The 55,947-nt window shown below is 44.5% G+C and carries 53 protein-coding genes and 1 pseudogene; 33 read left to right on the top strand and 21 right to left on the bottom strand.

Features of this window, described 5'->3' with window-relative positions; genetic code table 11:
* Nucleotides 1-295: 295 nt before the first annotated feature.
* Nucleotides 296-739 (bottom strand): YaiI/YqxD family protein, encoded by a 444-nt coding sequence (locus AB6D80_RS09700; RefSeq protein WP_009847429.1) that lies wholly within the window; start codon nucleotides 737-739, stop codon nucleotides 296-298.
* A 38-nt stretch (nucleotides 740-777) separates the two neighbouring features.
* Complete coding sequence (locus AB6D80_RS09695) at nucleotides 778-1,065, bottom strand: hypothetical protein (protein ID WP_009847428.1); 288 nt, start codon at nucleotides 1,063-1,065, stop codon at nucleotides 778-780.
* Nucleotides 1,066-1,833: 768 nt separating this feature from the next.
* On the opposite strand from AB6D80_RS09695, the gene AB6D80_RS09690 reads away from it, so the two are divergent.
* A complete protein-coding gene (locus AB6D80_RS09690; protein ID WP_017096806.1) occupies nucleotides 1,834-2,352 on the top strand; it encodes a GNAT family N-acetyltransferase in 519 nt (172 codons plus the stop codon).
* On the opposite strand, the gene AB6D80_RS09685 is transcribed toward AB6D80_RS09690, so the two are convergent.
* A complete protein-coding gene (locus AB6D80_RS09685) occupies nucleotides 2,318-2,626 on the bottom strand; it encodes a DUF3301 domain-containing protein (RefSeq protein ID WP_009847426.1) in 309 nt (102 codons plus the stop codon). The genes AB6D80_RS09690 and AB6D80_RS09685 overlap by 35 nt on opposite strands.
* Before the next feature lie 84 nt (nucleotides 2,627-2,710).
* Nucleotides 2,711-3,751, bottom strand: coding sequence for a DUF3549 family protein (locus tag AB6D80_RS09680; protein WP_371726994.1), 1,041 nt, complete (start codon nucleotides 3,749-3,751; stop codon nucleotides 2,711-2,713).
* 87 nt (nucleotides 3,752-3,838) lie between these two features.
* Between AB6D80_RS09680 and AB6D80_RS09675 the strand changes: the two genes are divergently transcribed.
* Both AB6D80_RS09675 and truC read left to right on the top strand, forming a co-directional pair.
* Complete coding sequence (locus tag AB6D80_RS09675; RefSeq protein ID WP_009847424.1) at nucleotides 3,839-4,153, top strand: YqcC family protein; 315 nt, start codon at nucleotides 3,839-3,841, stop codon at nucleotides 4,151-4,153.
* Complete coding sequence (truC, locus tag AB6D80_RS09670) at nucleotides 4,153-4,902, top strand: tRNA pseudouridine(65) synthase TruC (RefSeq protein ID WP_029223042.1); 750 nt, start codon at nucleotides 4,153-4,155, stop codon at nucleotides 4,900-4,902. Before AB6D80_RS09675 ends, truC begins: the two co-directional genes overlap by 1 nt.
* 154 nt (nucleotides 4,903-5,056) lie before the next feature.
* Here truC and AB6D80_RS09665 read toward each other — a convergent pair whose 3' ends face one another.
* The 3 genes from AB6D80_RS09665 to map all read right to left on the bottom strand — a co-directional run bounded on the left by AB6D80_RS09665 (nucleotide 5,057) and on the right by map (nucleotide 9,298).
* Nucleotides 5,057-5,440 carry a DUF3461 family protein gene (locus AB6D80_RS09665; protein WP_004734354.1) on the bottom strand — a complete coding sequence of 128 codons (384 nt, stop codon included), beginning with the start codon at nucleotides 5,438-5,440 and terminating at the stop codon, nucleotides 5,057-5,059.
* A gap of 218 nt (nucleotides 5,441-5,658) precedes the next feature.
* Nucleotides 5,659-8,280 (bottom strand): bifunctional uridylyltransferase/uridylyl-removing protein GlnD, encoded by a 2,622-nt coding sequence (gene glnD, locus AB6D80_RS09660; protein ID WP_017103663.1) that lies wholly within the window; start codon nucleotides 8,278-8,280, stop codon nucleotides 5,659-5,661.
* A 139-nt stretch (nucleotides 8,281-8,419) separates the two neighbouring features.
* Nucleotides 8,420-9,298: a type I methionyl aminopeptidase gene (gene map / locus AB6D80_RS09655; protein WP_012604605.1), complete on the bottom strand. Its 879-nt coding sequence runs from the start codon at nucleotides 9,296-9,298 to the stop codon at nucleotides 8,420-8,422.
* Between the two features lie 457 nt (nucleotides 9,299-9,755).
* Here map and rpsB point away from each other — a divergent pair, with 457 nt between their 5' ends.
* The 21 genes from rpsB to AB6D80_RS09550 all read left to right on the top strand — a co-directional run bounded on the left by rpsB (nucleotide 9,756) and on the right by AB6D80_RS09550 (nucleotide 32,537).
* Nucleotides 9,756-10,487: a 30S ribosomal protein S2 gene (rpsB, locus tag AB6D80_RS09650; RefSeq protein ID WP_009847420.1), complete on the top strand. Its 732-nt coding sequence runs from the start codon at nucleotides 9,756-9,758 to the stop codon at nucleotides 10,485-10,487.
* A gap of 137 nt (nucleotides 10,488-10,624) precedes the next feature.
* Nucleotides 10,625-11,470 carry a translation elongation factor Ts gene (gene tsf / locus AB6D80_RS09645; protein WP_009847419.1) on the top strand — a complete coding sequence of 282 codons (846 nt, stop codon included), beginning with the start codon at nucleotides 10,625-10,627 and terminating at the stop codon, nucleotides 11,468-11,470.
* Nucleotides 11,471-11,626: 156 nt separating this feature from the next.
* Nucleotides 11,627-12,358, top strand: coding sequence for a UMP kinase (pyrH, locus tag AB6D80_RS09640; protein WP_009847418.1), 732 nt, complete (start codon nucleotides 11,627-11,629; stop codon nucleotides 12,356-12,358).
* Between the two features lie 98 nt (nucleotides 12,359-12,456).
* A complete protein-coding gene (gene frr / locus AB6D80_RS09635) occupies nucleotides 12,457-13,014 on the top strand; it encodes a ribosome recycling factor (protein ID WP_009847417.1) in 558 nt (185 codons plus the stop codon).
* Between the two features lie 98 nt (nucleotides 13,015-13,112).
* A complete protein-coding gene (locus tag AB6D80_RS09630; RefSeq protein ID WP_371708267.1) occupies nucleotides 13,113-13,865 on the top strand; it encodes an isoprenyl transferase in 753 nt (250 codons plus the stop codon).
* A 16-nt stretch (nucleotides 13,866-13,881) separates the two neighbouring features.
* Entirely contained in the window at nucleotides 13,882-14,724 is an 843-nt protein-coding gene (locus AB6D80_RS09625) for a phosphatidate cytidylyltransferase (RefSeq protein WP_012604601.1), read from the top strand.
* 51 nt (nucleotides 14,725-14,775) lie between these two features.
* Nucleotides 14,776-15,984, top strand: coding sequence for a 1-deoxy-D-xylulose-5-phosphate reductoisomerase (gene ispC, locus AB6D80_RS09620; RefSeq protein WP_371996796.1), 1,209 nt, complete (start codon nucleotides 14,776-14,778; stop codon nucleotides 15,982-15,984).
* Complete coding sequence (gene rseP, locus AB6D80_RS09615) at nucleotides 15,981-17,339, top strand: sigma E protease regulator RseP (protein WP_017100791.1); 1,359 nt, start codon at nucleotides 15,981-15,983, stop codon at nucleotides 17,337-17,339. Before ispC ends, rseP begins: the two co-directional genes overlap by 4 nt.
* Before the next feature lie 48 nt (nucleotides 17,340-17,387).
* Complete coding sequence (gene bamA, locus AB6D80_RS09610) at nucleotides 17,388-19,793, top strand: outer membrane protein assembly factor BamA (protein WP_012604598.1); 2,406 nt, start codon at nucleotides 17,388-17,390, stop codon at nucleotides 19,791-19,793.
* 27 nt (nucleotides 19,794-19,820) lie between these two features.
* Complete coding sequence (locus tag AB6D80_RS09605; protein WP_009847410.1) at nucleotides 19,821-20,321, top strand: OmpH family outer membrane protein; 501 nt, start codon at nucleotides 19,821-19,823, stop codon at nucleotides 20,319-20,321.
* 5 nt (nucleotides 20,322-20,326) lie between these two features.
* Nucleotides 20,327-21,358: a UDP-3-O-(3-hydroxymyristoyl)glucosamine N-acyltransferase gene (gene lpxD, locus AB6D80_RS09600; RefSeq protein WP_371708266.1), complete on the top strand. Its 1,032-nt coding sequence runs from the start codon at nucleotides 20,327-20,329 to the stop codon at nucleotides 21,356-21,358.
* A 93-nt stretch (nucleotides 21,359-21,451) separates the two neighbouring features.
* Entirely contained in the window at nucleotides 21,452-21,904 is a 453-nt protein-coding gene (gene fabZ / locus AB6D80_RS09595) for a 3-hydroxyacyl-ACP dehydratase FabZ (RefSeq protein ID WP_009847408.1), read from the top strand.
* 1 nt (nucleotide 21,905) lies between these two features.
* A complete protein-coding gene (gene lpxA, locus AB6D80_RS09590) occupies nucleotides 21,906-22,694 on the top strand; it encodes an acyl-ACP--UDP-N-acetylglucosamine O-acyltransferase (protein ID WP_009847407.1) in 789 nt (262 codons plus the stop codon).
* 129 nt (nucleotides 22,695-22,823) lie between these two features.
* Nucleotides 22,824-24,020, top strand: coding sequence for a lipid-A-disaccharide synthase (gene lpxB / locus AB6D80_RS09585; RefSeq protein ID WP_372188392.1), 1,197 nt, complete (start codon nucleotides 22,824-22,826; stop codon nucleotides 24,018-24,020).
* Nucleotides 24,021-24,068: 48 nt separating this feature from the next.
* Nucleotides 24,069-24,689: a ribonuclease HII gene (gene rnhB / locus AB6D80_RS09580; protein WP_012604594.1), complete on the top strand. Its 621-nt coding sequence runs from the start codon at nucleotides 24,069-24,071 to the stop codon at nucleotides 24,687-24,689.
* Between the two features lie 143 nt (nucleotides 24,690-24,832).
* Entirely contained in the window at nucleotides 24,833-28,312 is a 3,480-nt protein-coding gene (dnaE, locus tag AB6D80_RS09575; protein WP_372188391.1) for a DNA polymerase III subunit alpha, read from the top strand.
* A 45-nt stretch (nucleotides 28,313-28,357) separates the two neighbouring features.
* Complete coding sequence (gene accA / locus AB6D80_RS09570; RefSeq protein ID WP_009847403.1) at nucleotides 28,358-29,317, top strand: acetyl-CoA carboxylase carboxyl transferase subunit alpha; 960 nt, start codon at nucleotides 28,358-28,360, stop codon at nucleotides 29,315-29,317.
* 130 nt (nucleotides 29,318-29,447) lie between these two features.
* Complete coding sequence (tilS, locus tag AB6D80_RS09565) at nucleotides 29,448-30,794, top strand: tRNA lysidine(34) synthetase TilS (protein WP_017103658.1); 1,347 nt, start codon at nucleotides 29,448-29,450, stop codon at nucleotides 30,792-30,794.
* A gap of 46 nt (nucleotides 30,795-30,840) precedes the next feature.
* Nucleotides 30,841-31,164, top strand: a complete 324-nt coding sequence (locus tag AB6D80_RS09560; protein WP_012604592.1) for a cytochrome c — start codon at nucleotides 30,841-30,843, stop codon at nucleotides 31,162-31,164.
* 130 nt (nucleotides 31,165-31,294) lie between these two features.
* Nucleotides 31,295-31,633: a nitrogen regulatory protein P-II gene (glnB, locus tag AB6D80_RS09555; protein WP_017063373.1), complete on the top strand. Its 339-nt coding sequence runs from the start codon at nucleotides 31,295-31,297 to the stop codon at nucleotides 31,631-31,633.
* A 61-nt stretch (nucleotides 31,634-31,694) separates the two neighbouring features.
* Nucleotides 31,695-32,537 (top strand): endonuclease/exonuclease/phosphatase family protein, encoded by an 843-nt coding sequence (locus AB6D80_RS09550; RefSeq protein WP_029223041.1) that lies wholly within the window; start codon nucleotides 31,695-31,697, stop codon nucleotides 32,535-32,537.
* 130 nt (nucleotides 32,538-32,667) lie between these two features.
* Here the strand turns inward: AB6D80_RS09550 and AB6D80_RS09545 are convergent, their stop codons facing one another.
* From AB6D80_RS09545 to gloB, 3 genes are all read right to left on the bottom strand, one after another.
* Entirely contained in the window at nucleotides 32,668-33,354 is a 687-nt protein-coding gene (locus AB6D80_RS09545; protein ID WP_009847398.1) for a YIP1 family protein, read from the bottom strand.
* Complete coding sequence (locus tag AB6D80_RS09540; RefSeq protein ID WP_017103656.1) at nucleotides 33,351-34,922, bottom strand: LysM peptidoglycan-binding domain-containing protein; 1,572 nt, start codon at nucleotides 34,920-34,922, stop codon at nucleotides 33,351-33,353. The genes AB6D80_RS09545 and AB6D80_RS09540 overlap by 4 nt, the downstream gene beginning before the upstream one ends.
* Before the next feature lie 70 nt (nucleotides 34,923-34,992).
* Nucleotides 34,993-35,751, bottom strand: a complete 759-nt coding sequence (gloB, locus tag AB6D80_RS09535; protein WP_012604588.1) for a hydroxyacylglutathione hydrolase — start codon at nucleotides 35,749-35,751, stop codon at nucleotides 34,993-34,995.
* Nucleotides 35,752-35,804: 53 nt separating this feature from the next.
* Between gloB and AB6D80_RS09530 the strand changes: the two genes are divergently transcribed.
* Nucleotides 35,805-36,590, top strand: a complete 786-nt coding sequence (locus tag AB6D80_RS09530) for a class I SAM-dependent methyltransferase (RefSeq protein WP_029223040.1) — start codon at nucleotides 35,805-35,807, stop codon at nucleotides 36,588-36,590.
* Nucleotides 36,591-36,666: 76 nt separating this feature from the next.
* On the opposite strand, the gene rnhA is transcribed toward AB6D80_RS09530, so the two are convergent.
* A complete protein-coding gene (gene rnhA / locus AB6D80_RS09525; RefSeq protein ID WP_009847394.1) occupies nucleotides 36,667-37,131 on the bottom strand; it encodes a ribonuclease HI in 465 nt (154 codons plus the stop codon).
* A 56-nt stretch (nucleotides 37,132-37,187) separates the two neighbouring features.
* Here rnhA and dnaQ point away from each other — a divergent pair, with 56 nt between their 5' ends.
* Nucleotides 37,188-37,955, top strand: coding sequence for a DNA polymerase III subunit epsilon (gene dnaQ / locus AB6D80_RS09520; protein WP_009847393.1), 768 nt, complete (start codon nucleotides 37,188-37,190; stop codon nucleotides 37,953-37,955).
* 9 nt (nucleotides 37,956-37,964) lie between these two features.
* Nucleotides 37,965-39,212: a TIGR03503 family protein gene (locus AB6D80_RS09515; protein WP_372188390.1), complete on the top strand. Its 1,248-nt coding sequence runs from the start codon at nucleotides 37,965-37,967 to the stop codon at nucleotides 39,210-39,212.
* Nucleotides 39,213-39,401: 189 nt separating this feature from the next.
* Here the strand turns inward: AB6D80_RS09515 and fadE are convergent, their stop codons facing one another.
* On the bottom strand, nucleotides 39,402-41,867 hold the full coding sequence (gene fadE / locus AB6D80_RS09510) for an acyl-CoA dehydrogenase FadE (protein WP_017100800.1): 2,466 nt from the start codon (nucleotides 41,865-41,867) through the stop codon (nucleotides 39,402-39,404).
* Between the two features lie 328 nt (nucleotides 41,868-42,195).
* Here fadE and lpcA point away from each other — a divergent pair, with 328 nt between their 5' ends.
* Both lpcA and AB6D80_RS09500 read left to right on the top strand, forming a co-directional pair.
* Nucleotides 42,196-42,771 (top strand): D-sedoheptulose 7-phosphate isomerase, encoded by a 576-nt coding sequence (lpcA, locus tag AB6D80_RS09505; protein ID WP_009847390.1) that lies wholly within the window; start codon nucleotides 42,196-42,198, stop codon nucleotides 42,769-42,771.
* Nucleotides 42,772-42,838: 67 nt separating this feature from the next.
* Entirely contained in the window at nucleotides 42,839-43,684 is an 846-nt protein-coding gene (locus tag AB6D80_RS09500) for a class II glutamine amidotransferase (protein ID WP_009847389.1), read from the top strand.
* Nucleotides 43,685-43,819: 135 nt separating this feature from the next.
* Here AB6D80_RS09500 and purN read toward each other — a convergent pair whose 3' ends face one another.
* Together purN and purM are read right to left on the bottom strand one after the other, a co-directional pair.
* Complete coding sequence (gene purN, locus AB6D80_RS09495) at nucleotides 43,820-44,494, bottom strand: phosphoribosylglycinamide formyltransferase (RefSeq protein ID WP_017100801.1); 675 nt, start codon at nucleotides 44,492-44,494, stop codon at nucleotides 43,820-43,822.
* Nucleotides 44,495-44,626: 132 nt separating this feature from the next.
* Nucleotides 44,627-45,667 carry a phosphoribosylformylglycinamidine cyclo-ligase gene (gene purM / locus AB6D80_RS09490; protein WP_008222945.1) on the bottom strand — a complete coding sequence of 347 codons (1,041 nt, stop codon included), beginning with the start codon at nucleotides 45,665-45,667 and terminating at the stop codon, nucleotides 44,627-44,629.
* Between the two features lie 169 nt (nucleotides 45,668-45,836).
* Between purM and upp the strand changes: the two genes are divergently transcribed.
* A complete protein-coding gene (gene upp / locus AB6D80_RS09485; RefSeq protein ID WP_009847387.1) occupies nucleotides 45,837-46,463 on the top strand; it encodes a uracil phosphoribosyltransferase in 627 nt (208 codons plus the stop codon).
* A 160-nt stretch (nucleotides 46,464-46,623) separates the two neighbouring features.
* On the opposite strand, the gene AB6D80_RS09480 is transcribed toward upp, so the two are convergent.
* Nucleotides 46,624-47,862, bottom strand: coding sequence for a uracil-xanthine permease family protein (locus tag AB6D80_RS09480; protein ID WP_017100802.1), 1,239 nt, complete (start codon nucleotides 47,860-47,862; stop codon nucleotides 46,624-46,626).
* A 277-nt stretch (nucleotides 47,863-48,139) separates the two neighbouring features.
* Here AB6D80_RS09480 and AB6D80_RS09475 point away from each other — a divergent pair, with 277 nt between their 5' ends.
* Nucleotides 48,140-49,399 (top strand): DUF2066 domain-containing protein, encoded by a 1,260-nt coding sequence (locus AB6D80_RS09475; RefSeq protein WP_029225466.1) that lies wholly within the window; start codon nucleotides 48,140-48,142, stop codon nucleotides 49,397-49,399.
* A 115-nt stretch (nucleotides 49,400-49,514) separates the two neighbouring features.
* On the opposite strand, the gene AB6D80_RS09470 is transcribed toward AB6D80_RS09475, so the two are convergent.
* From AB6D80_RS09470 to AB6D80_RS09455, 4 genes are all read right to left on the bottom strand, one after another.
* On the bottom strand, nucleotides 49,515-49,952 hold the full coding sequence (locus tag AB6D80_RS09470; RefSeq protein ID WP_372188387.1) for a DUF2069 domain-containing protein: 438 nt from the start codon (nucleotides 49,950-49,952) through the stop codon (nucleotides 49,515-49,517).
* Nucleotides 49,949-50,542, bottom strand: coding sequence for an NAD(P)H:quinone oxidoreductase (gene wrbA, locus AB6D80_RS09465; protein WP_372188386.1), 594 nt, complete (start codon nucleotides 50,540-50,542; stop codon nucleotides 49,949-49,951). Before wrbA ends, AB6D80_RS09470 begins: the two co-directional genes overlap by 4 nt.
* 6 nt (nucleotides 50,543-50,548) lie before the next feature.
* Nucleotides 50,549-50,899 carry an arsenate reductase (glutaredoxin) gene (arsC, locus tag AB6D80_RS09460; RefSeq protein ID WP_017096833.1) on the bottom strand — a complete coding sequence of 117 codons (351 nt, stop codon included), beginning with the start codon at nucleotides 50,897-50,899 and terminating at the stop codon, nucleotides 50,549-50,551.
* Nucleotides 50,900-51,022: 123 nt separating this feature from the next.
* On the bottom strand, nucleotides 51,023-52,477 hold the full coding sequence (locus tag AB6D80_RS09455; RefSeq protein ID WP_009847382.1) for a M48 family metallopeptidase: 1,455 nt from the start codon (nucleotides 52,475-52,477) through the stop codon (nucleotides 51,023-51,025).
* Between the two features lie 178 nt (nucleotides 52,478-52,655).
* Here AB6D80_RS09455 and AB6D80_RS09450 point away from each other — a divergent pair, with 178 nt between their 5' ends.
* Entirely contained in the window at nucleotides 52,656-52,895 is a 240-nt protein-coding gene (locus AB6D80_RS09450) for a sulfurtransferase TusA family protein (RefSeq protein WP_012604576.1), read from the top strand.
* Nucleotides 52,888-53,961, top strand: a complete 1,074-nt coding sequence (locus AB6D80_RS09445; RefSeq protein WP_102490543.1) for an AI-2E family transporter — start codon at nucleotides 52,888-52,890, stop codon at nucleotides 53,959-53,961. The genes AB6D80_RS09450 and AB6D80_RS09445 overlap by 8 nt, the downstream gene beginning before the upstream one ends.
* A gap of 393 nt (nucleotides 53,962-54,354) precedes the next feature.
* Here AB6D80_RS09445 and AB6D80_RS09440 read toward each other — a convergent pair whose 3' ends face one another.
* Both AB6D80_RS09440 and AB6D80_RS09435 read right to left on the bottom strand, forming a co-directional pair.
* A complete protein-coding gene (locus AB6D80_RS09440) occupies nucleotides 54,355-54,501 on the bottom strand; it encodes a hypothetical protein (RefSeq protein WP_372188384.1) in 147 nt (48 codons plus the stop codon).
* Between the two features lie 333 nt (nucleotides 54,502-54,834).
* Nucleotides 54,835-55,743, bottom strand: a pseudogene (locus AB6D80_RS09435) (IS5 family transposase).
* Between the last annotated feature and the right edge of the window lie 204 nt (nucleotides 55,744-55,947).

Here is a 55,947-nt window from a genome sequence, read left to right as displayed (position 1 = left end):
CCACAACGGTATGCTAAGAACAAAAATGCCGTTCACTCTTAAGTGAACGGCATTACTGCCTTGTGCAGGTTTTTTTTGATCGAAATTATGGTGTACCAATCACGGAAAGTGATCTGAAAGAGTGTAGAAAATTGGGATGATTTAAAAAGAAGAGATGGTGGCAAGATGGATCATCAATACTCCGTTAAAGTAACACTTAGTATCAAGTGTTAAGTAACAAGAACGGAGTATGTCGACAAACATATCTACAGGTTCACGGTTATGGCTATGAACGAATATCAATGTTTCTTAATGATTAGCGCTTTGCTAGCAGGCGATCAAGGTGATTCGCGAACTCACGACGATCGGTCTGTGAGAGGGCGCTTGGTCCACCCGTTTGGATGCCGCTTGAACGCATGGTATCCATAAAGTCACGAATGTTCAGGCGCGCTTTGATGGTTTCTTTGGTGTAGAGCTCGCCACGAGAGCTAAGTGCTTGACCACCTTTGGTGATCACTTCATCGGCGAGAGGGATATCGGATGTAATCACGAGATCACCGGGTTCAGTGCGTTTTACGATTTCATCATCTGCAATATCAAATCCGCTTGGGACTTGAATTGAGTGAATGTTATTACGCTTGGGAACGGGAACCAAATGGTTCGCGACAAAGGTACATTCGACCCCTGTGCGCTCAGCTGCGCGTACGATTGTTTCTCGGATAACCTTGGGACAAGCGTCCGCATCAACCCATATTTTCATAGTGTTCTATTTCTCTGTTAGCTTATTGCTCAGTTAACTTATTGTTCCGTTAACTTGGCTTCTAGCGTGGCAACGCGGGTGGTAAGTTCAAGGATTTGCTTTTCCAGTTGGCTAACACGATCAAGTGCAGGCTCTTCTTGTGTCGCGACTTCAACTTTAGGAACGCGATTCGCGCTTTTCCAGCTCTTGATGGTTGTGATTAAAGCGGGCATCGGAACCGATGTACTCATACGAGCTTTAACTAAAGCAACTGTAGGCTCTTTCCCTTGTGCTTGCAGTCCTTCAAGCACTGATTTCAACTCTTCAGACACATCTTTTGTCAGCATGTTGACCTCCATTTTTAGTCTTCAGCCATTTTACTCGCTCTGGTGAGTGATAGCGAATCATAAAACCGCCCATAGCTTGTGAGAGATCTCTTACAAAGGTTGTGAGATAACACGAATACATCGCTAGAGAGATTGAGGTGCATATGATTAAGTGGTTGATTTTTTGTTGTTTTATATAATTAACAACTTTTATGAATTCAAAATGTGATGCAAATCTATTGTCCCAAATCGTAAATCGCGTAAATTAAACCTTGTCGGAAGGATTCTGACACGGAACAGGAAAGCACCAAGGATTTGGTTATCTTCAGGATGAAGATTTGGTTACTTAGGATTGAGTAGTCAAGCATGGAGCGTAAGGACATTGTAGGGATACAGTCAGTTAACAGGAAGTTAGCTGCAACGGAATGACAATGGACACCTTTAGGATTTAAAGGGTTGGATTAGCATCAGGACGATGTAAAGGACACCGCTCACGGAACAAGTGATGTGCGCTAACTAGGATTGTTAGCTTTCAGGATGATTGGACACCGCTAGGACGGCGAAGTAAAGGAAAGAGCTGAAGGATTACAGCCACTATTATGGATGATGCATGGAGCATTTATTAGTAGCCGGACTGCTGCGAGTAAGACCCTAGCCCTGACACTTCGGTGTCGGGGCTTTTCTTTATCTGAGACTTTTCTTCTCTCTAGGGGGCTCTTTAATTCAGGAGCTTTTATCTAAGATCGCGACATCTGCTTTTCTGCTAATGGTCAACACAAGGAGTGTTTTATGACGATAGCAACCTCAAGAACGCTGTTGGTACCTTATACCGAACAGCTACAACACGACTTTATCAAGTTGAATTGCTGCCCCGTTAATCGTTCTGAAATGAATGGGCCGCACTCTATTGCCTCTGCGAAGTTCTTATTTCAAGAGATACTGCAAGACAACGTCGGCTTCTGCCGCGCTATCATCCACAACCAAACCCGTGAATATCTTGGACATGTCTTTATTTCATCAGAAGAGGGTAGGCATGAGCTTGGCTTTATTTTGGATAAAGAGCATTGGAATCGCGGCTTTGCTAGTGAGGTGCTAAAACCATTTTTAAGTTTGGTGTGTTTTGAAGAGCGCCTAACGAATGTTGTTGCGACTGTGAATGTCGGCCACAACCCATCGATTAAGTTATTAGAAAAACTAGGGTTTGAATTTAAGGAAACCAAACAAGATTCGTTTGGCCCTTATCATGAATATAGCTATAACGCGCACTGCGACGTTACATTCTATGAGGCTGTAGCTCAAACCGCATAGAGCGGAAGCCGACCATGGTCAGTTTTCCTTGGTATAGGTCATCACCTAATGCCGAAAATTCAAAATGGTACACAGTATGCCAGCGCCAAATGGTCGTGAGCTCATGGCGCATCTTAAGTTTATGACCGTTGAAGGCAACGCTTAATAGCTGCAAGTCGAGCTCTTTACACTTTCTCGCAATGGCAGCTTTCGCAAGCTCGGATTGCCTGCGCTGCTGCCAAAACAGAAAGCAAAAGAAGCACAGCATCAAAATAGCCACTAAGTTATCTATCATTTAGTCCATACTTCCTTTTATCTTTCTATTCCAATTGTGTTTTGAGCTCGTTGTTACGAGCTACTGAGCTGTTCTGTCTAGTTTTTATTGCGACTTAGCCGCTTGTTGTAACTCAATCAATGCGTTTGCGAGTTCTGGTGATGGGTTCGAATTCAACAACGGCAAAAATACCATTCTTAGTGTCGGAATCATCACTAAATCTGCAAATAACTGATTGAACAGGTTTTGGTTGCCTGTTTGTGCGAGGCGCAACAAGAATTGCTCGGCAATCGCTGGATCTTGTAGTGCGTGCCAGCTGCGACCCGCTAAACCAATTAACACCTCTTGGTGGCTAAAGCGTGGACTCGCGAGAACTTGGTTAATGATGTTATTCGCGATCCTTTGTTCTGCACCGGAAAGGGCACGAACCAAAGCTGACAGTAAGAACAGATCCGGCTCTTGACTGTTAATCTCATTGTCTGCCATTTCTTGTAAGCGTTGAGCGAGCTTATCATTGATTTGCGTGTGCTCAAGCGCCCCTAGTGTTGCGTATAGCGGCTCTGATGGCAGTTTATTCAATGCCTTGCGAATAGCGACACCGTTTTGCTGACTGCCTAAGCGAGCACACATATCGGTGATGCCTTGAAGACCAACGGTTTTCCAGTTGTCCCAACCTAGATCGCCAGTGAAGTAGTGTTGAGCGTGTTCGTAATATTGGCTCGTCGCTAGGTCTAACCCTGCTCTTACTTGGCTATGAAATACGGCCATTTTGTCTTCTGAAGGCTTGAAGGTGTATGGGTTGTTAGACAGCTTTTGTTGTTGCTCTTCGCTGATATCACCGTTCAAACGTGTGCCCATCGCTTCGATAACAAACTTAAGAAAATTACCCACATCCCCTTGATGCAGTAAGCCTCTTTCATCGAGTTTGAATTTTAGGAACCAGATCCAAGGTTGCTTGTGTTCGTTCCAGTAGCTAATCGCTAAGTGAGCTTGTTTCTGAAGTGGAAACGGGTATGGCTGTTTCCCCTGCTCAACATCAGAGAATAGGGTGTTGTCGATTTTCTGGATACGACGACCTAGGTCGTAGATGTCGTATTGGCAACCGCTATTCTTTAGTAACTGAGTGAGCGTGTGAATGGTTTCCATAGTAATAAAGCTCCTAACTTTCTTTCCTAAATAGATGGTACTCTATGCCCCAATTTCAAGGTCACTAGATAAATAACTTGGTGAAAAATGACAGCTGCCACAAAGTTACCTCCTTTACTTCAACAATTAGAACAACAAATGCGCCAATGTTCGCTATGGAGTGAACTTCCGCCTTCGAATGAAGCTTTGGCCAGCGTTGAGCCTTTTGCGATTGACTCGCTACAGCCAGAAGAGTGGTTGCAGTGGATCTTTATCGTAAAGATCAACGCAATGATGGATGCCCAAATGAGCCTACCGAAAGGCTTTGCGATTCATCCTTATTTTGGTGAAGTGTGGAAAAATGAGGCAGACAAAGCTGAACTGCTAGTGACGATTCAGAGCATTGATGAGGTATGCGCGTAATGTTAGAGATCATTTATCAAGATGAGTATTTTGTCGCGGTGAATAAGCCTGCGGGTATGCTAGTGCATCGCTCATGGTTGGATAAACACGAGACTCAGTTTGTGATGCAGACTCTGCGCGACCAAATTGGTCAGCATGTATTTCCTCTGCATCGTTTAGACCGACCGACATCTGGTGTGTTGGTGTTCGCACTGTCGAGTGAGGTTGCCTCAGAGGTGATGCCGATGTTCGCCAACCACGAGATGCAAAAAACCTATCATGCGATTGTGCGTGGGTGGATAGAAGAGGGCGATACGCTCGATTATGCGCTTAAGGTTGAGCTGGATAAGATCGCCGACAAGTTCGCGAAAGAAGATAAAGAACCACAAGAAGCCGTCACTGTTTACGAGCCGTTAGCGAAAGTCGAAGTGCCGTATTCAACAGGCCGTTTTCCTACCAGTCGTTATTGCTTAGTTGAGATGATGCCAAAGACAGGACGTAAACATCAGCTGCGTCGTCACATGGCTCATCTAAGACACCCAATCGTGGGCGATACTTCACATGGTGATGGTAAGCATAACCGACTGTTCCGTGATGATTTAGACTCACACCGTCTGTTGCTGCATGCTTCTGAATTGCGCTTCATTCATCCTTTCACTAAAGAAGAATTGGTGATGAAGGCGAACTTAGATGAAACGTGGTTAAGGTTGTTTGAAACTTTTGAGTGGGATGCCCACTTAATCGATGCTCAAACTTGCTTGTCGAAGTAAGTCACGCGTGTTTAAGCAATCACGAGTCTAATTGAATAGAGAAAATAGAATAAAAACAAAGGGCTGATAGTGATATCAGCCCTTTTTGATGTCTGTGCGACCTTAACGACATAACTAATGTAGGTTAGTTATTAGCTAACAGTTAATCGCGGGATCATTTAAGTTTTTCTAGATCGGCTTCGATCTCTGCGATCTTGCTTGATACCACTTTTTCTAGATGGCGCAAGTCAGTAAGGATCTTCTGCTTCACATCCACCTCAGCCGTTGGCGTCGGTTTGGTGATCTTGTTGAGTTCATCAATCACAAGAGTGAGGTTGCGGTTAATCTCGGTCACTTCTTTGTATTGATTATTGCCGCCGCTAACAAGCACACTTTTTACTTGTCGCGGGTACTTAAACTTAACGCTTTTCGCGAACAGTTCACCTTTCTGCTTACGAAAGTAAATCTTCAGGATATCTTTGTGCGCTTCTTGGCGAAGGGAGTAACGTTCAATCTGTTTAGGTTCGTGGATACCTAAGCCAGTGAGGTTTGGATACATAAGCGACCTCTAGGTTATGAATGTAATACTTTTATGTAATTGACTTGATCAATGTAGCAGCCTAACGACGAGCTAGATAGTTGATATCTGTGAATTGATTGTAAGTTGTGGACAAGATCGCTCTCTATCTTTGCCCACACTTATTTGGCTATTAAAGCAGCTCCAAGAGCTAAACTTGTTTCCTAGTCACAACTTACTTCTAGCTCTAAATTAGCTTTCTAAGGTGCGAGTTCTGAAACGTGTTCGGTTAATCTTTCTCTTAAGGCTTGTTCTTGTTCTTCAGACAACCTTCCTCCCGCGTCACTGGTCAGAATAAACAAATCTTCTGCACGTTCGCCGATGGTGGTAATTTTAGCGCCGTGCAAATTGATGTCTAACTCAGCAAAGGTTGCGCCGACTTGAGCCAACAACCCCGGTGTATCAAGAGCTCTCAACTCCATCAAAGTGCGCTTCTTGCTCTTAGTTGGTAGGAACTCAACCCGAGTTTTTACCTTGAAATGCTGCAAGTTTCGAGGCGTGCGACGTGTCTTAATCTTAGTTGGACGGCCATCAGCTAGAACATGAGTTAGATGTTTCGCAACGGCTTTGTGTCTTGCTTCATCAATCGCTTCACCATGCTGATCAAGTACGATAAAGGTATCCAAAACGTGACCATCTTTACTGACCATGACCTGTGCGTCGTGAACGTTAAAGTTACGTCTGTCGAGCTCGGCAACAACGGTTGCGAAAAGTGCCGCTTGGTCTTTACAGTATACGAATACCTCTGTACCACCTCGTGTTGCTTTTTTGCTGATAAGTACTAAAGGTTGGCTCGGATCTTCTAAGCGAAGTAGGTGCTCACAGTGCCAAGCAATTTGAGTGTGTGTATGACGCAAAAAATAGTCAGCTTTAAAACGCTGCCACAACACTTCAATTTCACGAGCGGAGAAACCTTCTTTACGCAGCAGTGCAGATGCCATTTGTTGATTGTGACGAATACGGTCTCTGACATCGACTGGGTTTTCCAAGCCGCGACGTAGTGCTCGCTGCGTAGAATGGAATAGCTCTGCGAGTAGGGTACGTTTCCAGCTGTTCCATAGCTCTGGGTTGGTTGCACAGATATCAGCGACGGTTAAGCACACCAGTAGCTCTAAAGATTCTTCATCGCGGACTTTTTTAGCAAACTCAGTGATGACATCAGGGTCGTAGATATCACGGCGTTGGGCGGTGACAGACATCAATAGGTGGTTCTGAACGAGCCAAGCGACTTGTTTTGCTTCTGGTTTTGACAATCCGTGTTCGATACAGAAGGAGTAAGCTTCAACAGCACCGATCTCGGAGTGGTCTCCACCACGGCCTTTTCCGATGTCGTGGAAGATTGCGGCGAGGATCAGGAGTTCTTTTTTCTGAACTCGAGGGTACACTTCACAACAAATTGGGTGTTTGTCGTGGTTCTCTACTTGGCTAAAGCGGTTGATGTGCTTGAGCAGGCGAATACTGTGTTCATCCACGGTGTAAACGTGGAACAGATCAAACTGCATTTGGCCGACAATTTGGCTCCATTGCGGTAAGTACGCCGATAGCACGCCCAGTTTATGCATCAAGCTAAAAGCTTTGTGCAGTGCGTTGGGGTGGCGAACTAAATCCATGAACTTGTCACGAGCTTCAGGAATGGTATGCAGGAAGCGGTTCAATCGGCGACGGGCCGTTCGCAGTTGTCTTAATGTTGGTGGGCTTACCCCTTCGATGGAAGAGTCATTGGCGATATGGATAAACATATCGAGAATTGTTTCTGGTCGTGCTTGGAATAGGGCTGGCTTACGCGCTTCGATTAATGAACCTCGACGTTGGAAGTCATTGTCGAGAATCTCGGCTTCTTTTGTTTGACCACCGTTAATGATTGCTTGGTCAAACAGCTTAAGCAGCATTTTGTTGAGCTCTGCGACACGACGAAGTGTTCGGTAGAACTCCTTCATCATCATTTCTACGCCGCGATTGCCCTCACCAGTGTAACCAAGGTGTTCGGCTACTTGAGCCTGATGCGCAAAGGTAAGACGATTGTCGTAGCGGCGTAGTTCGATATGCAATGCAAAGCGAACGCGCCATAAGAAGTCTTGGCACTCCACGAGTTCACGATATTCAGCATCGGTAAGAAAGCCATACTTGCTCATTTCTAACAAAGAAGTCGCACCGAAGTGGCGACGTGCTACCCAACTCAGAGTGTGGATGTCTCTGAGCCCGCCCGGAGTTGATTTGATATCCGGCTCTAGATTGTAAGTCGTGTCGTGATAACGAGCGTGACGCTCTCTCTGTTCTTGAATCTTCGCCTTGTAGAAGGTCTCACTTGGCCAAAATGAATCGGAATGAATCTTTAGCTTTAACTCTTGAAAGGTGTCTTCGCTTCCGCATAGTAAACGTGACTCTTGTAAGTTGGTCGCAACGGTTAAATCGTCACTACCAATCTCAATACATTCAGCAATGGTACGGACTGCGTGGCCGACTTCTAGCTTCAAATCCCACAATAGGGTGATGAATTGACTGACTTTCTCACCCAGTGCGGGTGGCAGAGTTTTTTGCGAGACGATGAGAATATCAATATCAGATAAAGGGTGTAGTTCACCACGGCCATAGCCGCCTACTGCGACCAACGCAATATGAGGCAGTTTGCTAAATCCGAAATGCTCCCATAAACGGTTGAGAAGCAAATCCATGTATTCGGATCGCAGCAGAACCAAATCGGTAACTGGATGATGATTTAGAAATTCACTCTTTTGATACTGCGTGAAGATTTCGAGCTGATTTTTTAATTCGCAGATTTCAAGTTGTTCGTCATTGAACGTAATAGGGCATTGATAAGGCATAGTCTGCTATCCGTGCAAGCAAATGAGAATAGTAAACAATTTAACAGAAGCTGATGCAAAATCGAAATTGAGCGGATAAAAAAATATCCTCGGCAATGCGAGGATATTTTCAAAAGTCTGAGGTGTTCAGTTTGTTGAACTAAGCGTTCTTCATAATACGTGGAATCGTATCATCGCTGCGTAGTGTTAGTACTTCACAACCTGTATCAGTAACAACTAATGTGTGTTCCCACTGAGCTGAGTTCTTGCTGTCAGCTGTGTATACTGTCCAGCTATCTTCGTCATCTAGACGGCAACCAAATTTACCAGCATTGATCATTGGCTCGATTGTGAAACACATGCCTGCTTTTAGCACTGTGCGATCGCTGTTTTTGTAGTGAACGACTTGTGGATCTTCGTGGAACTCAGAACCAATGCCGTGACCACAGTAATCTTTTACAATAGAGAACTTCGCGCGTGGGTTATTCTTGTTGTTTGTCTTGATGTACTTCTCGATAGCAGTACCAACTTGGCCAAGTTGAACGCCTGGTTTAACCTGACGCATGCCTTCATAAAGTGCTTCTTGAGCAACCATGCATAGACGTTTGTTTGCTGGTGAAACTTCACCCACAAGGAACATTTTAGATGTGTCACCATGGTAGCCCTGCGGACGAGTGCTTAGGTCTGCATTTTCGTCATCAGGAACAATCACAGTGATATCAACGTTTAGAATATCGCCATCTTTCAATACTGCAGGTTTGAATTGACCAGTGCTACCAGTCTCATCTTGTGATGCTGGAATACCATGACACACGATGTGGTTGATAGACGTACAGATAGACTTAGGGAAACCGTGGTAATCAAGTGGTGCTGAGTATGCGCCTCTCTCTAGAGCGTACTCGTGACAGATTTGGTTAAGCTCTTCTGTCGTTGTACCCACTTGGATGTGAGGTTCAATCATCTCTAAAATTTCAGAAGCCAGCTTGCCGGCGACGCGCATTTTTTCAATTTCTTCAGCAGTTTTAATTTTTACAGCCATTGCATATCTCTTAATTTGGTAGCACCTAAGTGTGCATATTGGGGCTATTCTATCAGTGCAGCATTTTAGCGCAACATTCCCATATCCATACAATGCTGGTGGATACTACTTAACTTAAGCCGATATTGCGCTGTAAGACGATGCTGAATCGATTTGATTAGGCCGCGATTTATCGGTGAAATCCGCTAATAGGCTAGAGTATAGCAGTCGCCATTTTTGGATTTTTTTCTAGCCATAGATAGACAAAATATGGTATAAAGCGCGCCGGACATCAGGACTGTTTTCTCCAATTGGCGAAACAAGCTTTGTGTCCACTAACTTATTTCTTTAAATCACACACATTCCGACACATGTTCCGGGGTGCCTCAACAACACAGATAACGGCTGAAAAGTGGTTAGTTGTTAGGGGTCGGATTCATGGGGGATGTGGAGGCCTAACCCCATAGAGGATTTTAAAATGGCAACTGTATCAATGCGCGATATGCTTAAAGCTGGTGTTCACTTCGGTCACCAAACTCGTTACTGGAACCCAAAAATGAAGCCATTCATCTTTGGTGCTCGTAACAAAGTACATATCATCAACCTAGAAAAAACTGTACCAATGTTCAACGACGCTCTAGCTGAAATCGCTAAAGTTGGCGAGAAGAAAGGTAAAGTTCTTTTTGTTGGTACTAAGCGCGCTGCATCTGAAGCTGTTAAAGAAGCTGCTATCAACAGCAACCAGTTCTACGTTAACAACCGCTGGTTAGGCGGTATGCTAACGAACTACAAAACTGTTCGTCAGTCTATCAAGCGTCTGAAAGAACTTGAAGCGCAAGCTCAAGACGGTACTTTCGACAAGCTTACTAAGAAAGAAGCTCTAATGCGCACTCGTGAAATGGAGAAGCTAGAGAAGTCTCTTGGTGGTATCAAGAACATGGGCGGCCTTCCAGACGCTCTATTCGTTATCGATGCTGATCACGAACACATCGCAGTTAAAGAAGCAAACAACCTAGGTATCCCAGTTTACGCTGTAGTTGATACTAACTCTAACCCAGACGGTGTTGACTTCGTTATCCCTGGTAACGATGATGCAATCCGTGCAGTACAGCTTTACCTAAACGCTGCTGCAGACGCGGTTAAAGAAGGTCGTAACAAAGATGTTGCTGCTGTAGCTGCTGAAAAAGACGGTTTTGTAGAAGCTGAATAATAGCGGCTCTGAGCCATATTTAGTTCATATTAAGCGGTCATAATCGATGGCTTAAGAACTGAATACAGTCAATATCAGGGGCCAATTAATTAGGCCCCTGTTTTTTATCTTTTTTAGAATTTACTGAGGAATAGAGAATGGCAACTGTAACTGCAGCTCTAGTTAAAGAACTTCGTGAACGCACAGCTGCGGGCATGATGGAATGTAAAAAAGCGCTTGTTGCTGCTGAAGGCGACATCGAGCTAGCAATTGAAAATATGCGTAAATCTGGCGCAGCGAAAGCAGCTAAAAAAGCTGGTAACGTTGCTGCTGAAGGCGCAATCATCATTAAAGAAGAAGCTGGCGTTGCTGCTCTTCTTGAAGTGAACTGCCAAACTGATTTCGTAGCTAAAGATGCAGGTTTCCTTGCATTCGCTAACGAAGTTGCTGAAGTTGCTCTAGCTGAACGTCTAGACATCGTTGCACTTCAAGCTAAGTTTGAAGACGCACGTATCGCTCTAGTAACTAAGATCGGTGAGAACATCAGCATCCGTCGTGTTGAGCTTGTTGAAGGTGTTGCACTAGCTTCTTACCGTCACGGCGAGAAAATCGGTGTTGTTGTTGCTGGTGAAGGCGAAGCTGAAACGCTTAAGCACATCGCTATGCACGTTGCTGCTTCTAAGCCTGAGTACGTTAACCCATCTGACGTACCTGCTGACGTAGTAGAAAAAGAAAAAGCTGTTCAAGTTGAAATCGCTATGAACGAAGGCAAACCACAAGAGATCGCTGAGAAAATGGTTATCGGCCGTATGAAGAAATTCACGGGCGAAGTATCTCTTACTGGTCAAGCTTTCATCATGGAACCTAAGAAAACTGTTGCTGACATTCTTAAAGAGAAAGGCGCATCAGTTACTACCTTCGTTCGTTTAGAAGTTGGTGAAGGTATCGAGAAAGCAGCTGAAATGAGCTTCGCAGACGAAGTTGCAGCGGTACAAAAAGGTTAATCCTTAGCGTATTGTTTGAAAAGAGACCGTGGCAAATGCTGCGGTCTTTTTATGAATAATGAATTATTTCCGGCTTTTAGCTGTTATGAATGCAAACTGAGCTCTTCAGTTTTTATCCATGACTGTTAATCATCAACTCTTTGGAAGGTAAGCTCCATGACTACGAACCCTAAACCAGCGTATCAACGTATTCTGTTAAAACTTAGCGGTGAAGCGCTACAAGGCGAAGAAGGTTTTGGTATTGACCCAACGATCCTTGATCGTATGGCTCAAGAAGTAAAAGAATTAGTTGAACTAGGCGTTCAAGTTGGTGTTGTTATCGGTGGTGGTAACCTTTTCCGTGGCGCAGGCCTAGCAGAAGCGGGTATGAACCGTGTTGTTGGTGACCATATGGGGATGCTTGCAACGGTAATGAACGGCCTTGCTATGCGTGACGCACTACACCGTGCTTACGTAAACGCACGTGTAATGTCAGCAATTCCTCTTAAAGGTGTATGTGACGACTACAACTGGGCAGATGCAATCAGCCAACTACGTCAAGGTCGTGTTGTGATCTTCTCTGCTGGTACTGGTAACCCATTCTTTACTACAGACTCTGCTGCATGTTTACGCGGTATCGAAATCGAAGCTGACGTAGTTCTAAAAGCAACAAAAGTAGATGGTGTATTTACTGCTGACCCAGTAGCAAACCCAGACGCAGAGTTGTATGATACGTTGTCTTACAACACAATTCTTGAGAAAGAATTGAAAGTAATGGACTTGGCCGCATTTACGCTAGCACGTGACCACAAAATGCCAATCCGTGTATTTAACATGAATAAGCCAGGCGCACTACGTCGCGTGGTTATGGGTGAAACTGAAGGTACATTAATCAGCGACGCTGACTAATTTTTCGGGCTTACTGAAGTATAATGCTTCGGTAAGCTTATCCTTATCACTCCAAATAAAAAGCTTTCTTGAAGAAAGAACATAATCAAGGTGAAATTGTGATTAACGAAATCAAAAAAGACGCTCAAGAGCGCATGGTAAAAAGTGTTGATGCACTAAAAAACAGCCTACAAAAAATCCGTACAGGCCGTGCTCACCCGAGCCTACTTTCTGGTCTTACTGTTGAGTACTACGGTGCACCAACACCTTTGACTCAAGTAGCTAACGTTATTGCTGAAGACGCACGTACACTAGCAATTACAGTGTTTGATAAAACACTGACTCCTCTTGTTGAAAAAGCAATCATGACTTCTGACCTAGGCTTAAACCCTATGTCTGCAGGTACGGTTATTCGCGTTCCACTTCCACCGCTTACGGAAGAGCGTCGTAAAGACCTAGTTAAAATCGTTCGTGGCGAAGCTGAAGGTGGCCGTGTTGCTATTCGTAACATCCGTCGTGACGCGAATGGCGATCTAAAAGCGCTTCTTAAAGACAAAGAAATTTCAGAAGACGAAGATCGTAAAGCACAAGACGAAATTCAAAAGCTAACTGACGCTGCGGTTAAGAACGTGGACGAAGTTCTAGCAGTTAAAGAAAAAGAGTTGATGGAAGTTTAATTTTCCATATTCTTTTCTTTCAGGAAAAACGCTGTACTCACGGTGCAGCGTTTTTTTATGCTATTCTGTTCGACTATTAGAATTTGATTCACTCTTTTATGCATAATTCTCAAGCGTTCACAGACTCTCTTCCTAAACACATTGCTATCATTATGGATGGTAATGGTCGCTGGGCAAAAGCTCAGGGTAAGCCTCGTGTCTTTGGTCATAAAAATGGCGTTCAAGCCGTTCGAAAAACCATATCTTCAGCAGCCAGACTTGGCATTAAAGCCGTAACTCTTTTTGCTTTTAGTAGTGAAAATTGGCGTCGTCCTGAAGAAGAAGTGGGTGTCTTGATGGAACTGTTTATTTCAGTGCTGTCGAGTGAAGTAAAAAAGCTTCATAAAAATAATCTTCAACTTCGTGTTATTGGTGATAAAAGTCGTTTTAATGCGCGACTACAAAAGAAAATAGAAGAAGCGGAAGCTTTGACTAGCACCAATACGGGTATGGTTATTAATATTGCGGCTAACTACGGCGGTAAGTGGGATATCCAGCAAGCGATGACTTCGATTGCTCAACAGGTTAAGTCTGGCGATATTAATGTAGAAGACATTGATGAAGCTATGATTACACAGCACCTGACGATGGCAGATATTCCAGAAGTCGATCTACTTATCCGCACCAGTGGCGAGTGCCGCATTAGTAACTTTATGCTTTGGCAATTAGCTTACGCCGAAATGTATTTCACTGAACAATTCTGGCCAGACTTTAATGAAGACAGCTTAGTAGAAGCTGTGACTTGGTTTGTAAACCGCGAGCGTCGTTTTGGATGCACCGGTGAGCAAATTAAAGCTCTGATGGACAGTTAATAAGGATTTTTTTGGTTTGAAACAACGAATTATTACGGCGTTGATTTTAGCTCCCCTAGTTATTCTAGGTATTTTCGAGTTATCACTTCCCACGTTTATTCTTTCACTAGCGGTAATCTCGCTACTGGGTTTTTGGGAGTGGACTCAGTTTGTTGAAAGCAAATCGCGTTCTTTAGCGTTGATTCCAACAGTTGTGGTAAGTGCTGCAAGTTTTGCTTTTATACCTTTTGATGCATTTAGCCTTAATAACTTATCGAGTGCTCACTATGCCATTCTAACGATTGGTTCAATTTGGTGGGTAATCGCAAGTGGTATGGCAGTGACTTATCCTAAGTCTATGCCAGCATGGAAAGACTCATCAATTCTTCGTCACGCATTTGGCGTGCTGACTTTGCTACCATTCTTCTGGAGTGTGGTTATCCTGCGTGCTAACGGTATCGATGTTGATCCTTACCACGGTGCAAAATTGGTGATGTTCGTTTGCTTGCTTGTTTGGGCTGCAGACAGTGGTGCTTATTTTTCAGGAAAGAGCTTTGGCAAGCGAAAAATGGCCCCTGCGGTGAGTCCTAATAAAACGATTGAAGGTCTTATTGGTGGCATCATTACAGCAGTGATCGTGGCCTGGATCTTTGCTGACTTGTTTGATATCCAATTCACAAGTCCTCTCCACATGATTGTTATTACTCTTGTGACCGTCGTTATTTCTGTTCTTGGTGATCTTGTTGAAAGCATGTTTAAACGTGTTTCTGGGGTGAAAGACAGCAGTAATCTGATTCCTGGTCATGGTGGTATACTTGATAGAATAGATAGCTTAACGGCTGCGTTCCCTGTCTTTGCTCTGCTTTATTTAGCATTCTAATAAAAAAGGGCAGTGATTCTGCCCTTTATTACATTTCTACGGTCATATGTGATGCGAAATCTAACTATCCTTGGCGCTACCGGCTCAATTGGTGCAAGTACACTAAAAGTCGTTGAACAAAACCCAGAACTCTATTCGGTCGTAGCAATGGCTGCAGGCTCGAATGTTGAAAAGATGCTGGCGTTAGTTGAAAAGTGGCAACCAAGCTATGTTGCTATGGCTTGCCCTGATGCAGCATCTAAGCTGACTGAAGTATTGTCTACGAATTACCCAAACATCAAAGTTCTTTCTGGTTCTGAAGGCATGTGTCAGATCGCTTCTCTAGATGAAGTGGACACGGTAATGGCTGCGATTGTGGGTGCGGCAGGTTTGCTTCCTACGATGTCAGCGGTTAAGGCTGGTAAGCGCATCTTGCTGGCTAACAAAGAAGCGTTGGTGATGTCAGGGCAGTTATTTATCGACGCCGTAGAGAAGTACGGCGCTGAACTACTTCCTGTTGATAGTGAACACAATGCTATCTTTCAATGCTTGCCTCAAAACGTACAAACTAACCTAGGCCGTTGTGATTTAGAAGAGAACGGTATCAACCATATTCTTTTGACTGGTTCGGGTGGTCCTTTCCGTTATACGGACGTTGCAGAGCTAGAGTCGGTAACACCAGAACGAGCTATCGCACACCCAAACTGGTCAATGGGCCCTAAGATCTCTGTCGATTCAGCAACTATGATGAATAAAGGCTTAGAGTACATTGAGGCGAAATGGCTATTTAATGCCTCTCAAGAGCAACTCAAAGTTATTATCCACCCTCAGTCTGTGATTCATTCTATGGTTCAGTACAAGGATGGCTCGGTGCTCGCTCAAATGGGCGAACCCGATATGGCAACGCCAATCGCTTTGACGATGTCTTATCCTGAACGCACAGAAGCGGGTGTTAAGCCTCTGGATTTCACCAAAGTGGGCGAGCTTACCTTCTTAGAGCCCGATTTAACTCGTTACCCATGTTTGAGATTAGCCATTGAGGCGTGCTATTTGGGTCAGCATGCAACAACAGCGATTAATGCGGCAAACGAAATTGCAGTCGATGCTTTCTTGAACAATCAAGTGAAGTTTACCGATATTGCTATCATTAACGAGCATGTTATGAACAAAGTATGTGAACAACATAACTCTGAGGGCTTAGATAGCTTGGAAAGCCTTCTTGAGCTAGATAATATGTCTCGTCAAATAGCCATTCAATTTATTAAAGAGCACCTAGCATGAGTGGAATTCTGTGGAACTTCGCATCTTTTATTGTAGCGCTTGGTATTCTGGTTGCTGTTCATGAGTTTGGACACTTCTGGGTTGCTCGTCGTTGTGGTGTGAAAGTAGAAAAATTCTCGATTGGTTTTGGTAAATCAATCTGGAGCAAGATCGGCCGTGATGGTACTGAATACAGCTTGTCAGTGATTCCGCTAGGCGGCTACGTTAAGATGCTCGATGGGCGTGTTGATGACCTTTCTGAAGACGAACAGCAATACGCTTTTGATAAGAAACCGTTGTGGAAACGAACGGCGATTGTGGGTGCAGGTCCAGCATTCAACTTTATATTTGCCGTGTTCGCATATTGGCTGGTTTTTTTGATTGGCGTGCCTGCGGTTAAGCCTGTGATTGGAGAGGTCACCCCGCAATCTATTGTTGCACAAGCCGGAATTGAAAGTGGAATGGAACTTAAATCTATTTCAGGAATCAAAACCGCAGATTGGGAATCAGTAAACTTGGGTTTGATATCACATATTGGTGATGAGTCCATGACTGTAACGGTTTCTTCTCAAGACGACATCGGCCTTGAACAACAGATAACATTGGATATTTCTGACTGGTCGTTCAACCCAGAAACTGAGTCAGCAATGACAACGCTTGGTTTTAGACCGTATTCTCCAGAGATATCGACAGTGCTCGCTCAAGTTATTGATGACGGTGCTGCCTATTCTGCAGGGCTAGAGTCTGGCGACAAAATTGTCGAAATTAATGGTCAGCCTATTGAACAGTGGAAGTCGGTTGTTGAATTAATCCGTTCACACCCAATGATGCCCTTGGACCTTGTCGTATTACGAAATGGTGTTGAGCGGTCATTGGTTATGACGCCGAATAGTCGCGAATTTTCTGATGGTTCTACAATCGGCTATGCGGGTATTGCTCCCGAAGTCGCAGAATGGCCAGAAGATTATCGCTTTGAGTTACAATTTGGTGTAATTGAGTCTGTAGGAAAAGCATTTGATAAAACAGGTCAAATCATAGGTTTGACGCTGACAATGCTTAAGAAGCTCATCGTTGGTGATGTTGGTTTAAACAACTTGAGTGGCCCAATTTCAATTGCTAAAGGCGCAGGGGCAACCGCCGATTACGGTTTGGTTTACTTCTTAGGTTTTTTAGCTCTGATTAGTGTTAACTTGGGTATTATTAATTTGGTTCCGCTGCCTATGCTTGATGGCGGACATTTGCTCTTTTTCGCTATTGAGGCCGTTACTCGTAAACCTGTACCTGAAAAAGTTCAAGAAATGGGATACAGAGTGGGAGGCGCAATCCTCTTCTCTTTGATGGCTCTGGCAATATTTAATGATTTTACTCGTCTGTGAATGGTTTCTCACAGGCATTGGTAGTAGCAAGGAATAATTAGAATAAGTATGGCGATTAAGCAAATTCTGTTCGCAAGTCTATTGGCCACTAGTGTGGCTGCGAACGGAGCACAAAACTTTGTAGTTCAAGATATCAAGATCGAAGGTTTACAGCGTGTTGCACTTGGTGCAGCTCTACTGAAAATGCCAGTACGTATTGGCGATGAAGTGGATGACGGCGATGTATCTGAGATCATTCGTGCACTGTATGCTTCAGGCAACTTTGAGGACGTTAAAGTCCTTCGCGATGATGATGTTTTAGTTGTTCAAGTCAAAGAACGACCGACCATCGCAAGTATCTCATTCTCAGGTAACAAGGCGATCAAAGAAGAACAACTTCAGCAGAACCTAGATGCATCTGGTGTTCGTGAAGGTGAAGCCCTTGACCGTACTACACTGAGTAACATTGAGAAGGGCCTTGAAGATTTTTACTACAGTGTTGGTAAATACAACGCGACAGTAAAAGCCGTAGTGACGCCTCTGCCTCGTAACCGTTCTGACCTTAAGTTTGTGTTTACTGAGGGCGTGTCCGCTAAGATTCAGCAAATTAACTTTATCGGTAACGAAGTTTTCTCTGACGCTGATCTACTTAGTCGTTTCAACTTGAACGTTGATGTTGCATGGTGGAATTTCCTTGCGGATGAAAAATACCAGAAGCAAGTACTGGCTGGTGATATCGAAGCGTTGAAATCTTACTACCTTGACCGTGGTTACCTTAAATTTAAGGTGGATTCGACTCAGGTTGCGATCTCTCCTGATAAGAAAGGTGTTTACATCACGCTAGGCCTAGATGAAGGCGAAGCTTATACCGTTAAAGATGTCTCTTTCCGTGGTGAGCTTATCGGCCGCGAGGCTGACTTCGAAGCGTTAGTGCCATTCGAAGATGGCGATACATATAACGGTTCTTCTGTAACGTCTTTAGAAGAGAGCGTGAAACGAATTTTAGGCGAATCTGGCTATGCGTACCCACAAGTTCGTACGATTCCTGAATTTGACGATGAGACCAAAGAAGTGTCGTTGGTTATCAATGTAGAAGCGGGCAGCCGTATCTACGTTCGTGATATTCGATTCACGGGTAACAACTCAACGAAAGATGAAGTACTGCGTCGTGAAATGCGTCAGATGGAAGGCAGCTGGCTGAACTCCAAGTCGATTGATACAGGTAAGAGCCGTCTTAACCGTTTAGGCTTTTTTGAAACGGTTGATGTGCAAACTGTACGTGTTCCTGGCAGTGAAGACCAAGTGGATCTGGTTTACAACGTTAAGGAAGCGAACTCGGGTAGCGTCAACTTCGGTGTTGGCTACGGTACTGAATCGGGTGTCAGCTTCCAGGTTGGTTTACAGCAAGATAACTTTGCAGGTTCTGGTAACCGTGTTGGCGTAAGCGCCATGATGAATGACTACCAAAAGAACGTGAGCTTAGATTACCGTGACCCATACTGGAACCTTGATGGCGTGAGTATGGGCGGAAAAATCTTTTACAACGAATTCGAAGCCTCTGAAGCGGGTATTGTCGATTATACCAACCAAAGTTATGGTACGAGCTTAACATGGGGTTTCCCTATGGATGAGCTTAACCGTCTCGAGTTTGGTTTTGGTTATACGCACAACAAGATCGGTAACGTTCCTACCTATATTCAAGTTGAACAGTTTGCGAGAAGTATTGACCAATACGGTGATGAGCATATCTTAACCGATGACTTCGATATCAATATCTCTTGGACGCGCAACAACCTTAACCGTGGCTTCTTCCCTACTGAAGGTAACCACCAACGTGCTTTCGCGAAAATGACAGTACCCGGTTCGGATGCTAAATACTTCAAAGCGCAATACGATGTAAAACATTACATTCCGTTGACTAAAAAGCATGAGTTTACACTATTGATGCGTGGTCGATTAGGCTATGGTAACGGTTATGGCCAAACGGATGGTAATGATAACTTGTTCCCATTCTACGAAAACTACTACGCGGGTGGTTTTACAACACTACGTGGTTTTGGTTCTAACTCAGCTGGTCCAAAAGCTGTTTACGGAAATAGCACGGGCAACAACCCGACGTACAATTCTGCGACCGATGATTCGGTTGGTGGTAATGCGGTTGCTTTGGCTAGCGTAGAGTTAATCGTACCAACACCGTTTGCTTCTGATGAAGCGCGCAGTCAGATTCGAACTAGCGTGTTCTTCGATATGGCAAGTGTATGGGATACCGAATTCGTAGACCGTGGCGCACCGAATAGCGGTCAACAGTACTACTACGATTACTCTGACCCAACAAATTACCGATCATCTTATGGTGCCGCTCTTCAGTGGATGTCACCGATGGGACCATTGGTTTTCTCTCTAGCGAAACCAATCAAAATCTACGAAGGCGATGACGAAGAATTCTTCACATTCACCATTGGTAGAACTTTCTAATCTTTAAAGGACAATATTTTGAAAAATATGATTAAAGCAGCAGGTTTAGGCCTTGTAGTTCTTAGCTCTTCTTTCTTTGCAACAGCGGCTGAAGCTGCGCAAAAAGTGGGCTATGTAAATACTGCACAAGTATTCCAGGCTCTACCTCAGCGTGAAGTTGTTCTTCAAAAAATGCAGGAAGAGTTTAAAGATAAAGCTGCTGAGCTTCAAAGTATCCAAGCTGAAGCTAAGACTAAGATTGAAAAGCTTAAGCGTGATGGTGAGCTATTAGGGCCTGATGAAGTAGAGAAGCTTCGTATTGAAGTCGGTCAACTAGACAGCAAATACAAAATCAAAGCTCAAGCACTAGAAAAAGCAAGCCAACGTCGTGAAGCACAAGAGAAGCAGAAGCTATTCAAAGTCATTCAAGATGCTGTAACTAAAGTTGCAGAGAAAGAAGGCTACGACATGATCGTTGATATTCAAGCTCTGCAGTACGGCAAGCCAGAATACAACATCTCTGAAAAAGTAATTAAATCACTGAAATAAGTTTTATGAAGAATCTGACCTTAGCCGAATTGGCAACGATTACCGGTGGAGAGCTACACGGAGACGGTACAGTTACCGTTTCAGCAGTCGCTCCTATGGATAAAGCGCAAGAAGGAAATATTACGTTCCTTTCGAACGTGAAGTACAGCAAGCACCTTGGTGACTGTAAAGCATCCGCTATTATGGTTAAAGAGAGCGAGCGTGAACTGTGTAAGACCAACGTTATTGTGGTCAGCGACCCTTATGTTGCTTTTGCTAAGGTTGCTCAAGCGCTTGATACCACGCCAGCGCCAGCTGCGGGTATTGCTGATTCTGCTTCAATTTCAGGCGACGCGAGCATTGGACAAAATGTGTCTATTGGTGCCAATGCTGTGATTGAAACTGGCGTAGTACTTGGTGATGACGTCGTTATCGGTGCTGGTTGCTTTATTGGTCAAAATGCAAAAATTGGCGCAGGTACTAAGCTTTGGGCTAACGTAAGTGTTTACCATGAAGTGGTGATTGGCGAAGCATGTCTGATTCAATCTAGTACAGTGATTGGATCCGATGGTTTTGGTTATGCGAATGAGAAAGGCGAGTGGGTTAAGATCCCGCAAGTCGGTTCAGTTCGTGTTGGTAACCGCGTAGAAATCGGCGCGTGTACTACCGTTGACCGTGGTGCATTAGATGACACTATTATTGAAGATAACGTTATCTTAGATAACCAACTTCAGATAGCTCATAATGTTCACATCGGATATGGTTCTGCTATTGCAGGTGGTACTATCATCGCCGGCAGCACAACGATAGGTAAGTACTGTATTATTGGTGGCGGTTGTGTGATTAATGGTCATATAGAAATCGTTGACGGCGTTACAATCACCGGTATGGGGATGGTAATGCGCAGTATCACCGAAAAAGGCATGTACTCTTCAGGTATTCCTTTACAGCCAAATAAAGATTGGCGTAAAACAGCAACGCGAGTTCACCGTATTGATGAAATGAACAAGCGTTTGAAAACCGTTGAAAAACTTATCGAGAACAGCGCGGAATCATAATTCCAGCATTTCTAATAAAAGGCTCGCGTACAGCGAGTCTTTTTCGTTTATAATCCTTCTCATTAAATAAAGAATATACATAGGAATACGACTTTGACTACTGAACAGACAACGATGAACATTACTGAAATTCAGGAACTATTACCTCATCGCTACCCATTCTTAATGGTTGATCGTGTGACTAGCTTTGAAAAAGAAAAAACACTGACTGCGATTAAGAATGTTTCTGTTAACGAACCTCAGTTCACAGGCCACTTCCCACAACTTCCTGTATTCCCAGGTGTGTTGATCTTAGAAGCAATGGCGCAAGCAACAGGTCTTCTAGCATTTAAATCTTTTGGTGCTCCTTCTGGTAATGAGCTTTACTACTTTGCTAGCGTAGATAAAGCGAAGTTCCGCAAGCCAGTAGTGCCAGGTGACCAATTGGTTATCGAAGTTGAGTTCTTAAAAGAACGTCGTGGCATTGCATCGTTTAACGGCGTTGCTAAAGTAGACGGCGTAGTTGTATGTTCAGCTGAACTTAAATGTGCTCGTAGAGAGTTTTAATATGATTCATGAAACAGCGAAAATTCACCCGGCAGCAGTAATCGAAGGTGATGTAACTATCGGTGCTAACGTGACGGTTGGTCCTTTCACTTACATTGCTGGTAACGTGACAATTGGTGATGACACTGAAGTGATGTCGCATGTTGTGATCAAAGGTCACACGACAATTGGTAAGCAAAACCGAATCTTCCCACACGCAGTGATTGGAGAAGAAAACCAAGATAAGAAATACGGTGGTGAAGATACGACTGTTGTGATCGGTGACCGTAATGTGATTCGTGAAGCAGTTCAGATCCACCGTGGTACAACTCAAGACAAAGCGACCACTGTGATTGGCGACGACAACTTACTTTGTGTAAATGCTCACGTAGCGCACGATGTTATTGTTGGAAACCACACTCACATTGGTAACAACGCTATCCTTGGCGGTCACGTGACGGTTGGCGATTACGCTGGCGTAATGGCACTGTCTGCGATTCACCCGTTCTGTTCAATTGGCGCTTATGCGTACATTGGCGGTTGTTCTGCGGTTGTTCAAGATGTACTGCCGTACGTGCTTGCACAGGGTAACCACGCAGCGCCATTTGGTTTGAACCTAGTGGGTTTGAAGCGTAACGGATTTGAAAAACCAGAAATTCGAGCATTACAGAAAGCGTACAAAGAGTTATACCGTTCAGGCAAAACACTTGAAGAAGCGAAAGCCGCTTTAGTTGAAATGGCGAAAGAGTTTGCTTCGGTAACTCCTATGTTAGAAATGCTAGAGAGCTCTGAGCGCGGTATTATTCGTTAATACTTGATGTGGTTATGTACCAATCAATATGAGTATGACAATAGTTACCTCGTTAGATTGGTATAACAAAAAGATCGCTACTCGTTAGGCGATCTTTTTTGTTTTAGGCAAGAAGGGAATTAGAAAACTATGGCACAGCAAGAAGCAGCAACCAATAGCTTGGACTTTGTTTCGAATGAACCTCTGCGTGTAGGTATCGTTGTCGGAGAACTCTCTGGTGACACGCTTGGCGAAGGCTTTATTAAAGCGATCAAATCACAATATCCGAATGCTGAGTTCGTGGGTATTGGCGGACCAAAAATGAAGGCGCTTGGTTGTGAGTCTCTTTTCGAAATGGAAGAGCTTGCCGTGATGGGGCTTGTAGAAGTGCTTGGTCGTTTACCTCGCTTGCTAAAAGTGAAAGCGGAGCTAGTTAAGTATTTTACTCAAAACCCGCCAGATGTCTTCGTCGGTATCGATGCGCCAGACTTTAATCTAAGACTTGAATTAGATCTTAAGAACGCGGGCATTAAGACTGTTCATTATGTCAGCCCTTCAGTCTGGGCATGGCGTCCAAAGCGTATCTTTAAAATCGACAAAGCAACCGATTTGGTACTGGCTTTCTTACCATTCGAAAAAGCGTTTTATGATAAATATAACGTTGCTTGTGAATTCGTTGGCCACACGTTGGCTGATACAATTCCACTGGAGCCGAATAAAAAAGAGGCTCGCGATCTTTTGGGTTTAGATCAAGATAAGCCGTGGTTAGCGGTATTGCCAGGTAGCCGTGGTGGTGAAATGAGTTTGATTGCTCAACCATTTATCGAAACTTGTCAGCGCATTAAGCAAAAGTACCCTGATATCAATTTTGTTGTTGCATTGGTTAATGAACAGCGCAAGAAACAGTTTACAGAGATCTGGCAATCGACGGCACCTGAACTTGAATTTACCTTGGTAGAAGATACGGCTACCAATGTGATTACTGCTGCTGATTCTGTTTTGTTAGCTTCTGGTACTGTTGCTCTTGAGTGTATGTTGCTGAAACGCCCAATGGTCGTTGGCTACAAGGTCAACAAGCTCACTGGCTATATCGTTAAGAAATTGTCGGTCACAGAATTTGTCTCGTTACCGAATATCCTAGCGGGTGAAGAAATCGTAAAAGAACACATTCTTGAAGAGTGTCACCCAGATTACCTTTTCCCATCGGTCGATAAGATGCTTTCAACTGACAACGCGCCACTTATTGAACGCTTTACTGAAATGCATCACTGGATTCGTAAAGGTGCTGATAAACAGGTAGCTAACGCAGTTCTGAAATTGATCGGTCGAGAGTGTGTTGAATCATAAAGTGCTTCTTTCAAAAGCATTTGCTTAAAAGTTACAAAGAGAATTGTCATGGCAGTAAAAGAGAAAAAAGAATTTCCTCCTTTTGAGTATCCTCAAGGCTACCAGTTATTCGCTGGTGTTGATGAAGTGGGGCGTGGGCCGTTAGTTGGTGATGTAGTTACCGCCGCGGTTATCCTCGATCCGAATAACCCAATCGAAGGCTTGAACGATTCCAAAAAACTGTCTGAGAAAAAGCGCCTTGCTCTGCTTCCTGAAATTAAAGAGAAAGCCTTGGCATGGTCTGTGGGTCGTTGTTCCCCACAAGAAATTGATGAGTTGAATATCTTACAAGCGACTATGGTAGCTATGCAGCGTGCTATTGCCGGGCTGAGTGTTCAACCTGATATGGCGCTAATAGATGGAAACCGAGTCCCTGAGCTACCGATGGCCGGTCTGGCTATTGTGAAAGGGGATTTACGGGTGGCTGAAATCAGCGCAGCGTCTATCATCGCTAAAGTGGTTCGTGACCAAGAGATGGAAGAACTTGATAAGCTTCATCCAGAGTTTGGTTTTGCTAAACATAAAGGTTACCCGACAAAAGCGCATTTTGAAGCGATTGAAAAACATGGCGTAACCGAGCATTACCGTAAAAGCTTTAAGCCAGTAAAACGTATTCTTGGCATAGATTAGAGCGAATTGAATAAGCTCTATATAGATTAGAGCTTTACGTAAACTAGAGCTTAGCATCGAATAAAGTTGCTTAGTGGCGCTAGAAAAAAATAGAATACACACAGTTGTAATCCTAGGCTCAAACCTAGAACTCAGGAAAAATAATGTCAGATCCAAAATTTGTTCACCTACGCGTACACAGTGACTTTTCGATGGTGGATGGCCTATCCAAGGTGCCACCATTAGTTAAAAAAGTCGCTGAAATGGGTATGCCTGCTCTAGCATTGACCGACTTTACCAACCTGTGCGGTTTGGTGAAATTCTACGGTACTGCTCATGGGTGTGGGGTTAAACCAATTATTGGTGCTGACTTCTTGATGCAGTCTCCTGATTTTGGCGATGAATTGACAAAACTCACCGTTATTGCAACGAATAATAAAGGCTACAACAACCTAACGTTATTAATATCAAAAGCTTACCTTCGTGGCCATGTGCAGCATCAGCCTGTTATTGATAAAGAGTGGCTGATTGAACATGCGGAAGGCCTGATTCTTTTATCGGGTGCAAAAGAAGGTGAGATTGGTAAAGCGTTGCTGAAAGGCAATAGAGAGTTGGTTGCAAGCAGCGTTGAGTTTTACAAAACACATTTCGCAGACCGTTTTTATCTGGAGCTCATTCGAACTGGACGCACGGACGAAGAGTCTTATCTGCACTTTGCGCTGGAATTAGCCGAGCAAGAAGACCTGCCTGTTGTCGCGACTAATGAAGTGGTCTTCATTTCCAAAGACTTGTTTGACGCTCATGAAATCCGTGTGGCGATTCACGACGGCTTTACCATGGTTGATCCACGTCGACCGAAAAACTACAGTCCACAACAGTACCTCCGTAGCGAAGAAGAGATGTGTGAGTTGTTCTCAGATATCCCTGAAGCATTAGAGAACAGTGTTGAGATCGCTAAGCGTTGTAACGTGACTGTACGTTTAGGGGAGTACTTCTTACCTAACTTCCCGACGGAAGGTTTAGCGATTGAAGACTTCCTGATCAAAAAATCAGAAGAAGGTCTTGAGCGACGTTTAGCATTCTTGTTTCCTGATGAAAAAGTCAGAGCTGAACGCAGGCCTGAATACGATGAGCGACTTAAAATCGAGCTAGAAGTAGTTAATAACATGGGTTTCCCAGGTTACTTCTTGATCGTAATGGAGTTCATCCAGTGGTCAAAAGATAACGATGTACCAGTAGGCCCAGGTCGTGGTTCTGGTGCTGGTTCTTTGGTGGCTTACGCGCTTGATATCACCGATCTTGATCCACTTGAATATGACTTGCTGTTCGAACGTTTCTTGAACCCAGAACGTGTATCCATGCCCGATTTCGATATCGATTTCTGTATGGATAAACGTGACCAAGTTATTGACCACGTAGCTGAAATGTACGGCCGTGATGCCGTTTCTCAGATCATCACCTTTGGTACTATGGCGGCAAAAGCGGTAATCCGTGACGTTGGCCGTGTATTAGGCCACCCATTTGGTTTTGTTGACCGAATTTCTAAGCTGGTTCCGCCTGATCCGGGCATGACGCTAGAGAAAGCATTCCTCGCAGAGCCTGCATTGCCTGAACTTTATGATGGTGATGAAGAAGTTCGTGAGCTGATTGATAAATGTCGAATTCTAGAAGGTTGTACGCGAAACGCAGGTAAGCACGCGGGTGGTGTTGTAATCTCACCGACCACGATTACTGACTTTGCACCTATCTATGCCGATGCGGAAGGTAACTTCCCAGTAACGCAATTCGATAAGAATGACGTAGAAACTGCTGGCTTGGTTAAGTTTGACTTCTTGGGGCTGCGTACACTGACGATCATTGACTGGGCACTTGGCCTAGTAAACCCTCGTTTAGCGAAAGAGGGGAAAGATCCGGTTCGTATCGAGTCGATTCCTTTGGATGATCAAGCGTCATTTAACTTATTACAGAATTCAGAAACGACGGCGGTATTCCAGCTGGAATCCCGCGGTATGAAAGACCTGATCAAGCGTCTACAGCCCGACTGTTTTGAAGATATCATCGCATTGGTGGCCTTGTTCCGTCCGGGCCCTCTGCAATCAGGCATGGTAGATAACTTTATCGACCGTAAACACGGACGAGAGGCAGTATCTTACCCTGATGAAACGTGGCAACACGAATCGTTAAAAGAAACACTAGAACCGACTTACGGTATCATCCTGTATCAAGAACAGGTAATGCAAATCGCTCAGATCCTTGCGGGTTATACGCTTGGTGGAGCCGATATGCTGCGTCGTGCGATGGGTAAGAAAAAGCCAGAAGAGATGGCAAAGCAGCGCGGTACCTTTAAAGAAGGTGCTGAAGCCAATGGTGTTGATGGCGAACTGTCCATGAAGATCTTTGACTTGGTAGAGAAGTTTGCGGGCTACGGCTTTAACAAATCTCACTCGGCTGCATACGCACTGGTTTCTTATCAAACACTGTGGTTGAAAACACACTACCCTGCGGAATTCATGGCGGCAGTAATGACCGCGGATATGGATAACACCGAGAAGGTTATTGGCCTTGTCGATGAGTGTTTCCGTATGAAACTCAAGCTCCTTCCACCTGACATCAACTCGGGCCTATACCGCTTTAATGTGGCTGAAGATGGCGCAATTGTTTATGGCATCGGTGCAATTAAAGGGGTTGGTGAAGGCCCAATTGAAGCCATCATCGAAGCGCGTAACAAAGGTGGTTACTTTAAAGACTTATTCGACTTCTGTGCACGTCTTGATCTGAAGAAGGTCAACAAACGTGTTATCGAAAAGTTGATTCTATCCGGAGCCTTAGATAGATTAGGTCCTCACCGAGCGGCGATGATGGCATCTTTGAAAGATGCGGTTAAGGCAGCAAGCCAACATCACCATGCTGAGTCGTTCGGTCAATCTGATATGTTTGGTGTGTTGACCGACGCTCCGGAAGAGGTTGAACACAAGTATACTCAAGTGCCTAAATGGCCTGAAAAGGTTTGGCTAGAAGGTGAACGCGAAACGCTTGGTTTGTATTTAACGGGTCACCCGGTGAATGCTTACATTAAAGAACTTGCGAAATACACCAGCTGTCGCTTGAAAGATGCGACGCCGACTCGTCGTGACCAATCCTTGACGATTGCAGGTTTGGTCATTGCGGCTAGGGTCATGACCACGAAGCGCGGTACTCGAATCGGTTTGATGACTCTTGATGACCGATCGGGTCGGATGGAAGTGATGTTGTTCTCTGATGCGCTCGATCGCTACGCAGAATTGCTCGAGAAAGACAAAATTGTGGTTGTTTCTGGACAGGTCAGCTTTGATGATTTCAATGGTGGGCTTAAAATGTCCGCGCGCGAGGTCATGGACTTAGGAAGCGCCCGTGAGAAATATGCTCGTGGGGTGTCGATATCTATCGAGCAATCCCAAATTAACGGTCAATTTTTTGAACGCTTTGGTCAAATCTTAGAACCTTATAGAGCCGGAACGGTCCCAGTCAATGTATACTACCAACGTGCCGACGCTAGAGCGCGGTTAACATTGGGCACAGAATGGCGTGTGACGCCAAGTGATACATTACTAGACGAATTAAAACAGCTGCTTGGAAATAGCCAAGTAGAACTCGAATTTAACTAAAATTTAGCTCCGTAACTGCGGAGCTGAATCAACAAGGATTCATAGATGAGCCTGAACTTTCTAGAATTTGAAAAGCCTATCGCTGAACTTGAAGCAAAAATCGAAGCGCTACGTGACGTTTCGCGTCACGGTGGTGACACAGCGGTAGATCTAGACAAAGAAATTGAACAACTAGAGAAAAAAAGCTTAGAGCTTAAACAGAAAATCTTTAGTGACTTGGGTGCATGGCAGGTAGCTCAACTTGCTCGTCACCCTCAACGTCCTTACACCAAAGATTACCTGGAGCATGCCTTTACAGAGTTTGAAGAGATGGCGGGCGATCGCGCTTACGCTGACGACAAAGCAATTGTGGGTGGTATGGCTCGTCTAAATGGTCGTCCTGTTATGGTTATTGGTCACCAGAAAGGTCGTGAGACTAAAGAGAAAGTGATCCGTAACTTTGGTATGCCAAAGCCAGAAGGTTACCGTAAGGCACTTCGCCTAATGGAAACGGCTGAGCGTTTCAACATGCCAATCATTACTTTCATCGACACAGCGGGTGCATACCCAGGTGTTGGTGCAGAAGAGCGTGGTCAATCTGAAGCTATCGCTAAGAACCTAAAAGTGATGGCCGGCCTTTCAGTTCCGGTTATCTGTAACGTTGTAGGTGAAGGCGGTTCTGGTGGTGCACTAGCGATTGGTGTTGGTGATTACGTGAACATGCTTCAGTACTCTACGTACTCAGTAATCTCTCCAGAAGGTTGTGCTTCAATCTTATGGCGTGATTCAGATAAAGCGCCACAAGCTGCTGAAGCGATGGGCCTAGTAGCTCCTCGCCTTAAAGAGCTTGAGCTTATCGATGAAATCATCCCTGAGCCTCTAGGTGGCGCGCACCGCGATCCAATACAGACAGCTCAGAACATGAAAGACATGTTAGTTAAGCAGTTAGAAGAGCTAGAGCAATTTGATAACGAAGCACTTCTAGAGCGTCGTTACCAGCGTCTAATGAGCTACGGTTACTGCTGATAAGCGACCTTAGCAAGGTATAAGACCTGCTTTCCGTAACAAGTTGATGAAAGGGTTGGACTCAGTGCCAACCCTTTTTTATTATTAAAACATTCTCCTTTCTCATTAGTACACACGGCTCACTAACCCCATGACTCACTTAATCGAAACTTTTACCTCTGCATTTCAACAAAGCGATCTCAAACCTCGTCGGTTAGTCGTTGCTTTCAGTGGTGGTGTCGATTCGCGAGTGTTATTGGAATTGGCTGCGCAATACGCTAAGTCCCATCACATTGAGTGCTGTGCGGTGCACGTTCATCACGGTCTCAGTAAGAATGCTGATCTTTGGGCTGAGCAATGCCAAACATGGTGTGATGCTTTGTCGGTTTCGTTAGCAGTAGAAAGGGTCTCGCTGGATATCAATAATGGTGAGAGCGTAGAAAAGCTGGCTCGAGATGCTCGATACCAAGCTTTTCAGCAGCACATCAGACAGGGCGATGTGCTTGTTACCGGTCAACACATTGACGATCAACTTGAAACCTTCTTGCTGGCGTTAAAACGTGGCAGTGGTCCGAAAGGACTCTCTTCAATGGCGAAAGTGATGTCGTTTAGCGAAGCGTTTATTGTGAGACCTCTGCTGTCAGTGACTCGATCAGACATCGAAGCGTCGGCTCACGATATGGGGTTAACTTGGGTCGAAGATGAGAGTAATCAGGATCTGCGCTTTGATCGAAATTTCATTCGTCATCAAGTCACTCCGACGTTGACAGAGCGCTGGCCTAGCTTTCGAGAATCGGTCTGTCGCAGTGCTCAATTATGTGCAGAACAAGAGTCGCTACTCGACGAACTGCTTGAGTCTCACTTACAACAAGCTTTGGGAGGCTGTAACAGTAAGAGCCAGAGCTTAAGCATTGATTCGTTATCTCAGCATTCTGATTTGTTACGAGCACGTTTGATCAGAATGTGGATCAGCCATTGTAATCAACCGATGCCAAGCCAAAAGCAGCTAAAACTTATTTGGGATGAAGTGGTTTGTGCTCAGGCAGACGCCAATCCTAAGCTGGTGTTGAATGATGTTGAGATTAGGCGCTTTAATCATCAGCTCTACTTGGTACAAGACACTAAAGATTTGTCGAACTGGGAAAGTGAAATCTTGATTGATGAGAATTTATTACTGCCTGATGGTTTAGGTGAGATCCATTTGAAAGCGGTGTCGAGTGCTAGTGCATCTAATAACCGAGAGGTACAACCGTTTTCCCTTACTAAAGCCAACGGAACCTTACGAGTGATCTTTAACCCTGAAGGAGTGTCGGCTCACCCAGTTGGTCGTGGTCATAGTCGAAAACTCAAGAAGCTTTTTCAGGAATACCAAGTACCCAGCTGGTTAAGACGTCGAACGCCGATATTAATGGATGGCGATCGAGTGATCGCTGTTTTAGGCTTATTCGTAGATAAAAACTACGAAGGTCAAGATTGTGAAGCGCTTTGGAGCAAGTAGAAAAAGTTTGTGTCACAATTCACCGTCACTTTAATAAAAATAATTAATGGAATATGCAATGAAGAAAATTACACTAGGATTAGTTCTTGGATTTGGACTATTGAGTGGTAACGCTCTGGCGGGTGATGTTGCTGCGGGTCAAGCTAAAGCGGCAATCTGTGCGGCTTGTCATGGCGCAGACGGTATCGCAATGATCCCAGGATATCCAAACCTTAAAGGCCAAAACGAGCAATACATCGCTTCATCAATTAAGGCATATAAGAACGGCCAGCGCACCGGCGGTTTGGCGGCTGTAATGCAGGCTCAGGCTTCAATGCTGAGTGATGAAGATATTGCTAATCTAGCTGCTTACTACTCAAGCCTTAAGTAAAACCTTCTTAAAGCGCTGATTAAACAAGATGATAAATTTCGAGCCAGAGCTTTAATGCTCTGGCTTTTTTCATTGAATGTTTACTATAGCTAACCGATAATGAGCTATTCGCACAGTTTAAGGGATGAACATGAAAAAGATTGAAGCCATTATCAAGCCATTCAAACTTGATGATGTACGTGAAGCACTTGCAGAAGTGGGTATTACGGGTATGACAGTATCTGAAGTTAAAGGCTTTGGACGTCAAAAAGGTCATACTGAGCTATACCGTGGCGCAGAGTACATGGTCGATTTTTTACCTAAAGTGAAATTGGAAATTGTTGTGACCGACGAAGTGGCTGACCAATGTGTTGATACCATTATCGAAACGGCTCAAACAGGTAAAATTGGTGACGGTAAGATCTTCATTACTGAAGTTGAACGTGTGGTACGTATTCGTACTGGCGAAGAAGACGAAGACGCCGTATAAAAAAACTATTACCTTAAAAGGAGCGTTTATCGCTCCTTTTTCATTTCTGGTAGGGTGTTGTATGTTTAAGAAAACCATCATTGTTATCACGTTATTGATAACGCTTGCTGTTGTTAGTTTTCATTTTATCTTCGTGATCCCGAATAAACCCAACTTGATCACTTCTTCTCAAAATACTAGCAACGATATCTATAGCTGCTACCAAAACTCAGCCCCGAAAGCGATTGATGTGTCTGATGGCCTAGACATTACCGTGTGGAATATCTATAAGCAAAACCGAAATAATTGGCAAAGTGAGTTAAATAAGCTGTCAGCCGGTAGCGATTTAGTTTTGCTGCAAGAAGCGAGTATGACAGAAGGGCTTCGCCAATGGGTAACGAGTGGTCAATGGGGAAGCACTCGAGTGAATGCATTTGAAGCCTTTGAGAAAAGTGCTGGTGTACTTAACTTAGCGACGCATCTACCGATTGAAGCTTGTGCTTATACTCATGAAGAACCTTGGCTTCAATTACCCAAATCGGCACTCTGGTCTCGCTATCTGCTAAGTAATGGCGAAGAACTGGCTGTGATTAATATCCATGCGGTGAACTTTACCTTTGGTACGGAAGATTATGAGGCTCAGCTCAAGAGCTTAACCGACAATCTCCAAAAGTATCGTGGGCCTGTTATTTTTGCTGGGGATTTTAACAGTTGGAGTGAAGCTCGCTTTGCTGTATTGAAAGATGCGTTGGAACAGGTAGGTTTGACGGAAGTTGCTTTTGAACCAGATAACCGTACACAGTTTATGACAGGGTTGGTGCTCGATCATGTGTTCTATCGAGGGTTAGAAGTAGACAAAGCAAAGGCGCCCATTACGGACGCCTCTGATCATAACCCTATGCGAGTGACCTTTAAGGTTAAATAGTAATAAGCTATTAGCTTATTAGTCATTGGATCTTAGCTATTCACCATTCACACTGTGGTTACTTTGGGTAATAAGCAGGGGGATAAATAGGCTAGTGAATTTTCGCTAGCCTTGTTTTTATCTATTCAGCTTAAAAGATTAAAATGTAGAGAGCCCAGATTAGGTAATAGCCAACCCATGGCAAACCAGAGATGACCAGTGCCTGACCACGCTCAAACTCCGTCCAAGTTAATACTGCTGCATAACCCAATACAATGTACCAAGGCAACAAGAGTGGTAATGAGCTGGCAAATTGCGACCAATCATTGGTTAGTGGCAACTTGATTAAGCCGTTTAAGCTGTTCAAGTCGGCCGCGTAGCTCATCACATGCCCGTGCTTGAGTATCAGGCTTGCGTAGCTTGCTACATCGCCTAGAACGGCAGGGAATATCACTACCGATGCGGCTGCAAACCATCGCCAAAAGCTATGTTGGTGTTGGCTTGGCTTTGTTGCTAAGTTAAACCAAAATGCCAACAGAATGATGGTTAACGTACGGCCGAATACATCACTGATGATTTCACTCGCGAGTAGAGTATTACTGTCAAGTAACGCCAATTGGTCAGGGTTTGTTTGAGCCAGTTGCTGTGACAACTCAGCGCTTAACCATGCAAAATCTACATTCGAAAAATAGGCTCCCCAAAATAAGAATGGGCTGAGCATTAATACGACGTAGGGTTGCCATCCCCAAGCACTTCGTTGATAAAGCGCTAAGAAACACGCTGTTGGTGAACGGAATATATCCAACAGCATGACGAGTGGGTTACTTGACGGGTTCATACACTTACCTTAGTTACATCAACATACAGCTTCAGTTTTTGTCCTGGCTGTAGGTATTTCTTGTTCTGCAAAGCGTTCCATTTTACAACATCTGCGCTTTTTACTTTGAACTTTGATGCAATACCGCTGACTGTGTCACCTGATCTTACGTTATAAAAGACAGTTCGGATGATGGCACCGTCTGAACTATTCTTCCAAATGACCAGTTCTTGACCAATTCTAAGAGTGTCACGTGGTCCCATGCCATTCCACTTAGCCAGTGATTGGTGAGATACCTTATTTGCGCGCGCAATCGTCCATAGGCTATCACCACTTTTTACGGTATGGCTAAGCTTATATTGACCACGACTCTTTGACTGTGTGCTTGCTAGGCGATTTGAAGCGCTTAGTGCGTATGTCTTATCGTCTTTGGTTGATGTTGGAATAAATAGGTGCTGACCAACACGAATATTATTGTTGCTCAAACCGTTTGCAGAGCGGATCACTTTGCTGGTAGTGTTGTATTTACTCGCCAGTACGCTGATGCTATCGCCAGATTGCACTTTATAGCGCACCAACTTCATGCCTTTGCCTTTATTGGCTGCCACTTCTTTGTTGAACTTCTCAACAGAGCTTAGAGGAAGCAATAATTGTTGGTGTTTCTCTGGTGCCGTTGCCCACTGGTTATAAGCCGGGTTGTAGCCTTGCAGCTCTTTGACAGGAATGTCGGCGTAGCTTGCGGCAATGGCTAAATCAAGTTGTTCATTTGGGTTAACCAGAGTCAGTACTGCCTTGTTCGGGATCGCAGGGATATCGATGCCATACTTTTCTTGGTTGGCAATCACGTCGGCCAGTGCAAGTAGCTTAGGTACATAGCTGCTGGTCTCTTTTGGTAAGTCTAGAGAGAAGAAGTCGATTGGCTTACCCAGCTTCTTGTTCTTACGGATTGCGCTGTTCACACGACCACCGCCACTGTTGTAGGCAGCGATTGCGTGTTGCCAGTTCCCATCAAAACGTTTGTTCAGGTCGGTTAAGAAATCCAATGCAGCGTCGGTTGAAGCGGCTACGTCACGGCGGCCATCGTACCAGAAGTTTTGTTCTAGTCCGTAAGCTTTGCCAGTACCCGAAATGAACTGCCATAGACCTGCAGCGCTACCGTGAGAATAAGCAAATGCATCAAACGAGCTTTCAACGACGGGCAACAGGGCCAGCTCCAAAGGCAAGTCTCTTTCTTCAATCTTAGTTGTGATCAAATAAAGGAAAGGTTCAGCGCGTTTTGATACAGTTTTTAGATGACCAGGGTGCTTGAGGTACCAAGTGCGGTAGTAGTCGACTTTCTTTTGGTCCGGCACTTCCATTTCAAGTTGCATCGCAATACGTTTCCAAACATCTTGCTGTGTTTGTGGAGTAACGACGGGTGTTTCAACTTTTGGTTGTTCTTGGATCGCTCCAGATGAAACGTTCGCTTGAGAAACTTCTTTAGTAGGGGAGGTGTTGGTTTGCTCGGAAGCTTGGTCTGGATTCTCTGACTGAGTTAATTGGCAACCAGAAAGTAGTAGTACCAAAGCCCAGCTGTACTTAACTCGCATGTTACAGCCTTTTTAATAAACGGCCGATGATAATACTTGCCACTCCCTATGAGTGACAAGCCTGTATTTGTTAAAATTCGTTCTTCCACGCACGTAAAGCGGTAAAAACCGATAAAGGATCGGTCTGCTCAGTACGATTAGATACTGATTTCACTACACTTGGTTCTGTGTAGCGTAAGAAGGGGTTAATAAACTTTTCTTGTCTTAAATTTGTGGGGATGGTCGACTTATTTTGGGCTCGAAGCCGATTCACTTGGTCGCGGTATTGTTGCAAATGTTGGTTGTCAGGCTCAACAGCCAGTGCAAAAGCGATATTGGCTGCCGTGTATTCATGAGCACAGTAAACCTCGGTTTCTTGTGGGAGTGCTGTGATCTTGTTCAATGCATCAAACATTTGCTGTGGTGTGCCTTCCATGATTCGCCCACAACCGGCTGAAAACAGTACATCGCCACAAAACAGTTTGGCATCACCCACATAACCAATGTGCCCAGCGGTGTGCCCACTAAGCCCTAGCACGAGGAATACTTCGCCAAACAGCTCTAATTGGTCACCGTCATCAACGGGATGCGTTAAGGTCGGGATAGGTTCATTTTTGGGGCCAACGACATCCACGCCAGGGAATTGTCTTACCAACTCTGGCACGCCACCAATGTGATCGTGGTGGTGGTGCGTAATCAAGATTGCATCTAAAGTTAGCTCATGGTGTGCTAAGTACTCTAATACTGGAGCTGCATCACCAGGGTCGACGACAGCACAACGGCGATCGCTATTTTGAATCAGCCAGATGTAATTGTCGTTAAATGCAGGTATGCTTTTGATATGTAACATTATTGGTTCTCCAGTCACTTTTAGTGAGACAGAATAAGTGAGACAGATTATTGATGAAGCCAGCACGTAGCAGAAAGAAGTTTGAGCGTCCTTATACTTGGGCACAATTGCACAATGGGGACTGGTTGAGAGAATCTATTCAAACTCGACTCGATGAGTGGTGCCCAAAACTATTTGGTTACCATATGCTCAAACTCGGTGGCCTCAGCAGTGAGATTTCTAGCTGCACATGCAACATTCAACATCAAGTAAACCTAGATATCCAGAACCCATTACATAATGTGATAGCAGATGGTTATAATTTACCCTTTTTAGAGAAAAGCTTTGATGTTGTGGTGCTGAGTCATCAGTTAGATTATAGCAACGACCCACACCGGCTATTGAGAGAAGTCGACCGAGTAATGATGGACGATGGCTATATTATCATCACCGGCTTTAACCCTTTTAGTGTGACTGGGCTTGCCAGTTTGATGCCTTGGCGAAAGAACAGCTTGCCATGGAGTGGACGTATGTATACGCCAAACCGAATTAAAGATTGGCTAGGCGTACTTAATTATGAAGTGATTCATTGTGACACCTACGCGCTGTTCCCGATGAGTAAATACCAAGCGATATGGACGTGGTTGGAGAACAGCTTAGGCAGCTGCGCATCGTTCGCTGGTAGTCAATACTTTATTGTTGCTCGTAAACGTACTTATCCACTTAAGCCTATCAAGCCACATTGGCACCTTAAGCGACGCTTCTCTCCTGTAGGAGCCAGTTTTAGAACCAATACGCGTCGCACCTTGGACTCCGCTAAAACTTCGTATCCGTTAAAAACTGAAAAAGCCGACTCATAGTCGGCTTTTCATCTATCTATCAGTTTCAGAAACTATAAATCTGTTTCTGAAATCTACATCTCATTTACAAAGGTGATCAGCTTGGTTGATAGCCCGTATCTTCTTGGGTCGGGTTTTCTGCTGCACTTCGTGCTAAATCATCACACATTTCATTTTCTCGGTGCCCCGCGTGCCCCTTAACCCAGCGCCAATCAACGCTATGGCGCGCCGTCTCTTTATCTAGCCTTTGCCACAGGTCTGCGTTTTTAACAGGCTTTTTATCGGCTGTTTTCCAATCGCGCTTTTTCCAGTTGTGAATCCACTGGGTGATACCTTGACGCACGTATTGGCTATCTGTGGTCAGAATGACAGAGCAAGGCTCTTTGAGGGCTTGGAGAGCCACAACAGCGGCGAGCATTTCCATGCGGTTATTGGTGGTTAAGGTGAAACCTTCGGCTAACGTCTTCTCGACTTTTTTGTAGCGAAGTACGATGCCGTAGCCGCCAGGACCTGGGTTGCCTAAACAAGAACCATCAGTGAAAATTTCAACTTGTTTCGTCATGATTTGATACTATTACCTCAAGCACATTATCGGCATAGTCTGACACAGTTATCCTTATGAATACCAGTAGCACTCCAGAACAAAGCACGAACGAAAAAAACAGTTCGAATGAAAACAAACGCATCGTTGTACTCGATACCGAAACCACCGGTATGAATACAGAGGGTGGCCCCCACTATATGGGACATCGCATCGTTGAAATTGGTGCAGTAGAGATCATCAACCGTAGGCTGACTGGGCGTCACTTTCACGTCTATATCAAGCCCGATCGTGCGATTCAAGAAGAGGCAATTGGCGTTCACGGTATTACCGATGAATTTTTGATTGATAAACCAGAATACCAAGACATACATAAAGAGTTTCTCGACTTTATTAAAGGTGCGGAGCTGGTGGCTCATAACGCGCCCTTCGATACGGGCTTTATGGACTATGAGTTTGAGAAACTTAACCCTGCTATAGGTAAAACGGATGACTACTGTAAAGTTACCGATACCTTGGCGATGGCGAAGAAGATATTCCCAGGGAAAAGAAACAATCTAGATATCTTATGTGACCGTTATGGTATTGATAACTCACACCGTACTCTTCACGGCGCATTGCTCGATGCGGAGATTCTAGCTGACGTCTACTTATTGATGACAGGTGGGCAAACTTCGCTGCAATTTAACGCTGGCCAACAAGAAGGCGAAGGCGAAAGCATACGAAGAGCAGAAAGTGGTCGAAAATCCCTAAAGGTTTTGCGAGCTACGGCCGATGAAGTAGAAGCGCATCAAAGTCGTTTAGACCTCGTCGAGAAAAGCGGAAGCTGCCTCTGGCGTCAGTAGGGAGAAAGTATGTTAAGGGTATTGGCTACCGGTTGTTTTTTGCTGTTGAGCTTTGGCTTACACGCAGCAACAGAATCTGTAATGAGTTTATTGGATAATCGCTTTCGAGTTGATCCCAGTATCGAGCAAGTTACTTTTGTAATCTATCGAGCCGATAATTCTAAACCCGTCGTCTTGGTTCGTCCTGATGGCAAGAAGTATCACGCTTTGCGTCATGCTGATAATGTCCGTTGGTACCAAGAATCGTCAATGGATATTATCTCTATCGACAATCCGATGCCGGGTCCCTGGCAAGCGGTAGGTAAAGTCTCACCTAAAAATAATATCAAACTTTTATCTCATCTGGTTTTAGACGCCAATGAATTTCCAGACAAGTTGTACCAAACCGAACACATTAAATTTACCGCTCGTTTGACATCCGATGGCAAGCCGCTTGTGCTGCGTGACTTTCTTGACCGTGTGAAGCTTAAAGTAACATTCACTAAGTTCGTCGAAAACGAAGAGTCCTTAGTGAGAGAAGCGCGGCCAATTCCGGTTGTCATGGGGGAATTTGCCGATGATGGCGTTGATCTTGACGAAAAAGCTGGAGATGGTGTATTCACGGTATCGTTGCCAATGGACATTGAGCCTGGTAAATATCGAGCTCGAATTACTTCTGGTAATGGTGTGTTCCTGCGAGCGCAAGAGCAAGAGGTCTTGGTTTACCCAACGCCAATCACCACCACCTTCATTCAGTCTCGCAAAGAAGGCTTATCTCATACCGTCGTGGCATCTGGCGAGCCAGGTATGATTGCACCGAGCTCGTTAGCAGCTCACGTTGAGTATAAAGCCCCTGATGGGTATGTGATGTATAAGCAAGGCCAAGCCGAAGCGGATGCGATGAAAGTATCTTTATCGTTGCCTTATAATGATGATTTGGGAATTTACACTTGGTCGGGGATAGTTTATGCCACCGATGCGTCAAGCCAGCGTCCACTGATCTTCCCGATTACCGAGCAGTCGTACAGCGTTGTTCAAGAGATAGATCTAGCAGAATCTCGACGTCTTCAAGAAGAAGCTCTTGCTGAGCAGAAGCGTATTGCTGAAAAATTAATGATTCTTCAAAAAAGAGAAGATGACAGGCAGCGCAGCATAATGATTATAGCGGTAGGTAATGTGGCTGCGATTTTATTGGGCTTACTGATTTGGTTTGTAATACGTAAAATCACAGCGAAGAAGAGGGCACTACCTGAGATGCAGCTCAAGGCGCCTAAGTAACTCGTCTGCATCCCTAGAGTTGTCTTGAGATTGTTGTCTTGAGTGAGTAAACGTCGGGACAACAAACTTCGATAGACTAAACTTAGATAGAACAAGCCTCGATAGAGAAGCCTTAAAATTTGTGACAATGAAGTGATGAATAAAAAAACGGGACTCATAGGAGTCCCGTTTTTGTTTCTTTCTCTGACCTTAAGCGACGTTATCAATCGATTGGTCTGGGTACTGAGTCTTTGCTGCAAGCTCCTCTGGTGAGAAATCATCAACGTTAATTGTGTACAGTCTGTGTTCCTCAGCGCTAATCAGAAGATTTGCTTCTTCTTGCGTTAAAATACCTTTCTCAAGTCCCAACTGAGCGACAAGGTCGAGTCGTAAGAAAGCACGTTTTTGATGTGTTTCTTTACAAACCTTATCGAACAGAGGTTCAGCTTGAAGAATCACCTCTAGCGCTTTTTCAATCTTGCCTACAGGGTTGTATTCCGTTGCTTCCAAGTATTGGCCACGGCCGATACGAGAGCGTGTTTCGCTTGGTGTTTGTAGGATTTGCGCGACTTGGCTATCCAGTTTATCGTTTGGTGCACGACGGATACGGCCAAATGGCATTAACACAACGCGAAGTAGTCGACCAATCACAGGGTTAGGGAAATTCGCCAAGAACTCATCAATCGCGACTTCAGTTTGACGCAAGCTGTCTTGCATACCCCAATGGACTAATGGGAGATCTTCAGCATGGCTACCTTCGCTTTCAAAGCGCTTAAGTGTTGCTGAACCTAGGTAGAGTTGACTCAGGATATCCCCTAGTCTTGCTGATAGGCGCTCTCTGCGTTTTAGTGAGCCGCCTAATACAGCCATTGAAATATCAGACAGTAGCGCTAGGTTAGCACTGTAGCGGTTCAGCTGTTGGTAGTAACGCTGTGTCTGCTTATCCGTTTTATTGGATGGTGTTGGAGCATCTGAACCACGACCGTCGGTTAAACCAAACCACAAGCTGCGGACTAGGTTACTCATAGTAAAGCTAACGTGTCCTGCTAATGCTGAATCAAACTTATCAAGTGCATCGCTGCTTTCCGAATAAGCCGCTTCCATTTCGTTCAGAACATAAGGGTGGCAGCGAATCGCGCCTTGACCATAGATGATCATTGAACGAGTCAGGATGTTTGCGCCTTCAACCGTAATTGCAATTGGTGAGCCTTGGTAACCACGAGCGAGGAAGTTCGATGGGCCTAAGCAAATACCTTTACCTCCGACGATATCCATCGCATCGATGATGCTGCGTTGGCCACGGTGAGTACAGTGGTACTTCACGATTGCTGAGATAACCGAAGGCTTTTCACCAAGATCGATACCCGCAACCGTCAGGTTACTTGCTGCATCCATTACATAGGCGTTACCAGCTAGACGTGCCAGTGGCTCTTCAACCCCTTCCATGCGACCAATGGGTTGTTTGAATTGACGACGAATACGAGCGTAAGCACCGGTTGCTAATGCTGCAGATTTAATACCACCGGTTGAGTTTGAAGGCAGTGTGATACCACGACCAACCGACAGACATTCAACCAACATACGCCAGCCTTGTCCTGCCATTTTCTGGCCGCCGATGATGAAATCGATAGGCACGAAGATGTCATCACCTTGAGTCGGACCATTTTGGAAAGGCACGTTGAGTGGGAAGTGACGGTTACCAATCTCTACGCCTTTTAAATCGGTAGGGATAAGGGCACAGGTGATGCCAAGGTCTTGCTTGTCACCAAGCAGACCTTCTGGGTCTCTCAGTTTAAAGGCTAAGCCTAAAACGGTCGCAACAGGCGCTAGAGTGATGTAACGTTTGTTCCAAGTTAGGCGCATGCCCAATACTTCTTCGCCTTGCCATTCACCCTTACACACCACGCCGTAATCTGGAATTGAGCCAGCATCTGAGCCGGCTTCTGGGCTAGTTAAGGCAAAACAAGGGATCTCTTTACCTTCGGCTAGGCGAGGTAGGTAGTGGTTTCTTTGTTCTTCTGTACCATAGTGTTGCAATAGCTCACCGGGACCTAACGAATTAGGGACGCCAACGGTTGAGGATAATACGCTAGAAACACCCGTTAGCTTCTGTAGAACTAACGACTGAGCGTAAGCTGAGAATTCTAAACCGCCGTATTTTTTCTTGATGATCATGGCGAAGAATTTATGGTCTTTTAGGTACTGCCAAACTTCTGGTGGTAAATCAGCAAGCTCATGTGTTACTTGGTAATCATTGACCATTTCACACACTGTATTGACTGGGCCATCTAAAAACGCTTGTTCCGCCTCAGAAAGTTTCGGATCCGCAATGTTTTGAAGCTTCTTCCACTCAGGCTTGCCTTTGAACAGCTCTGCTTCCCACCATACTGTGCCTGCTTCCAATGCCTCTTTTTCCGTCTGAGACATTGCTGGTAGAACCTTCTTAAACAAAGAAAGTGCTTTTTGGCTAATGAGGGTCTGGCGAATTGCTGGTACAGCAAAGATTGCAATGGCCAATAGATAACAAAGCCAGCCAGTGACTGCCACGCTGCCAAACAGGGTTAATGCGACCATTGCGCCAGTTAACACAATTAACGCACGGACCAGACTAACTCTATGGTAAAGACAGACGCCTAAGATGGCTGTCATGCCGAGTAGGGAGAGCAATATGTTCATGATCGATTTCCTTTTCAGAGATCACTTATTGTTATTAAGTTTAGGTAAGAGGTCTAACCAGTTAAGTGTAAACAAAATATTAAATATTTGTAAAACTCCAAAGTGAATAAAAAGTGATCTCAATAGAGTTAAAGTTCTAATTGTGAGAGGTTGGTGGTGAATATTTGGGCGGATCGACAGTGAGAGGTTAATTAAGATGGCAATCTTTGGGCTTAAGTGTCGACACTATTTCATGTTTGTGGGTAAACTCAGTGATAAAGAGGGGAAAACCCTCAATTCTCATTTCACGCACTTTAAGTTGCGTCAAAAAACATAAGAGATAAGCCAAATGTATCAAGACCTAATCAAAAGTGAATTGAACGAAGCTGCTGACGTTCTGAACAAGTTCTTGAGTGATGACCATAACATTGCTCAAATTGAAGCTGCTGCAAAAATGATTGCAGATTCATTCAAGCAAGAAGGCAAAGTGCTTTCTTGTGGTAACGGTGGTTCACACTGTGATGCAATGCATTTCGCGGAAGAGCTAACAGGCCGATACCGTGAAAATCGTCCAGGTTTTGCTGGTATTGCGATTTCAGATCCGAGTCACCTGTCTTGCGTGAGTAACGACTTTGGCTACGACCACGTATTTTCTCGTTATGTAGAAGCCGTCGGTCGTAAAGGCGATGTGTTGTTTGGTTTGTCGACTTCAGGTAACTCTGGCAACATCCTAAAAGCGATTGAAGCTGCTCAAGCTAAAGGGATGAAAACCATTGCGCTGACCGGTAAAGATGGCGGTAAAATGGCAGGTTGTGCTGATATCGAAATCCGAGTCCCACACTTTGGCTACGCTGATCGCATCCAAGAGATTCACATTAAGATCATCCACATTGTGATTCAGCTTGTTGAAAAAGAAATGGAATAATAGTTTTACAGATATTTGGAGCCTAGGTTTGTGGCTCCATTGGTTTAAATAGGGAGTAGATTAAACCATGTGTGAATTGCTCGGTATGAGCGCGAATGTGCCAACTGATATTTGTTTTAGCTTTACTGGCCTTATGCAGCGTGGAGGCAACACTGGTCCACATCGTGATGGCTGGGGTATTACTTTCTATGAGGGAAAGGGTTTTCGTACATTTAAAGACCCTAATCCTAGTTGTGAATCAAAGATCGCTGAGTTGGTTCAAAACTACCCAATTAAGAGCCAAGCTGTTGTCAGTCATATCCGTCAAGCCAATCGTGGTGGTGTTAATCTAGAAAATACTCACCCTTTTACTCGTGAGCTTTGGGGACGATACTGGACCTTTGCTCACAATGGTCAACTAACGGATTATGATGATCTGATTAGTGGTCGATTCAGACCTGTCGGTGAGACGGACAGCGAACTCTCTTTCTGTTGGTTGTTGAAACAACTTGAAGACCGTTTTCCTGAACCTCCTCAAGATATGGAAGGTATGTTTCGCTTTGTCGCTGAGTGCTGTGACCAGTTACGAGAGAAAGGTGTTTTCAATATGTTGCTCAGTGACGGTGAGTACGTGATGAACTATTGTACGAACCATTTATACTGGATAACAAGACGCGCTCCTTTTGGTAACGCGAGCCTGATTGATGAAGATGTTGAGATTAACTTCCAAGAAGAAACTACGCCCAACGATGTGGTAACCGTCGTCGCAACTCAGCCTCTAACAGATAATGAAGAGTGGTTTAGAATGAAACCGGGTGAGTACGCACTGTTTCATTTTGGTGAGCTGATCGGCAACAACCACCAAGCGTTGGAAGATGTCGCTTATGCTCCGAAGAAGGTGGCAAGCCAAGCGCCTACTGAACCATTGAGCTAATCTAGTCGATACTATTATTTGTCCTGATTAAAAAAGGCCGCTTACTGTACTAATAAGTCAGTGAGCGGCCTTTTTGTTTTCTGTTTTTTAAGGCTTATTCTTCCGTGATTTACTCTGGGAGAACAACCTTATTAATTACTCTTCTGCGTAACCGTGTGTACCTAATGTTTCACCGTCTAAGACAGCCTTCCCGTTTACCATCGATAAACGATCTTCAGCAAACCATTTACAAACCATCGGGTAAATACAGTGCTCTTGAGTCAGTACTCGGCTTGCTAACATGTCAGCATCATCATCTTCAAATACCGGCACCTTGGCTTGCAAGATTACAGGGCCACCATCAAGTTCTTCGGTAACAAAGTGGACGCTTGTACCGTGCTCTTTGTCTTGTGCATCAATGGCACGCTGGTGGGTGTGTAGGCCTGGGTATTTAGGTAACAGGGAAGGGTGGATGTTGACCATTTTACCAGCATAGTGACGAACAAATTCTGAACTCAAGATACGCATGTATCCCGCAAGTACGATTAAATCGGGTTGGTAAGCATCGATCTGAATCATCAATTCATGATCGAACTCTTCACGTGAACCATAGTTTTTTGGGTTCACAGAATGTGCGTCAACACCCGCGGTTTTCGCTCGCTCTAAACCAAAAGCTTCTGCTTTATTTGAGAAGACAGCTTTAACTGAAGCATCAATCATATTGCTATCGCAGGCGTCCAAAATTGCTTGCAAGTTACTTCCGCTTCCTGAAACTAACACAACGATGTTTTTACTAGAGATACTGGTTTTATTTGAGAGATTGTTTTTCATAGAGTGGGTCATACGATTGATTAACAGGGGTGCTTACAATTTACCTACATAAACTAAGGTTTTCTGCGGGCTAAATAGCAAAATGAGGACCATTAGGTCCTCATCTATTAACTAAATAAGCGAATGTATCACTTATTTGATTTCAACTTGCTCTTCGCCAGCTTCAGCGTTTGCGATCTCACCGATAACCCAAGCGTTTTCGCCTTCGGCTTTCAGCAGTTCAACAGCTGCGTCTGCTTGATCTTTAGGTAGAGCAACAACTAGGCCTACACCACAGTTGAAAGTGCGGTACATTTCAAATGTCTCCACGTTACCTTTCTCTTGTAGCCAGTTGAAGATAGCAGGCCATTCCCAGCTCTTGCCATCAATCACTGCTTTAGTACCTTCAGGAAGTACGCGTGGGATGTTTTCCCAGAAACCACCACCTGTGATGTGCGAGATAGCATGAATGTCATGCTCTGCAATCATCTTAAGTGCCGATTTGATGTAAATCTTAGTCGGTTCTAGTAGGTGTTCACCGATAGTGCGACCTTCTAGCTCTTCACTCTTATCAGCACCAGAAACTTCTAGAACTTTACGAATCAAAGAGTAACCATTTGAGTGTGGACCACTTGAGCCAACAGCGATAAGTGCGTCGCCTGCAGCTACTTTAGTACCGTCGATGATGTCAGCTTTTTCTACAACACCAACACAGAAGCCGGCTACATCGTAGTCGTCGCCTTCGTACATACCTGGCATTTCAGCAGTTTCACCGCCGATGAGTGCACAACCTGCTTGAACACAGCCTTCAGCAATACCAGAAACAACATCTGCTGCTGTATCTACATCTAGCTTACCTGTTGCGTAGTAGTCTAGGAAGAATAGCGGCTCACCACCTTGAACGATTAAGTCGTTCACACACATTGCCACTAGGTCGATACCAATGGTGTCGTGTTTTTTCAGATCCAAAGCAAGGCGAAGTTTAGTACCAACACCATCAGTACCTGAAACAAGTACCGGCTCTTTGTATTTCGTTGGAAGTTCACATAGGGCGCCAAAGCCACCAATACCGCCCATTACTTCAGGGCGACGAGTGCGTTTAACAGCACCTTTAATACGGTCTACTAGTGCATTACCTGCGTCGATATCAACACCAGCGTCTTTGTAGCTTAGAGAAGAAGTATTACCACTCACGGGATAGTCCTCGAACTTAAGTTGGATGTGAAAACGGCGCTATTCTAACAGGGCTTGATTACGAAGAGCAAACGTTTGCGCGGTTTTTTTTATTAGAATAAAGATTCTGAAATAACCCCACAGTTCGTGTATAATCTACAGGTTTTTTTAAATATTGCCGGAGTTGGAAATGAAAGTTGTTGAAGTAAAACACCCGCTAGTAAAACATAAAATTGGCCTGATGCGTGAAGGTGACATTAGTACTAAGCGTTTTCGTGAGCTAGCGACAGAAGTGGGTAGCCTTCTAACATACGAAGCGACATCAGACTTTGAAACTGAACGTGTAACTATTGATGGTTGGAACGGCCCAGTAGAAGTTGACCAAATTAAAGGTAAAAAGGTAACAGTAGTGCCAATCCTACGTGCAGGTCTAGGCATGATGGATGGTGTTTTAGAGCATATGCCAAGTGCTCGAATCAGTGTCGTAGGTATCTACCGTGACGAAGAAACATTAGAGCCTGTACCATACTTCAACAAGCTAGCATCTAACATTGACGAGCGTATTGCTCTAGTGGTTGATCCAATGTTAGCAACTGGCGGTTCTATGATTGCAACTCTTGACCTTCTAAAAGAGCAAGGCTGTAAAGTATTTAAAGTACTGGTACTTGTTGCTGCCCCTGAAGGTATCGCTGCACTAGAAAAAGCGCACCCAGATGTTGAGCTTTACACTGCTGCAATCGATGAGAAGCTAAACGACAAGGGCTACATTGTTCCTGGTCTTGGTGATGCTGGTGATAAGATCTTCGGTACTAAGTAATTCGGTTTCAGCTTAAGTGACGCTAAACCGTTTCTTAACTCGCTGAATTAGCCGTATTAATAAAAAGGGAGAGCATTCGATGCTCTCCCTTTTTTGATCTTGCTAGCTTGTGATGCTCTTAATTGAGGATCACAAGCCTCTACAGTTTGTTGACTTGCAGTTAGTCGATTTGGGCTTTGTCTACTACGGTGTTATCGCCTAACTCTTCTGGAAGCACTAGGTTAAGCAGAATTGCCACGATACCGCATAAGCTTACGCCTTGCAGGCTAAAGTCGCCGATGCCAAATGCCATGCCGCCAATGCCGAAGACCAAAGTAATGCCGACAATCACAAGGTTGCGTGATTTGTGTAGGTCAACTTTGTTCTGAATTAGAGTATTCAAGCCTACGGTTGCGATAGAACCAAACAGAAGAATCATGATGCCGCCCATAACAGGAACTGGAATCGTTTGAAGTAGTGCGCCTAGCTTACCTACTAATGCTAGAACAATGGCTGTTACTGCTGCCCAAGTCATGATCACTGGATTGAATGCTTTGGTCAGCATTACAGCCCCCGTTACTTCACTGTAGGTTGTATTTGGTGGAGCACCCAACATAGAAGCAGCAATCGTTGCCACGCCGTCACCAGTTATTGTGCGGTGTAAACCTGGCTTCTTAAGGTAGTCTTTACCGGTTACATTCGAAATAGCAAGCATGTCGCCTACGTGTTCAACAGCAGGTGCAATTGCTACAAATACCATAAAGAAGATAGCGTTGATGTTGAACTCTGGCGCTGTGAAGTTAGGTAGAGCTAACCAAGCAGCCTGAGCGACAGGGGTAAAATCAACGACACCATATACTAAGCTCGTAATATAACCCGCAACAATACCGCCGAAGATCGGCAGCAGTTTAAGAAAGCCTTTCGAGAAAACACTGATGACAATCGTTACTAACAATGAAATAGATGAAATCCATAATGCTGCGTCTGCATCGATAAGCTGAACCGCACCATCGCCTGTTTTACCTAGCGCCATGTTTACCGCAACAGGCGCAAGACCTAAGCCGATCACCATGATTACAGGGCCAACTACGACTGGTGGAAGCAGTTTGTGGATAAAGGCTACACCACGTACCTTAATTAAGGCACCCATTAATACATACACAACACCTGCTGCCATAAGGCCGCCCATGGTTGCACCTACACCCCAAGTTTGAATGCCAAACATGATAGGTGCGATGAATGCAAAAGAAGACGCAAGGAAAATAGGTACTGAACGGCGTGTAATAAGTTGGAATAAAAGGGTACCGATACCTGCCCCAAAGAGCGCTACGTTGGGATCAAGGCCTGTCAGCAGGGGCACCAGTACAAGTGCACCAAAAGCGACAAATAGCATTTGCGCACCTTGCAGAGCATTTTTCATGTTATGTCCTTAAAAATGGTCGTTATATGAAAAGCGAAAAATAAAATTCGCGGGATTCTATCACTTGGCAATCGGTTGCTATGTCAGATAGATCAAATTTATTTATATTAGTTATGTTTATCTCTATCAAAATAAAAACAATTCAGTTTACAAGTGAACGATTTATCATGGTCAGGTGATATTTTGTGGTTATTAAACACAGTGGGTGCTAACGACCTTGCCCCTCAATCCATAGTTGCTTATCATCAAGGCACAAGCTTTGAATATTAGGATCAATATGCGCTACATAGCATTGTTGTTGATGGGACTATTAGCCTCTCCGAGTTATGCCTTAACTCAAGTAGATATCTTTAGTGCTGAAGTTGCGATTAACGCCGAAGACAAACAACCAGAACAAGTGGCAAGAAATACTGGCATGGAGCAGGTATTGATACGTGCTACTGGCCAAACTGATGTCGCGTCGAATGAGACGATTAAAAAGGCGATGCGTAAGAGTGCGCAGTACATGTCTCAAATGAGTTTTGGCGAAAGCAATGACCAATCAACATTGCGTATGCGTTTTAACGGTGCTCAAATTCGTTCACTACTGACTCAAGCGCAATTACCGTATTGGCCTGATACTCGCTCAAATATTCTTGTTTGGCTGGTAGAAGAGAGTAACTACGACAAGAACATTGTCTGGGAACACTCCAACTCACTGTTAGCTGCAGGCTTACAAGCCAATGCAAAAGAGCGCGGTTTGCCTTTGATGTTTCCTGTTGGTGATTTTGATGATGTTACGGGAGTGGCCACCTCGGATTTGTGGGGCAGCTTTGTCACACCGATTAGCAACGCGAGTCAACGTTACCCTGTTGATGCTGTTTTGGTGATTAAGGCACAGTCTTCTGGATTACGCTGGACTTTGTATGATCAAAAACCAAACCAACTGACGAGCGCGCCAAAATCGCCTGTGAGTGGTTCGGTATCGGGCAACAGCGCGACGACTTCTAAGAAGCTTGTTGACCAAATCAGTAACTACTACGCGAGTAAGAGTGCAGTAACGGTTGCGAGTGAATCTTCGGAATCAATCTTAACGCAGTTTATCAGCCTGAATAACGCGCAAGACTTCTTCCAATTGGAGAATGCACTGAAGCGTCTAAACTCGGTGGCAAGCTTAGATATTCTACAAATTCAAAACAATGAAGTGACGTTCCGAATTCATTTGTTATCGACCCAACAAGAGTTTGAACAAGAAGTTGAAAGCATTCGCCAAGTCGCGAAGGTTGAAGAGTCTTATATCGAACCTGAAGTGAGCCCAGAATTTGAAGCGCAAGATAACATTATGTCTGTAGGCGATGACTCTGCTGTTGTTACTGATGCGATGGGCAATGAAACTACCCCAAGCGTTCAAGTGATGAAAGGCAGTGAGTTATCTACAGGTGCTGAGCTAACAAATACAACTGAGGTGACGCTAGGTGAATCTGATGAGGAAGCGCTACCAGTCACAGCGCCAGTGCACGCTAAGCCAAGCTTAGTATACGAATGGGTTCGCTCGTAATCGTCTACCGACATGACAGATTGATATGAAATCACGAAAAAAGCCCTGCAAGAGAAATCTCGCAGGGCTTTTTGTTTATCTGTTGCCATGTCAGATCTAGAGCATCGAATCAATATTATTGCTCGAATTTAGCTTTCTCTTTCTTTTCTACTTCGGAAAGGCGCTTCAACTTGATGCCTAACTCTTTGGCTCTAAAACGGGTAAATAATATATTGCCTGCGAAGCCTAGAGTCGTCAAAAGCAGTTCTACAGCGGCTAACAAGCGCTCTCCACCGTCTACATACATAATAGTTAACGCGTGTAGGAAGTAGAGCATTAAGACGAAATTCGCCCAAGCATGCGTATAAGGTTTGCCCGATAATATTCCCGGTAATGGTAGTAACAGCGGTATAGCCCAAGCAATCGCCAGTGTTACATTACTGAGGTGAGGGTGCGGTGAAAGTGTCATCTGCCAAGCAACCACCCAGAATGAAAGCGACAAATTGCCCGTTAAAGCAAGGTAGCGAAATAGCTTGGTTTTGGGAGACATCGGTCTCTCTGACATATACATCATTGAGACATTCCCTTCTGGTTAATAGCGATGCGCGCTACGCGTTTGCCTAGGTTTTTCGCCAACTCAATTTCTTCTTTGCTTAATGAAGCGCTCTCTCCAGTGCTGCTTGCACCGTAAGGTGTGCCACCGGTTTGAGTGGTGTGCAGCGCAGGTTCTGAATAGGGGATGCCCACGACTAACATGCCATGATGAAGTAGAGGCAGCATCATGCTTTGCTGTGTCGTCTCTTGACCACCATGTAGTGATGAAGAGGAAGTAAATACACAAGCTGGTTTATCGATGAGATCGCCATTAATCCATAACGATGTTGTGCTATCCCAAAAGTGCTTCATTGGCCCAGCCATATTGCCAAACCATACTGGGCTGCCGAGTGCTAAACCATCGCAAGAACGGAGCTCTTGTAAGGTCGCAATAGGATCTGTTGGTTGATAGCGCGAATCCGGCTGCTCTTCTACCGTATACACGTTGTTCACCGTTCTTAGCATGGCTTCGCAGTTCGGGATGGATTCCACCCCACGAGCGATTTGTCTTGCTAGCGCTTGGGTGTTGCCGTGTCGACTATAGTAGAGAACAAGAATGTTGATGCTCATATTGGATTACAGAATCTCTAGTACTTGTTCTGGTGGACGACCAATTTTTGCTTTGTTGTTCGCGACAACCACTGGGCGTTCAAACAGTTTTGGATTCGTTGCCATCGCAGCGAAAAGATCTTCATCAGTCACTGATGCGTCACCAAGGTTCGCTTCTTTGTAATCCGCTTCTTTGGTACGCATCATGTCGCGAACACTCTCAAAACCAAGCTGAGTGAAAAGCACTTTCAGCTGTTCAACAGTCAAAGGCGTATCTAGGTATTTGATCACTTCTGGCTGTACGCCGTTTGCTTCAAGCAGTTCGAGAGTTTGACGGCTCTTTGAGCAGCGTGGGTTATGATAAATCACGACAGACATGGTTCTTCCTCATTATTATTTTTGATTTAATCGTTCAGTCGAAGCCAACTGAGTGGCTTCTTATTGTGTAACGTTGAGCTTTCTTTGTATTTTGGCAACGAGCTTCGCTACCAGTCATTATACTTATTGCAATGATAAGAAGCGTTCGCGCTGTATCATTAGTTGATCAATTCGAGCGTCATAACGTGCTTGTTTTAGGCTGCCTAGTTCCGCGATTTGGCTCGCCTGCGTGTAGTACTGAATCGCTTTGTTCCAGTTGGCTTGCAGTGCCAAGATCTCTGCCCTAGCAGACAGTTCTTCATCGCTGTTACCAAGGTTTGTATTTGCCTTTGAAAGCAGGTACCACCCATTGGTGTCGTTCGGGTTATCGTGCGTGTAACGTTGCAACACGCGAACGGCTTCCTGTAGGTCTTCATTTTCGATCAGTGCATTGGCGTAGTTTATGGTTAGAACTGAGTTGTTTGGTTGACGCTCAAGTGCTGACTTAAGTTCTTTAATCGCAATCTCAGGCTTTTTCTGTTCAATGTGCAGATCTGAAATAGCATCCAGATAGAACAAGTTGGTTGGGTCGCTATTCATCAGCTTGGTCAGAATCGGTTCTGCTTTATCTAGTTTTTTTGAATCTAGGTAAACCAGTGCTTGTCCATACTCTAATGATGGAACCAAGGCTTTGGGGGCTTTCTTCAGCTTTCGCTCAAACCAATCAAGAGCTGCATCATTATTAATACCTGCATAGCGTGCAACAATCCGGGCTCTTGCTAAATGGTAATCCAGTGACGGAGCCAGTTTTAGTGGTGTATAGCTGCGAGCACGGGCGCGTGAATCTGTGATTCGGTCTTCAGGCAACGGGTGAGTTAATAGCATTGGTGGCGGTGTGCTTGCATAGCGGTATTCATCAGCTAAGCGGCCAAAGAAACGTGGCATAGCGTTTACATCGAACCCTGCTTTTGCAAGCGTGTTGATGCCAAAGCGGTCGGCTTCTTTTTCATTACTTCGGGTGTAGTTTATTTGGCTTTGCATGTTACCAGCAGTTGTTGCAGTGATAGCTGCGATACCGGCTTCTGGTGCTGCAATCGCTAATAATACAGAAGCGGCCAGTGCTGCGATGGTTGCAGGAGAGCGGCGAGCTTGATCTTCCATACTACGTGCTAAGTGACGCTGGGTAACGTGCGCGATTTCGTGCGCCAATACGGAAGCGAGTTCACTTTCAGACTGTGCATGCAAGAACAAACCTGAGTGCAAAGCAACATAACCACCAAAAAAAGCAAAAGCGTTGATGTTTCGGTCACGGATCATAAAGAACTGGAAAGGTGTCTTTACATCATTTGCGTTCGCGACAAGGCGATGGCCAAGCGTGTCAATGTATTGGTTTAGAACCGGGTCGTTTACAATAGGCTGGCTGCTTCTGATGATGCGCATGTAGGCATCACCATAGATAAGTTCTTGGTCGATAGTGAGTGTGCCGCCAGCCGCGGTGCCGATATCGGGTAGCTCCAAACCATTGGTATTTGCCAACGTTGGAGTGCTTAATGTAGCTGCGATGCATAAGCAAGCAATTGAGCGAGCGCGTTTAAACATATTAGTCAGTAATACTCCGTTTCTTCTGACAGTAAGACAAGTGCAATGCAAATTGGTTCTCTATCTGATTTAACCTTTACCAAGTGCGTGCGCTATCATGAAGGAAGATGAATGAATGATGGCGCGTTTTCAAAAACAGATTACAATACGACCCTTATAATAAGCATCGAGCTAAAGAATGACACCTAATATTCTAGATTTACGCCAAGAGCGCTGTCCAATGGCACTATTATTAGCCAAGCGTCACAGTGTAAAGTTAGAAGTAGGGCAATCATTGTCAATTTATGTCTCTGATAACAGCTCGATGAAAGATATTGTTACTTTTTTGTCTAAGCAAGCCTATGACGTCATCGTAGAGGTTTGCTCTAATTACCATCATCTCCTCGTCACTAAAAAGGAATTGCAGTCAAATGCTTGAAATGGTCAATCGTTGGTATAAACGACGTTTCTCTGATCCCCATGCTGTCAGCTTGGTTGCCATCATTCTCTTCGGCTTTATTACGATCTACTTCTTTGGTCACCTCATAGCCCCTCTTTTGGTGGCTATTGTTTTGGCTTACCTGCTTGAGTGGCCGGTTACTCAACTTCAAAGACTCGGTGTTCCAAGAACCCCATCAGTGATGTTGGTGATTTTAATGTTCTTTAGCGTGATGTTACTTGCGCTGTTTGGTCTAGTACCAACGATTTGGGAACAGGTAGGTAACCTTATCAATGATATTCCAAGCATGTATGGTGGTTTACAGAAGTTCATCGCAACCATTCCTGAGCGTTACCCTGAACTAGCAAACCTGCAGATCGTTGAATCGATTGTGTCTAATGCGAAAAACAAAGCATTAGGCTTTGGCGAAAGCGTTGTGAAGGGCTCTTTAGCTTCTCTTGTTAGTTTGGCGACGCTTGCGGTTTACCTGATTCTTGTACCGCTGCTGATTTTCTTCCTTTTGAAAGACAAAGAAGAGATGATCAGTATGGCTAGTGGTGTTCTGCCTAAGAACCGTCGTCTAGCGACCAAGGTTTGGGTTGAGATGAACCAACAAATCTCAAACTACATTCGCGGTAAGGTGCTTGAGATTTTGATCGTCGGCGGTGTCAGCTACGTGACCTTTGCGATTCTAGATTTACGTTATTCAGCTCTGCTGGCTGTCGCGGTTGGCTTCTCGGTACTGATTCCTTATATCGGTGCGGCAGCTGTGACCGTTCCAGTTGCGATTGTTGGCCTGTTCCAGTGGGGATTAGAGCCTCAGTTCTACTGGCTGTTATTGGCTTACGGTATTATCCAAGCGCTAGATGGCAACGTGCTCGTTCCGGTTTTGTTCTCTGAAGCAGTGAATCTGCACCCAGTCGCGATTATTGTTGCGGTATTGGTGTTTGGCGGACTGTGGGGATTCTGGGGCGTGTTCTTTGCTATCCCGCTTGCTACGCTGGTAAAAGCGGTTTGGAATGCGTTACCGAGTCATGCTCTCGACGATGACCCTGAGCATCAATAATAATTAAACGAGTGTTTCTTTCTAAAAATTAGGTTAATGATTTAGAAACATCCGGTAGCCTAAGTTTCTGGTTTTTTCGTTAGCCTTAGGTCCAAGTATGAAGCTAGGTGAGTTTTTGGACTTTAAAAATATCTGTCGATTTTTCAAACTTATGTAGAAACTCGTAAGTGTGTTTGATGATTAGTCGACTCCTATCGTGTTTGCATATTTAACTATTATAGCTTCTGACAAGCAATGACTAAATTGTGCGATTGACCTCGAATCCAAAAAGCAACCCTTTCTCCTCGTGAAACAAGCGGAGCCATTCGTTAATTCATATGGTTTTTTAGTATTGTTTGTGTCGTAAGTATCATCATCAGAGATCACATTAGTTCTACGACGAGTTTGTCTAAATCAGCCTAGAAGCGTTTCACCGTTGGTGACATTCGATAAACTCGAGTCATCCGGAATGATTTCACGAGTATTAGTATCTATTGCTAAATAGAGCTCACCCCAAACTCGATGCTTTCCCTTCTGTGCAGTGTTTTTTATCTCCATCATATTGGGCCTCCAGTCCTGTCGTATTAATGGCTAAATGCTATTTTGCTCTCCAGGTCTTTATCTTGAATGACACGTTGAACGTTTTGGCTCGTTTACTTATGCATGAGAAATCGTAACGTGATCATGAGAGTTGAGCTGTTTAAAATTGAATTGACGAGCCTTTACTATACTCTCAACGGACTTGACAAGACTAGTATTGGAACGAGCGGGGTTGTGTCGCTAAGTCACTATACAATTGAGAATACCTCTACTACCTTGCTTAAGTTACTTCCACCGTTGGCTTTATTGCGTAATTAAATTTTGAGGATAGGGCCACCCCGTTTCGTGTGTTTCTTAGTCAAAACGACAAGTTTCAGGCATACCTAACTCAGTAAGCTTGTTCAACGCTTTTATCATCGCGTAAGTTTCACCCACCTGCGCATTGTAATTTCTTGAGCTCAATCGTCCTCCTAGCAACTGTTTAACTTTTTCTGAGAGTGAACGTCTATGGTATCCATACCGCTCTTTCCAATACTTATTTGAGCCGTATAACTTCTGGCAACCCACTGCGAAATTTCGATGATAACCATGCTCCCAAAAGGCTGTCCCTTCTCTTGGGTGAATAAGCGCAATGGCTCCCTTAATCTTAATAGCAGCATGACACAACCTCGTGTCGTAAACGCCATCACCAGACACCTCAAGGATACTTCGGCGTGTTTGTTTCAGTAAGTTCGGGAGTACTTCTCCATCTGTAACCATTGATAAACTTAGCTCGGCGGCAATGATCTCATGAGTGCTTGTATCGACTGCAATATGTAGCTTTCGCCAGACTCTACGCTTGCCATCCGTCCGATGTTTTTTGACTTTCCATTCACCTTCGCCATAAACCTTAAGGCCAGTTGCATCAATGGCTAGGTGCTGTATTGCTCCTCTCGTTTTAGTCTTAAATGAGCCCTCAACTTGCTTTGCTCTACGACTGATGTAGGTGTAGAGCGGACAACTTAATGGAACATGGGCAAGCCTAAATATTGAGTCGATAAACCCTTGCAGAGCTCTCTGTGGCATAGAAAAAACACGTTTCACCATGAGCGCTGTCGTGATAGCTAAATCGCTGAACCGACGTGGCCTCCCGCGCTTATTCTGTTTGCTTTGCACCCAGCCACTTATCGTTTCTTCATCAATTCAAAAGGTCAGAGAACCACGGTTAATGAGTGATTGGTTATATTGCTTCCAGTTGGTTGTTTTGTAACGAGGTTTAGGCATAGAGCTTCGAGAGGGAGTGGACGTAGCTGATCAGATCGTAGGTTCTGGATTTAGTTCAATTGAATTACGCAACAAAGCCACTTTAGATGTTAAACCTTGACTTGAAAACAAAGCAATATTTAAATCAAAGTTTAATGAAGGCTCTATGTCGGCGTTTTTCAAGGTAGTTGTCATCATTCGCTTGTTTACTAAGCAGCTTCTCTT

Origin of the sequence: Vibrio sp. 10N.247.310.17 (assembly GCF_041466605.1) — a bacterium.
GTDB classification, from domain to species: domain Bacteria; phylum Pseudomonadota; class Gammaproteobacteria; order Enterobacterales; family Vibrionaceae; genus Vibrio; species Vibrio tasmaniensis_A.
The sequence above is the reverse complement of the archived record's forward strand: the minus strand, read 5'-3'. Positions and strand labels throughout refer to the sequence as shown.

Coding starts and splice junctions, on each gene's coding strand:
- AB6D80_RS09685 (WP_009847426.1), bottom strand. CDS start 2,626: ATGATAGATAACTTAGTGGCTATTTTGATGCTGTGCTTCTTTTGCTTT.
- fadE (WP_017100800.1), bottom strand. CDS start 41,867: ATGAACATATTGCTCTCCCTACTCGGCATGACAGCCATCTTAGGCGTC.
- lpxD (WP_371708266.1), top strand. CDS start 20,327: ATGAAGAATCTGACCTTAGCCGAATTGGCAACGATTACCGGTGGAGAG.
- AB6D80_RS09675 (WP_009847424.1), top strand. CDS start 3,839: ATGACAGCTGCCACAAAGTTACCTCCTTTACTTCAACAATTAGAACAA.
- AB6D80_RS09480 (WP_017100802.1), bottom strand. CDS start 47,862: ATGAAAAATGCTCTGCAAGGTGCGCAAATGCTATTTGTCGCTTTTGGT.
- lpcA (WP_009847390.1), top strand. CDS start 42,196: ATGTATCAAGACCTAATCAAAAGTGAATTGAACGAAGCTGCTGACGTT.
- glnD (WP_017103663.1), bottom strand. CDS start 8,280: ATGCCTTATCAATGCCCTATTACGTTCAATGACGAACAACTTGAAATC.
- glnB (WP_017063373.1), top strand. CDS start 31,295: ATGAAAAAGATTGAAGCCATTATCAAGCCATTCAAACTTGATGATGTA.
- gloB (WP_012604588.1), bottom strand. CDS start 35,751: ATGTTACATATCAAAAGCATACCTGCATTTAACGACAATTACATCTGG.
- lpxA (WP_009847407.1), top strand. CDS start 21,906: ATGATTCATGAAACAGCGAAAATTCACCCGGCAGCAGTAATCGAAGGT.
- AB6D80_RS09680 (WP_371726994.1), bottom strand. CDS start 3,751: ATGGAAACCATTCACACGCTCACTCAGTTACTAAAGAATAGCGGTTGC.
- wrbA (WP_372188386.1), bottom strand. CDS start 50,542: ATGAGCATCAACATTCTTGTTCTCTACTATAGTCGACACGGCAACACC.
- AB6D80_RS09630 (WP_371708267.1), top strand. CDS start 13,113: ATGCATAATTCTCAAGCGTTCACAGACTCTCTTCCTAAACACATTGCT.
- upp (WP_009847387.1), top strand. CDS start 45,837: ATGAAAGTTGTTGAAGTAAAACACCCGCTAGTAAAACATAAAATTGGC.
- AB6D80_RS09440 (WP_372188384.1), bottom strand. CDS start 54,501: ATGATGGAGATAAAAAACACTGCACAGAAGGGAAAGCATCGAGTTTGG.
- rnhB (WP_012604594.1), top strand. CDS start 24,069: ATGGCAGTAAAAGAGAAAAAAGAATTTCCTCCTTTTGAGTATCCTCAA.
- dnaE (WP_372188391.1), top strand. CDS start 24,833: ATGTCAGATCCAAAATTTGTTCACCTACGCGTACACAGTGACTTTTCG.
- AB6D80_RS09545 (WP_009847398.1), bottom strand. CDS start 33,354: ATGAACCCGTCAAGTAACCCACTCGTCATGCTGTTGGATATATTCCGT.
- AB6D80_RS09700 (WP_009847429.1), bottom strand. CDS start 739: ATGAAAATATGGGTTGATGCGGACGCTTGTCCCAAGGTTATCCGAGAA.
- dnaQ (WP_009847393.1), top strand. CDS start 37,188: ATGAATACCAGTAGCACTCCAGAACAAAGCACGAACGAAAAAAACAGT.
- AB6D80_RS09515 (WP_372188390.1), top strand. CDS start 37,965: ATGTTAAGGGTATTGGCTACCGGTTGTTTTTTGCTGTTGAGCTTTGGC.
- purN (WP_017100801.1), bottom strand. CDS start 44,494: ATGAAAAACAATCTCTCAAATAAAACCAGTATCTCTAGTAAAAACATC.
- rpsB (WP_009847420.1), top strand. CDS start 9,756: ATGGCAACTGTATCAATGCGCGATATGCTTAAAGCTGGTGTTCACTTC.
- AB6D80_RS09450 (WP_012604576.1), top strand. CDS start 52,656: ATGACACCTAATATTCTAGATTTACGCCAAGAGCGCTGTCCAATGGCA.
- AB6D80_RS09690 (WP_017096806.1), top strand. CDS start 1,834: ATGACGATAGCAACCTCAAGAACGCTGTTGGTACCTTATACCGAACAG.
- tilS (WP_017103658.1), top strand. CDS start 29,448: ATGACTCACTTAATCGAAACTTTTACCTCTGCATTTCAACAAAGCGAT.
- AB6D80_RS09445 (WP_102490543.1), top strand. CDS start 52,888: ATGCTTGAAATGGTCAATCGTTGGTATAAACGACGTTTCTCTGATCCC.
- ispC (WP_371996796.1), top strand. CDS start 14,776: ATGCGAAATCTAACTATCCTTGGCGCTACCGGCTCAATTGGTGCAAGT.
- AB6D80_RS09530 (WP_029223040.1), top strand. CDS start 35,805: ATGAAGCCAGCACGTAGCAGAAAGAAGTTTGAGCGTCCTTATACTTGG.
- rnhA (WP_009847394.1), bottom strand. CDS start 37,131: ATGACGAAACAAGTTGAAATTTTCACTGATGGTTCTTGTTTAGGCAAC.
- bamA (WP_012604598.1), top strand. CDS start 17,388: ATGGCGATTAAGCAAATTCTGTTCGCAAGTCTATTGGCCACTAGTGTG.
- truC (WP_029223042.1), top strand. CDS start 4,153: ATGTTAGAGATCATTTATCAAGATGAGTATTTTGTCGCGGTGAATAAG.
- AB6D80_RS09475 (WP_029225466.1), top strand. CDS start 48,140: ATGCGCTACATAGCATTGTTGTTGATGGGACTATTAGCCTCTCCGAGT.
- AB6D80_RS09560 (WP_012604592.1), top strand. CDS start 30,841: ATGGAATATGCAATGAAGAAAATTACACTAGGATTAGTTCTTGGATTT.
- pyrH (WP_009847418.1), top strand. CDS start 11,627: ATGACTACGAACCCTAAACCAGCGTATCAACGTATTCTGTTAAAACTT.
- map (WP_012604605.1), bottom strand. CDS start 9,298: ATGGCTGTAAAAATTAAAACTGCTGAAGAAATTGAAAAAATGCGCGTC.
- AB6D80_RS09550 (WP_029223041.1), top strand. CDS start 31,695: ATGTTTAAGAAAACCATCATTGTTATCACGTTATTGATAACGCTTGCT.
- AB6D80_RS09500 (WP_009847389.1), top strand. CDS start 42,839: ATGTGTGAATTGCTCGGTATGAGCGCGAATGTGCCAACTGATATTTGT.
- arsC (WP_017096833.1), bottom strand. CDS start 50,899: ATGTCTGTCGTGATTTATCATAACCCACGCTGCTCAAAGAGCCGTCAA.
- accA (WP_009847403.1), top strand. CDS start 28,358: ATGAGCCTGAACTTTCTAGAATTTGAAAAGCCTATCGCTGAACTTGAA.
- AB6D80_RS09695 (WP_009847428.1), bottom strand. CDS start 1,065: ATGCTGACAAAAGATGTGTCTGAAGAGTTGAAATCAGTGCTTGAAGGA.
- lpxB (WP_372188392.1), top strand. CDS start 22,824: ATGGCACAGCAAGAAGCAGCAACCAATAGCTTGGACTTTGTTTCGAAT.
- AB6D80_RS09455 (WP_009847382.1), bottom strand. CDS start 52,477: ATGTTTAAACGCGCTCGCTCAATTGCTTGCTTATGCATCGCAGCTACA.
- AB6D80_RS09540 (WP_017103656.1), bottom strand. CDS start 34,922: ATGCGAGTTAAGTACAGCTGGGCTTTGGTACTACTACTTTCTGGTTGC.
- tsf (WP_009847419.1), top strand. CDS start 10,625: ATGGCAACTGTAACTGCAGCTCTAGTTAAAGAACTTCGTGAACGCACA.
- AB6D80_RS09665 (WP_004734354.1), bottom strand. CDS start 5,440: ATGTATCCAAACCTCACTGGCTTAGGTATCCACGAACCTAAACAGATT.
- AB6D80_RS09605 (WP_009847410.1), top strand. CDS start 19,821: ATGATTAAAGCAGCAGGTTTAGGCCTTGTAGTTCTTAGCTCTTCTTTC.
- AB6D80_RS09470 (WP_372188387.1), bottom strand. CDS start 49,952: ATGATGTATATGTCAGAGAGACCGATGTCTCCCAAAACCAAGCTATTT.
- rseP (WP_017100791.1), top strand. CDS start 15,981: ATGAGTGGAATTCTGTGGAACTTCGCATCTTTTATTGTAGCGCTTGGT.